Source organism: Sphingobium aquiterrae (assembly GCF_037154135.1).
Taxonomy (GTDB): domain Bacteria; phylum Pseudomonadota; class Alphaproteobacteria; order Sphingomonadales; family Sphingomonadaceae; genus Sphingobium; species Sphingobium aquiterrae.
Window position 1 is genome coordinate 1 of the sequence record NZ_JBANFL010000026.1, and the last position, 53,930, is coordinate 53,930.

The window sequence follows — 53,930 nt, forward strand, 5'->3', positions numbered from 1 at the left end:
CCCCGCCCGCAAGGGCACGATGATAACCCCGGACTCCAGTTATGACCGGAGGAGAAATGGGGAGCACGTCAATGGCCGTCGGAAATTCAACCCTCCTTGATCGCCCCTAGGAATGCCGCCAGCCCGCACGCGATGATCGCGGAGGTCCTGGTATCGCTGCTGTCCTCGATCAGCGACGACGTCGAAACGAAGTTCACCGACTTCGAAAGGCGCGTGCTATTCAGTGACACACGAACCGCCGGGCAGTCCCAGCAGACCCAGATGAGAAATCCCAGCAGGGGTGTCGGCGCCCATGCCACGAGCGCATCAGCAGAAGGCTGCGGAGGTCTGGAAGGCGCGGCAGACGCTGACCGATACGCTGTCCACCGCCTGCACGCAAAGGCACCGGACACTGACACACAGGCCATGCACATAGGCGTTGCAACCCTGCAAGAACCGGGGATTTCCGTGTGTTTGATGGAGAATTATTCCAGGTTCGAATCCTCTACCCCCAATCATTTATTTTTGCGCCTGATTTGGCGCGCGCAGCAAGCATTGTCAGCACTATGATTTTCGCCGGATGGCGACGCTGCGGGCGGCCACGACCACCGGGCCGATGGGTGTTTCGCAGGTGACATCGTTCACGCCGCGATTGAAGCAGAGCGCCACCCCCTCCTCTCGGTGATAAAGCGTCAGCACGGACCCCTCGGCCATTTCCCAGTCCACCGGAGCCATCATCGCACCATCCGGGCGCAGCCAGGCGACATCCTCCCCGGCGAGCCAGCCTGTCCCATGCAGCGCCGGGATGTCCGCGCGCAGGGTGGCCAGTGCCATGGCATGCGCCTCGATCTCCCGGTCGCGGCCTTCCCAGTCCAGCCAGGTCATTTCATTGTCCTGCGCATAAGCATTGTTATTGCCTTGCTGACTGCGGCCGAATTCGTCGCCGGCGGTCAGCATGATCGTGCCGCGCGAAAGGAACAGGGTGGAGAGCAGCGCCTTCACATCGCGCCGGCGCGCGGCGACGATCGCCGGATCGACGCTCGCGCCTTCGACACCGTTGTTCCAACTGAAATTCTCGCCATGGCCATCGCGATTATCCTCGCCATTGGCATGGTTGTGGCGCTGCGCATACGCAGTCATGTCCGCAAGCGTGAAACCGTCATGCGCGGCGAGGAAATTGACGCTGCGGGTGGCCGTGGCGCCATGATGGGCGAAGATGTCGGACGATCCAGCAAGCCGCGTGGCAAAGGCGCCCAGCATATGCGGATCGCCGCGCCAGAAGCGCCGCATATCGTCGCGATAACGGTCGTTCCATTCCAGGAAGCGCGGATCGAAGCGGCCAAGCTGATAGCCGCCCGGGCCGATATCCCATGGCTCGGCGATCAGGATGCGGTCGGCGAGCAGCGGGTCGGCCAACATCTCGCGCAACAGTGGCGCTTGCGGGTCGAAGCCATCGCGCAGCCGCCCCAGCGCGGGGGCGAGATCGAAGCGGAAACCGTCGATGCCGCAGCCCGCGAAATGGCGCAGCGAATCGAGGATCAGGCAGCGCGCGACCGGGGCGTTGCAATCGATGCAGTTGCCCGTCCCGGCATCGTTGATGAGGCGCCACTGATCGTCATGGCGGAAATAGCCCCGCGCATCGAGCCCGCGCAGCGACAGCGTCGGCCCCAGCACGTCGCTTTCGCCATCATGATTATAGACCATGTCCAGCAGCACCGCGATGCCGGCATCGTGCAGCGCCGCCACCGTACGGCGCAATTCGGCCATACCGCCGGGGGCAAGGCGCGGATCGAGCGCGAAATAGCCGACCGGATTATAGCCCCAGCCATTGCGCAGGCCGAGCGGCGGCAGATGGCGCTCGTCGATCCAGGCGTTGATGGGCATCAACTCGACGGCAGAGACATGCAGCGCGCGCAGATGATCGATCACCGCCGGATGGGCGAGCGCCGCGATGGTGCCACGCTGATGCGCCGGCACATCGGGATGGCGCATGGTGAAGGCGCGGACGGAGAGTTCGTAGATCAGTTCGCCCGGCGCGAAGGCCGGCGGCGGGGGCGTGAGCGGCGGCGATGACGCTTCCACCACCGCGCGCGGCATCAACGGGGCGGTATCGCCCCCCTCCCCCCGGCGCGCAGCCAGTGCCGGGTCATAAGCGAAGGGCCGGTCGATGGCCGTCGCATAGGGATCGAGCAGCAGCTTGTCGGGATCGAACCACAAGGCCGCGGCGGGATCATAGGGGCCATCGGCGCGCAGGCCATAATGCGCGCCGGGGCCAAGGCCGGGCACGAACAGGCTGAACAGCCCCTGCCCGTCCGGCGCCATCGCCAACCGCTCGATTTCGCGCTCGCCCTCGAACAGGCAGAGGGTCAGCGTCTGCGCCGTCGACCATATGGTGAAGCCTGTCCCGTCGCGCCCGACCTGCGCGCCCATCTGCGGCAGGTCGTCTGGGTTCATGCCAGCAGCGACCGGAAGAGGTCGGCATAACGCGCGGCGCTCGCCTCCCAGCCGAAATCGGCGCGCATTCCGGCCCGCTGCATGGCGCTCCATTGCGGCCGGTCATGATAGAGCGCGATAGTGCGCTTGATCGCGCGGCGCAGGGCATGGCCATCGCCCGGCGCGAACTGGATGCCGGTGGCGACACCGGCGCGCGTCGCGGCCTCATTGGCGTCGATCACCGTATCGGCCAGCCCGCCGACACGCGCGACCACCGGCACGCAGCCATAGCGCAGCGCATAAAGCTGGGTGAGGCCGCAAGGCTCGAAGCGCGAGGGGACGAGGATGGCGTCTCCGCCCGCCTGTAGCAGATGCGCCAGCGCCTCGTCATAGCCGATCCGCACGCCCACGCGCCCGCCCGCTCTCCCACGATGCCGGTCAGCGGCGGCTAGGAAAGCGCCCTCCAGCGCCTGGTCGCCCGAACCGAGCAGGGCCAGCCTGCCGCCCATCGCCACCAGATCATCGACCGCATCGGCCAGCAGATCCATGCCCTTCTGCCATGTCAGCCGGCTGACGACGACGAACAGCGGGCCATGATCGCGCGCAAGCCCGAAGCGCTCGGCAAGGAGGCGGCGATTGCCTTCCCGCGCGCTCAGGGCGCGGGCGGTGAACGGGCGGGCGATGGCGGGGTCGGTCGCCGGGTTCCATTCCTCCCGGTCGATGCCGTTCAATATGCCGTGCAGCCGGTCGGCGCGCGATTCGAGCAGGCCGTCCAGCCCCATGCCATGGGCGGGCGTGCGGATTTCCTCGGCATATGTCGGGCTGACGGTGGTGATGGCGTGGGCGCAACTGATGCCAGCCTTCAGGAAGCCGACACTGCCATAATATTCGACGCCGTCCACGCTCCACGCTTCGGGGGGCAGGCCGAGCCGGTCGAAGACCTCGCGGCCGAACACGCCCTGAAAGGCCAGATTATGGATGGTGACGACGCCGGGCACATCGGGCGCGGCCGCCGGGCCATAGCGCATATAGGCGAGCGCCAGCGCCGCCTGCCAGTCATGCGCATGCACGACATCGGGCCGCCAGCCGCGCAGCGCCCCCGCCGCGATATCCGCCCCCGCCCGCGCCAGCGCGGCAAAGCGGCGCCAATTGTCGTCCCATGCCCGGTCTGCCGACGCGCCATAGGGGCTTCCGGGGCGATCGAACAAGGCGGGCGAATCGAGGATGAGCAGGTCGAGCGCGCCATGCTTCACCGCGACGATGACCGCAGGCGCACCGAACAGATCGGCATAGCGATGCACCCGCCGCCCCTTGCCGCCCCCCGCCGCAATCGCCGCCATCACCCCCGGATAGCCGGGCAGCAGCGTGCGCACCGCGATCCCCTGCACCGCAAGCGCGGCCGGCAGCGCCCCGGCAACGTCCGCCAACCCGCCGGTCTTGACCAGCGGATGGATTTCCGACGCGATGGACAGCAGCTTCACAGGGCGACGCACGGACAGATCATGGGCCAAGATGTGCGAGGAACGGGCGCCAAGTGCAAGCGCAATGGACGCCTTCCAAGGCTCGCCCAAGAAAAGCGTCGGGCAGGCATCATGTTCGGCTTGCATGTTTGGGAACATGCCCCTAAATGCCGCGGCTCCGGTCGGGACGTAGCGCAGCCTGGTAGCGCATCACACTGGGGGTGTGGGGGTCGGAGGTTCGAATCCTCTCGTCCCGACCAAAAATACCAAGCATTTGCAATGGGTTGTGCGGGCAGCGAAAGCTGCCCGTTTCCGTGTGTGCTCCGCTGTCTAACGCATGTGTAACAGCGCCGCTGAAAGCCAGCGAGGGCAAGCCGCCCACGGGTTCGAATCCCATCCAATCTATGGAGCTTCGCCCGTCAACTCTGTTATGATCCCAAAATGACTCTGTTCGCTATCGATCCCGATCCCGTTCCCAGTGAGGAAGACCTCTCTCCATACCTGGCGCGCAAATTCACCGTGCGCCCTGATAAATGGCGGGCGCTTGCAGAAATGCATTGGAAGCTCGATTTTCGCGAACGCAACCCAGATGCTTTCGTGATCCCGTTTGCGGAAGATGCCTTCCCGGCGATCGGTTTTCTATCCTATAAATCGTATCAAGCTTCCGCCCTCTGGAAGTCAATTCGGAGGGAGGAATTGCTTAAAGCTGGCGGTCGTTGCGCGGCGTGTAGCGAACGCCCCGACACAATCCACCATCGGGATTATCGACCTCGGGTTCTACGGGGTGAGGATCGAAATGCGCTGATCGCATTGTGCAAGTCCTGTCACACCAAGGTCCACCGTGACGGTGAACGGCGCGAACGTAGCTGGGATGAGAGCGAGCAAGTTTTGCGCGAAATAGTCATACGGACAGCAATTGCTCGCTGACAGCAACTGCCCCGCACCCGAGGGCGCGAGGCGCTGCACAGCGTCAAGCTTGTAAGAAGGAGACGAACCCCCGCTGGAGCGGTCGTTGGATTGGCGATGAACGCACCGCTATGCCTCGACGCAGGTGAATGCCAAAAAGCCCCGCATAAACTCTATCGTATCTACTCCACCGCATCCGGCAGCATCCGCGCCTCATCCACGCCGCGCAGCGCCTCGGGTGAGGACGGTTCGCGCGCCAGCGCCTCGATCGGTTCCAGTTCCTCCAGTTCCCGGTCCGCGGTTTCGATGTTCAGGTCGCGGAACTTGCGTCCCGTCACCAGCACGCGCGATTCAAAGCTGGCGGTGAAGGCGTTATAGTCGCCCACCGCACCGTTCAGGCGCGTGCCGAGCTTCTTGAGCGCGCCGGAGGCGACCGACAGGCGTTCATACAGTTCCTTGCCCAGATGGCCGATGCGCTTGGCTTCCTCGGCCATTTTTTCCTGTCGCCACACGGCCGCGACAGTGCGGGCGATGGCGACGAGGTTGGTGGGGGTGGCCAACAGCACGCGGCGCTCGAATGCCCAGTCCCACAGCCCCTCGTCCTGCTCCAGCGCGGCGGAGAGGAAATGCTCGCCGGGGATATACATGATGACATAGTCGGCCGCCTTGCCGAAGCGCGCCCAATAATCCTTCGCGCCAAGCTGCTGCGCGTGCAGGCGGATGGAGGCGGCGTGATTTTTGAGGTGGCCGGTGCGCAGCGCCTCGTCCACCTCGTCCGACGCGTCCAGATAGGCGTTCAGCGAGCATTTGGCGTCGATGATGAGTTCGCGCCCGCCCGGCAGGCTGACGATCACGTCGGGGCGCAGCCGGCCGTCCTCGGTATCGACCGACACTTCGCTGCGGAAGTCGGCATGGGGGCTGAGCCCGGCCTGTTCCAGCACATTGCGCAGCGACTGTTCGCCCCAGCGCCCGCGCGCCTTGGGACTGGAGCGCAAGGCATTGACAAGCCGCGCGGTCTCGTCGCGCACCTGGCCCTGGCCAGTGCGCACCTGCTCCACGGCCTCGCGCAGCGACGCATAACTGTCCACCCGCTCCTTCTCGACCCGGCCGAGCCCTTCCTCATAGCGCTTGAGCGTGGTTTCGACCGGCTGGAGCAGGATCTTGAGCTGCGCCTCGCTCTTTTCATTGGCCTGGAGGAAGCGCTCGTCGGCACGCTTGAGGAATTGCCCCTGCGCTTCGGCCAGCACTTTCTGGGCGAGTTCGGCGAACTGGGCGGAAAGCTGTTCCTTCGCCTCCATCAGCGTGCGGACCTGCGCTTCAAAGGCTTCGCCGCGCGCCTGCTGGTCGGAACGGAGCGCGGCAAGATCGCGCAGCGCCGCTTCGCGCTCGGCCTGCACCGTCTGCAAGGTCTGCGCGAGCGACGCCGCCTGCCGCGCCCGCTCCTGCTCGACCACCAGATCGCGCAGCGCCGCGTTGCGCTGTTCCTCCACGGTGGAAAGCCGCGCGGCCACATCGTCACGCTCGCGGCGCAATGGCGCGAGCGGCCGGCCACCCAGCACCCAGCCGGCAACCAACCCCGCGATCAGCGCGAACATGATGAGAATCAGGGCAACGGCATCCATAGGGTCAGGCTCTCAAAACAGGAACGAAATGAGAACCTACAGACCCCGCCATCGACTGGCAAGGGGACGGCGCAGGCCTGGGGTCAGGCGGCCTTGCGCGCCTTGTTCAGCTTCTTGATCAGCATTTCCCGCTTCAGGCGCGAGAGATGGTCGATGAAGAGGATGCCGTCCAGATGGTCCATCTCATGCTGGAGGCAGGTGGCGAGCAGGCCCTCCAGGCGCTCTTCCCGGATGCGGCCGTCACGGTCCATCCAGCTGGCGCGAATGCTCGCATGGCGCTCCACCTCGGCATATTGTTCGGGGACGGACAGGCAGCCTTCATTATAGACCGACATGTCCTGCGACCCTTCCAGGATCTGCGGGTTGATGAAGACCATCGGCTTGCGCACCGGCGGGCCGTCTTCCTCTTCCGGCTCCTGCAGGTCGATGACCAGCAGCCGCTTGGGCACGCCCACCTGGATCGCGGCCAGGCCAATGCCCGGCGCGTCATACATGGTGTCGAACATGTCACCGATCAGCTTTTGCAGATCATCGTCGATCGCTTCGACAGGCGTCGAGATGGTGCGCAGCCGGGGGTCCGGCGTTTCAAGGATCGGTAGGATGGCCATGGACGATAAAATATGAGGGATGCGGCGGAATATCAAGCGGGCACGCGACGACGGGCGTGCTTTGTTCGCAGGGCGGGCGGGGCTCGCGGGACCGGCGGGGGCATGCGATCCGTTCGCGGAGCGGAAAGGTGGTTCTTGCCCGCCGTGCGGATTGTCATCATCATCGATCGCTGAACAGGCTTTGCGGGGATCGTGAATGATATTGTTACAGACCCTGCCGTTGCCGGTGGTCGGATTGGGCATCCTCATCGCCCTGCTGCTGGCGATGGAGGCGGGTTTCCTGCTCCAGCGGCGCATGAAGGCACGGCACCCGGGGAAATCCGCCGCCGCCGCCGCGCCGGACTATCTGCTGTCCGCGGTCCTCGGCCTGCTCGCCCTGTTGCTGGGCTTCACCTTTTCGCTGACGCTGAACCGTTATGAAGCGCGGCGCGACCTTGTCGTCCAGGAAGCCAATGCCATCGGCACGACATGGCTGAGAGCGCAGCTTCTGGAAGGGCCAAATCGCATGGCCATGAGCAACCTGCTGCGCGCCTATGCCAAGGCCCGGATAGACTGGTCGCACGATCCGGCGCCCGTTCCCGATAGCGGCGCCACCGAAGCCATCCAGAAAAAGCTCTGGGCGGAAACAGGTGTCGCCATCCGGACGGAGCCGTCGGCCCAGCTTTCAAACGGCCTGATGGTCGCGATGAATGAAAGTTTCGATGTCGCATCGGCCCGGGGCGTCGCGCGATCGGCCCATATCCCCGATGAAGTGCTGGCGATGCTGCTGCTCTACGCCATCCTCTCTTCGGGCATGCTGGGGCATATCATGGCGAACCGGGCGCAGCCGCATCGCGGGGCGACCACCCTGCTGCTTGCCCTCGTTTCGCTCGCGATGGTGCTGATCCTGGACGTGGACCGCCCCCTTGGAGGCGCCATCCAGGTTTCGCAAAAGCCGCTTGAGGATTTGCGGGCGAGCATGAAATAGCGTCCCCCTACCCCACCGGCCGCCGCGCGCGGAGCGCCTGCGCCAGCGTGCCTTCGTCCAGATAGTCGAGCTCGCCGCCCACCGGCAGGCCATGGGCAAGCTGGGTCAGGCGGATGGGGAAGCTTTCCAGCCGCTCGGCGATATAATGGGCGGTCGTCTGCCCCTCCAGCGTGGCGTTCATGGCTAGCACGACTTCGTCGATGCCGCCCGCCGCCACGCGGCCGATGAGCGAATCGATGGAGAGGTCTTCGGGCCGCACGCCGTCCAGCGCGGAGAGCCGCCCGCCCAGCACATGGAAGCGGCCGGGGAACAGGCGCGACTTATCCAGCGCCCACAGATCCGACACGTCCTCCACCACGCACAGCGCGCGGGCATCGCGGCGCGGATCGGTGCAGATGGCGCAGGGATTGACGGTGTCGACATTGCCGCAGATGGCACAGGTTTCCAGCCGTTCGTTCACCGCCTCCAGCGCGCGCAGCAGCGGCGCCATCGCCGCCTCCCGCTTCTTCAACAGATGCAGCACGGCGCGGCGGGCGGAACGGGGGCCAAGCCCCGGCAGGTGGGAAAGCGCTTGCGTGAGCGCGTCGATTTCGGGCGATGCCATGGGCAGACACATAGGGCGGCGGCCCGCGCAGGCACAATAGCCCTTGCGCTTCGCCGCGTCTGGGGCTTTGGAGGGCGCCATGCGTATCATCTACATGGGCACGCCCGATTTTGCCATGCCGGCGCTGGAAGCGTTGTCGCAGGCCGGGCACGAGATCGTCGCCGTCTACAGCCAGCCGCCGCGTCCGGCGGGCCGGGGCAAGGCGCTGCGCCCCACCCCCGTCCACGCCCGTGCCGAAGCGATGGGGATAGAGGTGCGCACGCCGCTGTCGTTGAAGGAGACACAAGTGCAGGCAGCGTTCGCGGCGCTGGAGGCCGATGTCGCGGTGGTGGCCGCCTATGGCCTCATCCTGCCGCGCGCGGTGCTGGATGCGCCGCGCCTTGGCTGCCTCAACATCCACGCCTCGCTGCTGCCGCGCTGGCGAGGGGCCGCGCCGATCCAGCGCGCGATCCTGGCCGGGGACAATGTGACCGGCGTCACCATCATGGACATGGAGGCCGGGCTCGACACCGGGCCGATGCGCGCCAAGACGGTGACCCCGATCGAGGACAAGACGGCAGGCGCGCTGACCGACGAGTTGGCGGCGGCGGGCGCGGCGCTGATGGTGGAGGTGCTGGACGACCTGTCACAGAACCCGCCGGTGCCCCAGCCGGAGGATGGCGTCACCTATGCGGCGAAGATCGACAAGGCCGAAAGCCGGATCGACTGGCACCATGAGGCCCATGCGATCGAGCGGCAGGTGCGCGCGTTCAATCCGGCGCCGGGGGCTTATTTCACCTATGCGGGCGAGCGGTTCCGCATCCTGGCCGCCCATGTCGAGGAGGCGAGCGGCACGCCGGGCATATTGCTGGACAACAGCCTGCTGATCGCCTGCGGCCGGCACAGCATCCGCCCGACACTGATCCAGCGGGCGGGCAAGGGCGCGATGAACCCGGGCGAACTGCTGCGCGGCTTTGCCATGCCGGCGGGCAGCATGGTCGCGCTGTGAGCGCCTTGTGAGCCGATACGCCTTCACCGTGGAGTTTGACGGCCGCCCCTTCATGGGCTGGCAGCGGCAGGCGCATGGGCCGAGCGTGCAGCAGGCGATCGAAGAAGCGATTGCGGCCGTGACCGGCGCGCAGGCGGTGCTCCATGCCGCCGGGCGCACCGACGCGGGCGTCCACGGCCTTGCGATGCGCGCCCATGCCGATGTGGCCAGGGACATCACCCCCTTTCGCCTGATGGAGGGGATGAACGCGCTGCTGCGCCCTGCCCCGGTCGCGATCCTGGATTGCGCCATCGTGCCGGATGACTGGCATGCGCGCTTTTCCTGTGTCGGGCGGCGCTATGTGTACCGGATCGTCAATCGCCGGGCGCCGCTGACCACGGAGCGGGGGCTGGCCTGGCGCGTGACCCGGCCACTGGATGCCGATGCGATGCACGCGGCGGCCCGGCATCTGGTCGGGCGGCATGATTTCACCACCTTCCGCTCCGTCCATTGCCAGGCCGCGAGCCCGGACAAGACGCTGGACCGGCTGGACGTGATTCGCGAAGGCGAGCGAATTGCGGTGTACGCAGAGGCACGATCCTTCCTGCATCATCAGGTGCGCTCGATGGTGGGATGCCTGGCCATGGTCGGCACCGGGCAGTGGACGGGCGATGACTTGAAGGCCGCGCTGGACGCGAAAAACCGTGCTGCGCTGGGCCTCAACGCCCCGCCGGACGGGTTGTATTTCGTGGGCGCCGATTATCCGCAGGATTGAACATCCGCATCGCCGCCGGGAGCGTTAACATAAAAAAGAGGCCGATCCCGAAGGACCGGCCTTTGAAAGTTTTAGGAGAGGATGCCTGAAAGGCACGCCCTTTATGTCCGAAATGGTTTTATGCTGCAAATGCGAAAAGCGTTATGACGATTGCATGAAACACAATCGTAACCATGTTGTCATCAGCCAAGGCCGAAAATCCGGCCCAAAGCGCGATCCAGCATCAGCAGCTGCCAGAGCAGCCGGCCATTGTCCGACAAGCCGGATTTATGATCGGCGGCCACCTTCGCCAGCGCCTTCAGGTCGAACCAGCCGGTGCGGGCCAGTGCCGATCCACCCGCGACAGCGCTCGCTTCCCCCGCCAGCGGTCCGCGGAACCAAGCGCTGATCGGAGTGACGAAGCCCATTTTCGGGCGGTAGAGAATATCCTGCGGCAGATAGGCTTCCATCGCCTTCTTCATGATATATTTGCCGCTATTGCCATGGATGCGCTGGCCGATGGGCAAGCGGCCGGCAAATTCCATCAAGCGATGGTCGAGCAGCGGCTCGCGCGCCTCCAGGCCGACGGCCATGCTCATCCTGTCGGTCTTGGTCAGGATATCGCCGGGCAGCCAGATCTTCATGTCGGCATATTGGGCGCGGTCCAGCGGATCGCGCGCCGGGGCATTGCGCATCGTGGCGATATAGCGATCCTCGCCGCGATGGCCGGCGATGGCCGCCTTGAAATCCGCGCTGTACAGGCGATGACGCACCGCATGGGGCGTAACGCCGACCGACGCGGCATAGGCTTCCGCGCCATCGCCCGCCAGTTCGAGGAAGGTGGACTTCGCGCGCAGCGGGCGCGGCGCCCAGTCGGCCTTGGGATAATATTTGCCGAGCGTGCCGAACAGCGGCGCGCGGAGGCCGGCGGGCAACAGGGAGCGCAACCGCTCGCCGCGATGCTGGAAGAGGTGGCGGCGATAACCGGCAAAGGCTTCGTCCGCGCCGTCGCCCGACAGCGCCACCGTCACCTCCTCGCGCGCCAGTTCGCACACCCGGTAGGTGGGCAGCGCGGAGGCGTCGGCGAAAGGCTCGTCGAAATGATGGGCAAGCGTGTCGATCAGGCCGAAATCGTCGGGCGAGACGATGCGGGTGCGATGATCGGTGGCGAAGCGGCGGGCGATGCGGTCGGCATAGGCGGTCTCGTCCAGCGACGCGACGTCGAAGCCGATGGTGCAGGTCTTGACCGCCTGCCGGCTCGCCTCCGCCATCAGCGCGACGACGCTGCTGCTGTCGACCCCGCCGGAGAGGAAGGCACCCAGCGGCACGTCCGCGACCATGCGCGATTGCACCGCCTGCCGCATCAGGGCGACCAGTTCCTCCTCCAGCGCGGCGGGCCGGGCGGTGCTGCGGTCGGCGAAGCTCATGTCCCAATAGCGGGTCGGGCGCGGCATCGGCTGGCCACGCACGAGGCGCAGCGTCTCGCCCGCCCCCAGCTTCTTCACGCCAGCGACGAAACAGGCATCGTCGGGGACGTAACCCAACGCCATATAATCCTCGACCGCCGTTGGATCGGGTTCACGGCGCAGCAGAGGATGGGCCAGCAAGCCTTTGAGTTCAGAGGCGAAGATGATGCTGCCATCGGAAAGCTGGGCATAGTGCAGCGGCTTCACACCCAGCCGGTCGCGCACCAGCCACAGGGCATTGGCGTGCCGGTCCAGCAGGGCGAAGGCAAACATGCCGACGAAGCGGTCGACACAGGCCTCGCCCCATTGGCGGTATCCGTGCAGGATGACTTCGGTGTCGCTATGCGTGCGGAACTGATGGCCCTTGGCTTCCAGCTCAGCGCGAATCTCAAGGAAATTGTAGATTTCGCCGTTGAAGGTGACGGCCAGGCTTTCGTCCGCCGACAGCATCGGCTGCGCGCCGCCGCCAAGGTCGATGATCGAGAGGCGGCGATGGCCAAGGCCGACGCCGGGCGCGGTCCACACGCCCGATCCATCCGGCCCGCGATGGACGAGCGCGTCGGTCATCAACGCGACGCGCGCGGGATCGACGGGCTTTGCCGTCTCGATATGGAAGATGCCTGCAATGCCGCACATGGAATGGGCTCTAGCGGATGCCGGCGCTTGCGTCAGCCAGTTCCTTGATATCCCCAAGATCGCGCAGGAAAGCGGCGATGGCGGCGTCTGCCGGGCGCCCTTCCCGCTCCTCGGCGGAGACCAGGATGGCGACGGCGCGCTGGTCGCCGCCGAGCAGCCGGGCCTTGAGGGTTTCCAGCTTCACCGTGCCGGCGCTGCCCGTGATCGTGCCGCCCAGCGCATAGAAGGTCACGACATGGCGGATGACCGGGCCGGGCGCGGTGATCTGTTGGCCCAGGCCATGGGCCGGCGCCGGCGCGGGCGACGACCATGTCCAGCCGCTGTCCGGATCGGCTGCGCCCTGCGCGAAGCCGACCAGTTCGCGGCCTTCCTCCTGCCGGTCGTACAGCGCGATGGCGAGGTCCACGACCTGCCCCCGCGCATTGCCATAGCGGCGCTGGAGCAGATGGTCGGCGCCATCGAAACGCGGCTTCCAGGGATAAGCCATGGGTTCGGCGCTGAGGCTCCAGCCCGGCACAGCGGGCAGCATGGGCGATGGCGGCAGCGCCACGGTCTGGCTGGCCATGGCGAGCGACCAGAGCGGCGCGGCGATGATCAGCAGCGCGGCGAAGGGCGCGATGACACGGAGCGTTCCGCTGCCCTTTACGCGCCCCTGCAGCCGGGCGGGATCGAACCAGGGATCGCCGGGCCTGCGATCGAAGAAGCGCCAGCCTGCCGCCATGATGATCGTCAGCACGATGGCGAAGAACACCCAGCCATAGACGACATGGTCGAAGCCGACGGCGGCGTCCACCGACGTCAGATGCGCGACATAGATGGTGGCGAAGGCGCGCACGCCATTGGCAAGCACCGACAGGCTGAGCGCGCAGGCCATGAAGGCGATGCGGCGCGGCCATGACCGGAAACAGACATTGCAGACGAGCGCGCCATAAGCGGTCATGGCGATGACGAACTTGGCGCCGGAACAGGCTTCGGCCACCTCGAAATAGCCGGTCGGCGTGGTGATGAAGATGCCGTCGATATGGGCGGGGACCGCGAACAGATCGAGCAAGATCATCGCCAGCCGCGCCGTCAGCAACTGCAGCGGCGGCACGATCTCCTCGCCGAAGGGGACCATGAAGAAGGCGTAGAAGATCGGGAACATCAGCGCGCGGGAGACGGCGGGGCCGAGCGTGACGATGACGGCGCCCTGCAGCATGACGACGAGCCCGGCATGGCGGAACAGCGCGACCCCGGCGGCGTCGCCCAGCAACCAGCCGAAAGCGCCCGCCGCCAGCCAGAGCAGCCCCGGCGCCCATGCGGCGGGGGTTAGCTGGCGCAGGCCGGGCAAACGCTGTTGCACCAGCCAGCCGATCAGCAAGGGGATGAACAGGCAATGGCCGAAGGTGGAGGCCGTCCACCAGATCGTCACCATGGCCATGGCGTCGCGCGCAAAGACGGCGAGGATCAGGGCCCACAGCGCGCCGAGCACGGCAAGATGCGCGCGCCAGCCGGTGAGGCCCGCAATGCCCTGCGGCAGCGTTCGGGAGAGCGCGAGCCGGGTCATGCGGCGCGCATGGCCCTGGATGCCTTCGCACCCCCCAGCATCGCCGCGAGGGGCGCGAGCGTTGCGTCCCAATGATAGCGTGCCTCCACCCGCGCACGGGCCGCCGCGCCCAGCCTTTGGGCACGGACCGGATCGTCCAGCAGCGCGCAGACCATGCGCGCCTCCCCGGCGGGATCGGCCGCAACCAGCAGATGTTCGCCATCCACCGCGTCTATGCCCTCGGCCGCCTGAGTGGAGGCGACGACCGGGCGGCCCATCGCCATCGCTTCGAGGATCTTGTTCTGGATGCCGCGCGCGATCCGCAGCGGCGCGACGGCCACATCGGCGGCGGCGAGCCAGCCGCGCACATCGGGCACGCCGCCAGTGACGATGACGCCGGGCTGCGCGGCGAGCGCCTGCACCGCCGTCACGGGATCGCGCCCGACAATGGCGAAACGCGCATCGGGATGCGCGGCGCGGATGGCGGGCATGCTGTCGCGCGCGAAGCTCGTCACCGCCTCGATATTCGGGCGATAATCCATCTGGCCGGTGAAGACGATCAACGGCCCCTGCCCCCGCTCGACCGGATCGAGCGGCGCGAAATCGGCATCCGGCGCAAAATGATCGAGCGCCACGCCATTTTCCAGCGCGCGCACGGCATCGGCGCCTAGCCCGGTCGCACTGCGGAACAGCGCCGCCTCCGCCTCGCTGACGAAGGTCGAGACATCGGCGCGCGCCGCGACACGCGTCTCGAAATCGAACAGCAGCCGCGCCTCCCGCCGGTTGATCCAACCCATCGGCCCACCCTGCTCCGCACCATAGGCGGCATATTTGGCGGAATCGAAGTCCACGAAATCCATCATGAAGCGGATGTCGGCGGGCAACACCGGCACGAAATGCGCCATCTGGGCGGAGAAGCAGATGACCGCCGCGATGGGGCGGCTGGCCAGCACGTCCTGCACCCAGCGATGCAGGCGGGGATGATCGAACAGGGCAACGAGCAGCGACTGGTGGCGGACAAGGCCGGCCAGCCCCGCCACCGCGCGCGAGCGGTCGCGCCGGGTCACCGCCTGGCTGGCGGCGACCTGCGCGAGCATCGGCGCGAACCCCTCATCCCGTTCGTCATCGGCGAAGCAGCCGACATGGACGGGCGCGATCTTCGCCAGCGCGCGCAACAGATGATGCGAACGGATCTTGTCGCCCCGATCCGGCGGAAAGGGAATGCGGTGGCAGAGGTAGAGGATCTCCCCACCGGGCGCGGCCATCATCCCAGCCCCCGCGCCAGCCACGGGCCGATGGCATTGGCGACCGGCAGCGGCAGCTTTTTCCACAGTTCCACCTTCCGGCCATAGCGGTCGCTGGTGGGGTTGATATCCCGCACCGGGCCATGCTCACGCACATGATAGGCGAGCGGGCGCGGCTCGAACCCCCAACTCTTCTTCCATGACGCCTGCCCGCTATTCGCCTTCGACCGACCGAAATCGAAAATGGTGCAGCCGCGCACGCGGGCATGGCCCATCAGGCGGAAATAGAGCAGTTCGTTCGAGCGCAGCCGCCGCGCATCCGCGATGCCCCCGCCCCAATAGGGCATCACCGCGCCATGATGGTAGAAGCTGAGCACCGCCGACACCGGCCGGTCGCCCTCATAGATCACCAATATATCGGCATCCGGCCCGAATTGCGCGAGCATCCGGCGGAACAGCGCGCGGGGGAAGACGGGCGTGCCGAGGTTGCGGACGGATTGCGCATAGACGCGATAATGGTCGCGGATCAGCCGTTCGCTGGTGCCGGTTTCATAATGCAGCGCCTCGTTGGCGAGCGCCTTGCGCAGTTCGGCGCGATGCTTGCGGGGGATGGCCAGCAACTCCGCCTCGTCGTCCGCCGCGAGCGGGCGGACAAAGCCGAGATGCGCGCCTTCCGACATGCGCCAGCCGGCACCCGGCGCGATGCCGCCGCGCAATTCCATCGGCAGGCCGCCCAATGTCGCCGCAAGCGCTTCGGCGGCGCCGGCGAGCATCCCCGCCACCGCCTCATCATCGGCGAGGATGCCGCCATCGACGGCGAAGGCGGCCGAAACCAGCGCGTTGCCGAACAATCGGCTGCGCATATGGACCAGCGGCAACAGCCCGGCGATCAGGCCATCGGCACCGCGCGCGACCAGCATATGTGCGCGATTGCCCGTCGCCTGCTCCACCGCCGCGATCCAGCCTGTCCGGTGGAAGGGCGTGGATGCGGGATGGGCGCGCACATAGGCATCGGCCTCCGCCACCTGCGCGGCATCGCGCAGGTCGAGCGGCGACACCGCCCTGTCACTGGTGATGTCGCTAGCGATGCGGCTGGTGATGGGGCCGATCATCATCACGTCCGCCCCGCCTCGACCGCGGCAACGGCATCCACCCTGCCCCATTCGAAATCCCTGATCAGGCGCCGCAGCTTGGCGGCCATGACGGACAGGTTGGTATAGTGTCGCAGGCGCGACCGCAGCGGCGCGCCGGCCACGCGGGGCTGGCGCGGGTCGATCTCCCATGGGTGGAAATAGATGATCGCCGGGCGCTGGTCCTCGCGGTTCACCTGCCGGACGGCCCAGCGCGAAAAGGCATAGGGCAGCAGGCGGAAAAAGCCCCCGCCCCCCGCCGCCAGCGTGCGCCCGGCAAACAGCGCGGTCGTCACCGGCAGTTCGATGAGCGGACTGTCTTCGATCGGGCGCCAGGCGAAGCGGGGCGAGTCCGGCCAGCCATAATGGTCGTGCCGGATCGGCGCGACGCTGCTGGAATAGGCATAGCCTTCCTCCGCCAGGATGCTGTGCGCCCAGGGCGTGCGGGCATCGATGGAAAAGCTGGGCGCGCGATAGCCATGCACCCGGCGGCCGGCGGCATCCTGAATGATGGTGCGCGCCTTGCGCAGGTCCGCGCGCCATTCCTCTGGCGTGAAGGTGAAGACGCGGCGATGATCATAGCCGTGGCTGGCGATCTCATGCCCTGAATCCGCGATCCGGCGCATCAGGCCCGGATAGCGCTCCGCCACCCAGCCAAGAGTGAAGAATGTCGCCTTCACGCCGGCCTCGGCGAACAGGGCCAGCACCGCGTCGGTATTATGCTCCACCCGATATTGCATCCAGTCCCAGTCTTCGCGGGATATGGTGCGCTCAAAGGCGCCGACCTGGAACCAGTCTTCCACATCGACGGAAATGGCGTTGCGCATCTTGTGTCGGTCCCCGCCCCGGCCTTCGGATCAGGCGACCTGACCATGGCCGGGCGCACGCTCCTGATCGTCGCGCTCGACCCAGTCGATCAGCAGGGCGAGCACGCGGCGCAGCGCGGCGTCCTGCTCATCCGCCCGCGCCTCTATGGCGGTGAGGCGCACTGCCAGTTCATCGATGCGCGGATCGAGCGGCGGCGGCGCGTTGCCGATGGCGTTCAGCACGGCGCGAAGCTCGGCGATCTCGGCGCGCAAGGCGGCATGGGCCTCGGCGGAGACGGCGGGTTGGGCCTGTGTTTGCGGCTCAACCTCTTCCATCGGCGGTTCCGGCGCGATGGCGGCAATGGGCTGCGGCTCCGGCGTGAACGCAGGTTCGGGCGCGATGGCAAGCGGCGCGCCGACCGGGCTTTCGGGCAGTTCCGGCGCGACATCGAGGGCGACGGGGGGCGCCGATTTCGTCTCGGCCGCCTCGTCCCCGTCCATGTCCATCACCACGGCATCCACCACCGACGCATCGATGGTCGCAAGTCGGTCGATCGCGCCCAGCAGCAGCACGCGGCTGGTCAGTGCGTTGACGCGACGGGGCACGCCGCCGGTCGCCGCATGGATCGCTGCGAAGGCATCCGCGGTGAAGGCGGGATTGCCCTGCCAGCCGACCAGCGTCATGCGGTGGACGATATAGGGCTCGATCTCGCTGTCCATCATCGGTTCCAGATGATGGGTGGCGATGACGCGCTGGCGCAGCTGCTCCAGCTCGGGCGAGCGCAGCAGGTCGCGGAATTCGGGCTGGCCGAGCAGGAATATCTGCAACAGCGCCTGCCCGCCCAGCTGGAAATTGCTCAGCATCCGCAGCTCTTCCAGCGCGGAGACGGAAAGGTTCTGCCCTTCGTCCACGATCAGCAGCGAGCGGCGACCCGCGCGCGCCTGCGCATGAAGGAAAGCTTCCATCCGCTGCAGCAGCTGCGCTTTCGACAGGCCATCGGCATGGATGCCGAAATTCTGCGCGGCCAGGCGCAACATGTCATCGCCGCCGACCTGGGTGGAGACGATCTTCACCGCCGTCAGCCGGGCCGGATCGATGGTTTCCATCAGATGGCCGACCAGCGTCGTCTTGCCCGCGCCGATATCGCCGGTGATGACGATGAAGCCTTCACCCTGCGCCAGTCCATAGCCGAGATAGGACAGCGCCTTGCGGTGCGTCGCACTCTCGAAATAGAAATGCGGATCGGGCGTCAGCTGGAAGGGGCGCCCCTGCAATCCGTAGAACTGATCGTACATGCTTGCCTCTCCGTTCCGGCGACCTGAAATTAGAAACTGTAGCGCAGGCCCAGCTGGGCCAGTGCCGCGATAACGCTTTCCGCACTTTTGGGATCAACCGCGTCGATGCCGACGGACGCGGTGGCGGTCAGCCTGCGGCCATAGGTGCGGTGATAGGTGACATAGCCGCCGGCATTCAGCACATCGTCCAGCCCGGCGAGGCCAGCGACATAATAATTGCCGTAAAGGGTCGCATCGATGCCCGAACGATCGTCGAACTGCCGGCTGATCGAGGCATTGACGTAGTAATTCTCATCCGTCGTACCGCTGATCGCGACGTTACCATTGTCGCGGCCCACGAATTTCCGGCGGGAATAGCCGACGCCGATGCCGTAGCTGGTCGCGCCGCGCGCCACGGCGAACTGCGCGCCGATGCCGCGACGGCGGAAGTTGCCGGTGCCGACGGAACTGAGCGCATCGTCGAAACACTGGCCGCCGCCGGTGGTGGAGAAGGCGCAGCCGTTGAGGTCGCCGCTGAAGGGATTGCGGCCGGCGGTGAAGCTGGTGGACAGGTTCGCAAGCCCGCCGGTCATCATCCGCCCGAAGCTGTCGACCGCGTCGAACACCCCGACATTGAGCGAACTGTCGCGACTGGGCGCCCAGGAGAAGCTGCCGATATAGGTCCAGCTGCCGTAGCGGCGGCCGACCCGCGCCTCCAGCGAGGTGCGACGGCTGGGGCGCCAGAGCACGCCCGCATCCCAGATGATGCCATCCTGATCGTAATCCAGCAGGCGCGGCGCGCTCTTGTCCGTCACATAACGGCCGTCGCTGCCGATCACCGGATTGCCGCTGGTGTCGCGCACCGCGTCGCGGGCGCTGATCCTGATCTTTTCATAACCCACGCCGCCGACGAGGGCGAGCGTCGGCGTCATCGGCAGGGTCACGTCGCCGCGCGCCCATTTATCGTCGAAGCGCTGGTCGAGCTGGCTCGCATCCTCGCGCTGCCAGCCCGCGCCGACCGACCAGCCGAAGGGCAGAGCGCCCGGCTGCATGCCGACCGAGGCGGTCAGATAATGGCTGAGGCTGTCATCGAAACTGTCGAGCGGCTGGATCGGCGCGCCGGCCACCGACACGTCGTCGTCCACGCGGGTATAGCCCAGGCGATAGGCGGCGTTGACGGAGAGCGCGCCGACATGGGTGGTGAGCGTCGGGCCGACATAGCCGGAATAGACCTGCGTCGTCGCGTCGATAGCGCTGCCGATGCCGCCCGACGCGCCGCGGGCGCCATCGGTGCGGATGCGGGTCGCGATCGCGCCGGCTTCCAGGCTGAGCGCATTGCGGACAAGGTTGATGCGCCCGCGCGCCAGGCCGCTGACGATGTCCTGGTCCGGCATGTCGCCCTGCCAGCTGAACTGATGTTCGTAGCGGATGCTCGCCTGGCCGGCGGCGCGGCTGGTGCTGACGCTGGCGTCCACGCCGGCCGCGACATTGGTGTAGGTCAGCACATCGTCGCTGCCACCCTTCAGATTGGCGATGACGGTCTGGTCGACCTCCAGATAAGGCACGATTTCGGTGCGGCCACGGGCGGAGGCCGTCCCCGACGCGCCGGCCAGCAGCGCGGCCGTGGCCATGGCCGATGCGATGATGGTCCGCCGCATCACATGCCACCGCCATAATAATTGCCGAAGCGGCGGCCGCTGGCGGAGAATGTGATGCCGTTGAGGATGAGGCGGACACTGCCGCAGCCCTTGAGCAGGCTGGCGGCATCGCGCAGCGCATTCTCGCTGGTGCGGTCGGCGCGGACGACGAGCAGCGCCATGTCGGCATGCCCCGCAAGCGCGGCGGCCGGCGAAGCGGCGAGCAACGGCGGGGAATCGAAGATCACGATGCGGTTCGACCGCCCCTGCGTCAACGAAGCCAGCAGCCGCTGGGTGCGGGCCGAGGCGAGATATTCGGTGTCGTTATTCGTCTGGCGCCCGGCGGGCAGCACCGCGAGCGAAGGGATATCGGTGCGGATCACGCAATCCTCGACCGCCAGCGACGGATCGGCGAGCACATCCATCAGGCCGGGGCCGCCGGGCAGGCCGAGCGCGGAAAGCACGCTGGGATTGGCGAAATCGGCGTCGACCAGCAGCACCTCGACATCCTGCTCCGCCGCGAGCGAGAGCGCGAGGTTGACGGCGCAGAAGGTCTTGCCCTCCCCCGAATGCGCCGAGCAGACGAGCAGTTGGCCGCCATTCGCCGTCTTGCCGCCGCGCAACTGGTCCAGCAGCTCGCGCTTCAGGATGCGGAATTCCTCGCTGATGCCGGAGACCGGGCCATCGGGCAGCACGAACCCCGCTTCGATCAGCGCGCCGCGATCGATGGCTTCGGCCGGGCCGGGCCAGGGGCCGAGCGCGGGCGTCACGCTTTCGGGTGCGTCCGCCGCCATGCCATCCTGCGGTGCCGCAACCGGCGGCGGCATGACGACCGGCATATCGGCGGGCACGTCGATCTTCGGCGCCGCGCTGCCGCGCAGGGCCGCGCCGAAATCATAGATGTTGGTCGCGCGTTCCAGCAGCGATCCTGCCGGCGTGCCGTCCTTGATGGAGCTGTGCTTCGTCATCTCTCCATCTCCCCTCAGGCCAGACTGCGCTGGACGAAATCGACCGCGATCAGCAGCAGGCAGACACCGCCCAATGCACCGCTGGCGCCGTAGAACCAGCGCAGTTGCTGCTTGCGCAGCGCACGCTGGGCCAGATTGACCGTCTCGGTGATCGATCCGATGACCGGCAGGCCCGTCGCCTTTTCCAGCTGCGCGGCGGTGGCATAGGTGGTGCGCAGCTGCCCCATGGCGAAGGCCGCGCCAACACCGCCGCCGATGCCGACGATCAGCACCGCGATCAGCAGCAGCGGCCGGTTGGGCGCGGCGGGCGCGGACGGCATGCTGGGCGGATCGATGACGCGGAACTTCACCGAGTCCGTCTCATTCTGCACGTCGCCGCGCAGGCGGATATCCTCGCGGTCGGCCAGCAGCTTGTCATATTGGGTCTTGAGCACGTCATAGTCGCGGTCCAGCCGCTCCTGCTCGGCGGCGACGCCCGGCTCGTCGGCCTGCTTTGCCGTCATGGCGTTCAGCTCCGCCTGGATCTGGCCCTTGCGCGCCTGCAGCGCGGAGACGGTTGCGGCGCGCTCGGCCTGCATGGACCTGATCGAGAGATAGGCCGGATTGGGCGTGCCGCCGCCGCCACTTGCCGCCCGGCCGCCGCCCTGCGCGCGCAGCGCACCGATCTGGCGCTGGAGCGCGATGACGTCCGGGTGATTTTCCGTCCAGCCGCGCGCGCGGGCCGCCGCCAGTTCGCCCTGGGCCGACGACAGGGCGCTGTTGCCGCCACCCGTAGCGACGCCGGGGATGCTCGACGGTGTGCCTGCCAGCTGGCCATTCATCGCCGAAAGCGCGCTCTGGGCGGAGACGAGCTGGGAATCGATGCCGTTGATCTCGGTGCGGGCCGCGTTCATCCGGTCGCTGATCGATCCGGTGCCGGGCAGCAGCCCCATATATTTCTGCTGGAATTCCACCTGCCGCTGCTGCGCCGCCTGAAGCTGCTTGCCGCGCGAGGCGATCTGCGCGTCGAGGAAGGTCAGCGTCTGGCGCGTCTCGTCGCGGTCGCCGGCGATATTCTCTTCCTGGAAGATGTCGATCAGCTTCTGGACGATCTGGTTGGCGATCTTCGCATTCGCGCCTTCCGACAGGCTGCTGTCGGAAAAGGTCGTGCTGATCTCGAACAGATTGTCCTGCTGGGCGACGACCTTGATATGTTCGCGCAGGGATGCCGCGCGGCCGGCGATGTCGCGGTCGCTGGCGACGGTCTGGGCGAGGTCCGTGCCGCGCACGACCTTTTCCAGATTGTCCACGCTCGCCAGCGTCTGCCGCACGCGGTCCATCTGCTGCTGCTGCTCGACCGGCGTGATGCCGATCTTGCCCGGCAGGATCGACTGGGTCTGCACATAGACGCGGGCGCGCGATTCATAGGTGTTGGGGATCAGCGCGACGACCAGCCAGCCGAGCATGCAAATGCCCCAGGCGACCGCGAGCGCCAGCCAGCGCCGGTTCCACACCCCATGCAGGGCGATCAGCAGTTCATCGAAAAGACCGGACATGGCGCTTTGTTATCCCGTTGTTTTTCAGAACATGCTTTCGGGGATGATGATCACATCGCCCGGCGCCAGCTGCACATTGGCCTTGGTGTCGCCGCGCTTGATCAGGTCGTTGATACGCACGGCATATTCCTTCTGCTTGCCGGTCGCCTTGTCGTAGCGGACCAGCCGCCCCTTGTTGCCGGCCGCATATTCGGAAAGGCCGCCCACCGCGATCATCGCGTCCAGCAGGGTCATGTTCGCGCGATAGGGGATCGACGCGGGCTTTTCGGTCGCACCGACAATGCGGATCTGCTGGCTGAAGGTGCCGGAGAAATTGTTGACGATGACGGAGACCAGCGGCTCCTCGATATATTTGGAGAGCGCGACCTTGATGTCGTCGGACAGCATCTTGGGCGTCTTGCCCACGGCCGGCAGGTCGGTGATCAGCGGCGTGGTGATGCGCCCGTCGGGCCGCACCTGCACCTTCGCGCCCAGTTCCGGGTTGCGCCAGACGAAGATCGTCAGCTCATCCAGCGGGCCGATGATATATTCCTCGCCCGGTCCTTCCTGCGCGGACACGAAGGATGCAGGCGGCAATTGCGCCCCGCCGCCGCCCGAAGCACAGCCGCCAAGCGTGCTCGCCGCCAGCCCGAGCCCCAGAAAAGTGCGAGAAATCCGCGCGAAAGCCATGTCATCTACCCCTTTGTTGCCATGCCCGGCCGTCCGCCAAAGAGGGCAAGCGGACAGGCGGCGCGCATGACGTCACGCGCCCTTCATGGCCATAAAGGGTAAAGATAGCGTTAGGTTTGAGGGGATTGGATGAAGTGAAAGGGGCGTTCTACTGCTCTATGCCCGTTTCCCTCTTCCGTTCGTCCTGAGCGTGTCGAAGGACCGTCCTTCCCCTTTCTCAAGAAGGTACACGAGTTGACCTTCGGTCGACTGCATCTCGACACGCGCAGCCCGAACGGACATGAGGCGGCGCTCGCTCAACCGATCAGTATTTCCCCCGGAGGCGGGTGGCCCAGAAATGCCGCCGGGCTTGCCGTCGCACCATAGGCCCCGGCCAGGAAGATCGCGACCAGATCGCCCACCTGCATCTGCGGCAGCGCGACCTTGTCCGCCAGCCGGTCCAGCGGGGTGCAGAGGCAGCCGACCACCGTCACCGCATCCGCCGCCGCCGGTTGCCCGAACCGGTTGGCGATGGCAACGGGATAGTTGCGCCGAACGACGGTGCCGAAATTGCCGCTCGCCGCCAGTTGATGGTGCAGCCCGCCATCGACGACGATGAAACTTTCGCCATGGCTCTGCTTGATGTCGATGATGCGGGTCAGATAGACGCCCGCCTCCGCGACCAGCCAGCGCCCCAGTTCCAGCGCGAATTGCGATTGCGCGAGAATGGCCGGGCGTTGCTCCAGCGCCTCGCCCAGCGCGACGCCGATCGGGCGGATATCCAGCCGCGCGTCGCCGGGGAAATAGGGCACGCCGAAGCCGCCGCCCAGATTGACCAGCGGCGGCGCGGCGCCGACCTCGTCCGAAAGCCGCGCGGCCAGCGCGATGGTCGCCGCCTGGGTTTCGATGAGCGCCATGGGATCGAGCGCCTGCGATCCGGCGAAGATATGCCAGCCGCGCCAGTCCGCGCCCGCCGCGATGACATGGCGGGCGAGCGCCGCCGCGCGGTCGGCATCCACGCCGAAGGGCTTGGCCCCGCCGCCCATGCGCATGCCGGAGCCGCGCAGGTCGAAATCGGGATTGACGCGGACGGCAAGGCGCGGCGCACGGCCCAGCCGGTCCGCAATGGCAAGCGCACGGCCCGCCTCCCCTTCCGATTCCAGGTTGAGCGTCACGCCGGCGGCAATGGCAGCCTCCAGTTCGTCGTCGCGCTTGCCGGGGCCCGCGAAGCTGATGTGGTCCAGCGCCATGCCGGCCTCCAGCGCCATGACAAGCTCGCCGCCCGAAGCGATGTCGAACCCGTCGACCAGCGACGCCATGCGGGCGAGCAGCGGGGCGTAGGGATTGGCCTTGATCGCATAATGCAGCGAGAGCGCAGCCGGCATGGCGGCACGCAGGCGACGCACGGTCGCTTCTATGATGTCCATGTCATAGACGAACAGCGGCGTGTCCCCGGCCTCGTCCACCAGCGAGGCGGCGCCGCAGCCGCCGATCAGCAGCATCCCCTCCTCTTCCCCGAACCATGGCGGGATCGGCCCTATCGGCTTCATCGCGCAGCCTCGCTCGCGGCAGCGATAGCATCGCCATGCACATGCGCCAGCGCGACGCGATCCAGCTTGCCATTGGGGTTGCGGGGGAAGGCGGGCAGGATGCGGATATCATGCGGCTGCATGAAATTGGGCAGTTCGCGCTTCAGATGGGCGCGCACCTCCGCCTCCACATCGTCGTAGTCGCCCGCCATGCGCAGCAGCAGGCGCACCGCCTGGCCAAGGCGGGGATCGGGCACGCCCAGCGCCACCGCCTCCGCCACGCCCGGCACGGCGACGGCCGCCTCCTCCACTTCGGTGGGGCTGATGCGGTTGCCCGCGGATTTGATCATCGCATCCTCTCGTCCCACGAAATAGAGCAGGCCATCGGCCTCCCGCCGCACCGTATCGCCCGACCAGACGGCAGTGCCGCCATAGCGCGAGGCCGGCGGCGCGGCACGGAAACGCTCTGCCGTGCGCGCGGCGTCCTGCCAATAGCCCATCGCGACCAGCGGCCCGCAATGCACCAGTTCGCCCGCCTCGCCATCGGCCGTCAGGCTGCCGTCGGGGCGCACGACCAGGATTTCGGCAAAGGGAATGGCGCGCCCCATGCTTTCCGGGTGCGTATCCACCAATGCGGGCGGCAGATAGGTGGAGCGGAAAGCCTCGGTCAGGCCATACATCGGGTAGAGATCGGCATTGGGAAACAGCGCCCGCATCCGCGCGACCAGCGGTCGGGTGAGCGCGCCGCCGCTGTTGGTGAGCCGCCGCAGCGATCCGGCGACCTCGGCGGGCCATTCCAGTTCGGTCAGTTGCACCCACAGCGGCGGCACCCCGGCAAGCGTGGTGATCCGCCGCCGCTCCACCGACTTCATGACATCGCGCGGTGTCAGATAATCGAGCGGGACGACGCAGCCGCCCGCCAGCCATGTCGACAGCAGCTGGTTCTGGCCATAGTCGAAGCTGAAGGGCAGCACGCACAGCGTCCGGTCGGACGGCGCGAGCGCCAGATAATCCGCCACCGACACCGCGCCGAGCCACAGATTGGCATGGCTCAGCATCACCCCCTTGGGCTTGCCGGTCGATCCGCTGGTGTAGAGGATGGCGGCCAGCGCCTGCGAATCGGCGTCGGAGGGCGGCAGGCCCGGCCCGCCGGTCATCGCGTTCGCCGTATCATCCTCGCCATGAACATCGCAACCCGGCGGCACATCGCCCGGCGCGAGCGTCGCGAGCCGCGCGGGCGTGCCGATCAGCAACCGCGCCCCGCTGTCGGACAGGATATGGGCGACCTGCGCGCGCTTGAGCAGCGGGTTGACCGGCACATGCACAAGCCCGGCACGCGGCGCGGCCAGCGGCATCAGCGCCGCGACCGGCCCCTTCGCCACCCAGCTCGCCACCCGGTCGCCGGGCGCAAGGCCGAATCCCGCCAGCCATGCCGCCAGCCGGCCCAGCGCCGTTTCCAGCTCGGCAAAATCCATCGCGCCCGAACGTCCATCAAGCGCGGGCGCACTGCGATCCCCACCCGACAGGATGTGATCGATGGGGCATATGGCCGGGATCGGCGGGGGATCGTTTAACCACATATCCAGAATTGACCCCTATGGCGTTGGCCATGCGGGAGATAGTCTTTTGCGCGGCATAAGGGAATATCGCAGCCTTGCCGACGCCCGGTCCGCTGCGTCCGGGCGGCTGGACCGTCATGCCCAGCGCCATCTGTTCGACCGCATCGACTGGCTCGAATCGCTGCATCATTGCTGCATGGCCGGGCAGAGCCCGCGCATCCTGCATGCATGGGATGGCGACGATGCGGCGTGGCTTTTCCTTGCCGCGCGGGACGAGCGGCGGCTGACGGCCATCGCCAACTGGTACAGCTTCGCCTTCCGCCCGATCTTCAGCGGATCGCCCGACGTGCAGGCGAAGCAGCGGCTGATGGCGACGATCGCCCACGGCCTGTCGCGCGATTGCGCCCAGATCGACCTCTATCCCGTCACCGAAGACGATGGCAGCGCCGCGCTGTTGCTGGGCGCCTTTCGCAAGGCCGGCTGGTTCGCGGTCGCGCGGCCGATGGGGAACAATCATTATCTCGACGTCGAAGGCCGCAGCTTTGCCGCATGGTGGGCCGCCCGCCCGCGCACGCTGCAGAATATCGTGCGGCGCAAGGGCAAGGGATCGCCACTGCGTTTCGACATCCACCATATGCTCACCGACGCGCTGTGGCGGGACTATGTCGCCGTCTATGACCAAAGCTGGAAGGCGGGCGAGCCCGATTATGCCTTCCTCCACCAGTTGGCCCGGCGGGAGAGCGAAGCGGGCACGCTGCGCCTGGGCTTTGCCCGCGCGCATGGGCGAGCGGTGGCGACCCAGTTCTGGACGGTCGAGAACGACGTCGCGCTGATCCACAAGCTCGCGCATCTGCGCGATGCGGATGCCGGATCGCCCGGCACCCTGCTCAGCCATGCCATGTTCCGCGCGGCGATCGACGAGGATCATGTGGCCCGGATCGACTATGGCACCGGCGACAATCCCTACAAGACCGACTGGATGGAGGCGCGCCGCCAGCTGTTGCAGATCGACGGCTTCAACCCCCGCTTCGCCTCCGCCTGGCTGCCTGCCGCGCGCACGGCCCTGTCATGGCTGGCGGGATGATGCGAGACGCACCCATGATGGCGTTAATCCGCTTGTCGCGGGCCGGGCGAGCCGTTAGATGGCGCCCATCATGAAGGTTGAACGCACCCAGGAGAGCGATACCGTCGTGGAGACAGACCGGATCGTTCGTGCCGTGCTGACCGATGTGCTGGGCCTTGCCCCGGCGCAGGTCGATGGCTTTACCCAGGACACCCCCCTGTTCGGCGCGCTGCCGGAGCTGGACTCCATGGCCGTCGCCGGCCTGCTGACCGAGCTTGAGGATCGGCTGGATATCATCATCGAGGATGACGATATCGATGGCGACACCTTCGAGACTCTGGGCAGCCTGATCGCCTTCGCCCAGTCCAAGCTGGACGAAAAAGCACGCTGAAACGCAGGAGGGACGGCATCGCGCCGCCCCTTTGCTCATGTCCCGGTGATGGCGCCCTTGTGGCGGATCACTCCGCCGCCAGCGCCTCGAAATCCGCTGCCGCCAGGAAACGCTCGGCATCGAGCGCGGCCATGCAGCCCATGCCGGCGGCCGTCACCGCCTGCCGATAATGCTTGTCCGTCACGTCGCCCGCCGCGAACACACCGGGGATGACGGTGTTGGTGGCGCCCTTGTCCACGACCAGATAGCCGTCATCGGTGGGCAGCACGCCTTCGAACAGCGCGGTCGCGGGCTGGTGGCCGATCGCCACGAAGGCGCCGTCCGTCGGGATGTGCGACGTCTTGCCCGTCACCGTATCGACCAGGTCGACGCCAACCAGCCCCTCGGGATCGCCGCCGCCCACGAAGCGTTCGACCGCCTGATTCCAGACGACCGTAATATTGGGATGCGCGAACAGGCGATCCTGCAGGATCTTTTCGGCGCGCAGCGAATCGCGGCGGTGGATCAGGGTCACGTCATGGCTGTGGTTGGTGAGGTACAGCGCTTCCTCGACCGCGGTATTGCCGCCGCCGATCACCACCACCTTCTTGCCGCGGTAGAAGAAGCCATCGCAGGTGGCGCAGGCGGACACGCCCTTGCCCTGCAACAGCTGCTCGCCCTCGACACCCAGCCATTTCGCCTGCGCGCCGGTGGAGATCACCAGCGTATCGGCCGAATAGATCGTGCCCCCGTCACCGATCAGGCGGAAGGGCCGCTGCGACAGGTCGACGCTGACGATCTGGTCATACATCATCTGCGCGCCGACATGCTCGGCCTGCGCCTGCATCTGTTCCATCAGCCAGGGGCCCTGGATGACGTCGCGGAAGCCGGGGTAATTTTCGACATCGGTGGTGATGGTCAGCTGGCCGCCCGGCTGCATCCCCTGCACCACGATCGGCGCCAGCCCCGCGCGCGCGCCGTAGATGGCGGCGGAAAGCCCGGCGGGGCCGGAGCCCAGGATCAGCATGCGGGTGGAATGGGTGGCGGTCATGACGGGCCTTTGTCTCTAGTGATTCTTGTTAAGGGTCCGGAGATAAGCCGTTGGCGGCAGCGTGCAAGCCAGGCATCGCGGATAGATTTTCGTCGCTTCCCGATAGCGGCGATGCTGCCGCCGGCGGCGCCCCGGTCAGTCGAGCACGTTGGGCAGCGATTCAAACCCGCGGCGCAGCGCCGCCGCCCAGCTTTGGGAAATGGCGGCGAACTGCTCGTCATCCGCCTCGATCCGGGTGCGCAGGCGGAAGTCGTACATGTCCCGCTCGATGATGGTGAGGTCGAGCGGCATGCCCACCGACAGGTTGGAGCGCAGCGTCGAATCCATCGAGACGCAGACGGCCTTGGTCGCTTCCTCCAGCGAGGTTTCCGGCTTGATCACGCGATCGAGGATCGGCTTGCCATATTTATGCTCGCCGATCTGGAAGAAGGGCGTGTCGGCCGTCGCCTCGATGAAATTGCCGGCGCTGTAGACGAGGTAGAGGCGCGGCTTGCCCCCCTTGCGCTGGCCCGCGATCAGGATGGAGGCATCGGCCGCCGCCCCCTGCATCTCTATGGTCTCGCGATAGCGGTTCTGCATCGCGCGCATGGCATCGCCCACCATCTGCGCGACATGATACATGGTCAGGCAGTTGAGGATGGTCGGCGTGTCGGGGTTGATCTTCGATTCCTTGATGGCGGTCGACAGCTGTGTCTTCACCGCCTGGGTGATCGACAGATTGCCCGAGCACATCAGCGCGATCGCGCGCTCGCCCGGATTGCCATAGGTGAAGGTCTTGCGGAAACGCGCGATATTGTCGACGCCGGCATTGGTCCGCGTATCGGACAACAGCACCAGCCCACGGTCCACCCGCACCGCCACACAATAGGTCATCGGCCACCGGCCCCCATATCGCCCACGGCACCGTTGCGCACGCCCGCCGCACCTTCCGGCTCGCCCGCCGGCCCGTGCTGCTGTTGCTGGCGCTGCAACTGCCGCTCACCTTCGTCATCGCTCGCCTGCGCGATGCGGACGTCCGCGTCAATGCTGATGTCGCCCGCGGCGGTCACAAGGCCGCGCACCGGCGCCGCGTCAAAAGCGTCCAGCCCGCAGGCGATGCGGACATAATGGTCGGTCACGCACATCTGGTTGGACGCGTCGAAGCCGATCCAGCCAAGGCCCGGCACCAGCGCTTCGGCCCAGGCATGGGTTTCGTGCAGCGGATTGTCGCCCTCATGCGCAAGCAGATAGCCCGTCACATAGCGCGCCGGCACGCCCAGCAGGCGCGCGCCCGTGATGAAGATCTGTGCATGATCCTGGCAGACGCCGCCGCCCATGGCGAAGGCTTCGCCTGCGCTGGTGTCCGCATTGGTCGCGCCGGCACGATAGGGCACCTCGTTCACGATCGCATGGGTCAGGGCGTGCAGCCCGGACAGGACATCATTGCCGCCATCGACATCCGCGACAAAGGTCCGCAGCGCCTCCGTCGGCCTGGTGAGCGGCGTTTCGCGCAGGAACAGGCCGCTGTTCGCGCGCTCGTCCAGCCCGGAAAGCACGCCATGGGTGTCGACCGTATTCACCGTACCCTGGGCGACGATGGTGATCGCATCCATCCGTTCATGGCTGACCCACAGCGCTTCCAGATCGCCATAGCCGTTGGGCGTGAAGGTCATGATCGGATCACCGTTCACGCTGACCTGCCAGTCCTGCACCGCCTGCGCGGCATTGCTGCGCGGACGCAGCCGCAACAACATGGTCGCGCGGCTGGAACCGGCCCCGTAATAATAGACCGTCTGATGGCGAATCAGCAATTGCATGGGCAGGCCCTAGCCGAAATGATATGTTGCGGCGATCTCGAAGCCCAGCCGGTTGGAGATTGCGAGCCCGTTCTGCACCGTTTCATGCAGACCGCGCCGGAAAATCTCGCCGCTGTCGAGCGATTCGAGATGAGCGACCATCTCCTGCGCCGTATCGTGGCAGGGGCCGCGCGCATTGTGGAAGCCCGACAGCCGGTTGAGCCGATAGGCGATCTGGTCCCAGCAGAAGGCGACGCTGCGGGGAAACAGGCGGTTCAGCATCACGAAATCGGTGATCTGCCAGGGCGTGTACACCCCGCCATAGACATGATGATAGGCGCGGTTGCCCGACAGCGCGTGCAGCACCGACGTCCATTGATAATGGTCGCGATTGCCGCCGATCACTTCGGTTTCGGGCAGCAGCACATAATATTTCACGTCGAGCAGGCGCAGGGTCATCTGCGCACGCTCCAGCGCGCCGCCCAGCCGCAGGAAATCATGCCCCTCATTACGCAGCTGGCCGCTGTCGGCCGCGCCCCGGAAGGTCATCGCGCGGGTCTTCACCCAGTCGATCAGCGCGGGCAGTTGCTGCCGCGCCTCGGCGACATCATAGCTTTCCAGCTTGCGCCAACCTTCGTTCAGCGCCTCCCACATATCCTGCGTCAACATGGTGCGGGCCGATTTGGCGTTGGCGCGCGCCCGGGTGAGGCAGGAGCGGATGGACGAGGGATTGTCGATGTCGAGCAGCAGGAAGGAGACGACGTCCGTTTCCTTGACGGTGCTTTCCTCGGGGAAAGCCTCCTCGCACCCCGCCGCGCGGACGACCGATCGCCATTCGTCGCGATGATGCGCGCCCGGCAGGATCGCCATGCGCTGCCCCATGGTGAGCAGCCGTGCGGTGGATTCGGCGCGCTCCATATAGCGCGCCATCCAGTAGAGATTTTCGGCGGTCCGGCTCAGCATAGCATCAATCCTGCAATACCCAGGTGTCCTTGACACCGCCGCCCTGGCTGGAATTCACCACCAGCGATCCTTCGGTCAGCGCCACGCGAGTCAGCCCGCCGGGCACCAGCCGGATCTGCTTGCCGACCAGGCAGAAGGGCCGGAAATCGGCATGGCGCTGCACGATGCTGGCCGGGCCGAGGGTCGGCACGGTCGACAGGTCCAGCGTCGGCTGAGCGATGAATTCGGACGGGTTCGCCCTGATCCGATCGGCATAGGCGGCGATTTCCTCCGCCGTCGACTTGGGGCCGATCAGCATGCCGTAACCGCCGGAGCCATGCACTTCCTTGGCGACCAGATCGGCCAGATTCTCCAGCACATAGGCACATTCATCGGGCTTGGCGCATTGCCAGGTCGTGATATTCTCCAGCAACGGCTCCTCGCCCAGGTAGAAGCGGATCATCTCCGGCACGTAGACATAGACTGCCTTGTCGTCGGCAATGCCAGCGCCGGGCGCCGAGCACAGCGTCACCCCGCCCGAACGATAGACGTTGAAGATGCCGGGCACGCCCAGCAGGCTGTCGGGCCGGAAGGTCAGCGGATCGAGATATTCGTCGTCGATCCGGCGATAGATGACATCGACCGCCTTGTTGCCCAGCGTCGTCTTCATCCAGACGCGGCCTTCGTTCACGAACAGGTCGGCGGGCTCCACCAGTTCCACGCCCATCAGGTCGGCCAGGAAACTGTGCTCATAATAGGCACTGTTGAGCGAACCGGGCGTCAGCACCACCACCACCGGATCGCCGGTGCAGACGGGTGGCGCGACTTCCTTCAGGCTCTTGAGCAGTTCGGCGGGGTAATCGTCCACCGGCTGCACCACGCCCTGGTCGAACAGTTCGGGGAACATCCGTGTCATGATCTCCCGGTTTTCCAACATATAGGAAACGCCGGAGGGCGTGCGGCAATTATCCTCCAGCACTTCGAACTTGTCGGGCGCGGTGCGGACGATGTCGATGCCGACGATATGGCTGTAGACCCGGCCCGGCGGCGTGAAATCCACCATTTCCGGCAGGTAGGCGCTGTTCTGGTAGATGATGTCGGCAGGGATGATGCCGGCGCGGATGATCTCGCCGCGATGATAGATGTCATGGAGGAAGGCGTTGAGGGCGCGGGCGCGCTGGCGAATGCCCTTGTCCAGCCGGCGCCATTCCTGCGCGGTGAAGATGCGGGGCAGAAGGTCGAAGGGGATCAGCCGCTCCGGGTCTCCCCCCTCGCCATAGACCGCAAAGGTGATGCCGATGCGCCGGAAGATGGCTTCGGCCTCTTCCAGCCGGCGGTTGAGGCCGGCAATGCCCGTGCGGTCCACCCAGCTTTGCACTTCGGCGTAGCAGGCGCGAACATCGCCTGCGGGGTCGAGCATTTCGTAGAAGGCCAATCGGGACTCCTTGCTGCGCCATGGGACACTGGCGTCTTGTGCGTCGCAGCATTACTGCAAGCCGCGCACCATATTGCAAGCGGAAATATCAAGGACGCCACAGGGTTTTTATCGGAATTGCGCGGGATGCGGCGCGGCGGCACGCCTGGCCAGCCTGCGGCCGGAAACTTTGCCTTTCATCTCATGATGATAGCGCGCGCTGCCTCTAATGCTGCGCCACCGGCGGCGCCCCGCAGCCGATCTCATCCATATAAGCGCGCAGCCCCGCCCGGTCGTGATTCATGCGGCTGGGCGGTACGCCCATGGGGGCGAAATCGCTGCGGTCGAACAGGATCACGCGATAGCGGCTGCACAGCCGGTCGATCTCCGCCTGGTCCAGCATCATCAGGTTCATCACCATCGGCCGGCCGGGCGTCCCCTCCCTTGCGCGCACCAGGTCGGTCGCGAACAGGCCGCCCCGCGGATCGACCAGCACGACATCGGCGCTTGCGGCATGGATCGCGGCATGCGCGCGGGCATAGGGCGCCACATAATCATGCGCGCGGACGGTCAGGAAGGCGGCGGCGGCGATCGTCAGAACCGTCGCGATCAGGAAGGGGCGCGTCAGCCGGCCCGCCTGCGCGCCTGAAATCCTCTGCCAGCCGAAGCCGCCGAGCAGGCAGAACAGCCCGATATAGCCATGACCATAGCGATAGCCCCAGCCATAGCCCTGGGCGAGCGCCAGCGCGCAGCCGATGATGCAGGTCATGGCCATGGGCAGCACGATGGCCTCCCCGCGCAGCGCCGCGCGCCATTTCATGCTGCCCATGGCGATCAGCGCCAGCGGCACCATCAGCACCGGGTTCCAGGCAAGCATGCGGCTCAAGTTGAACAGCGGCTGCCATTTGTCGCCCAGCCGGTCGATCAGGCTGCCGACCTTGTCGCCGACGCCGGCGGTCGGCCGCACATCGGCGGGGGGACCAAGCGCGTGCAGCAGGAAAGCCGGCCACAGCTTTGCCCAGACGATGACGAGCAGCGCCACGACGCCCAGATGAAAGGCCGCCGCGCCCCAGCGCCGCTGGAGCAGCAGCCAGCCGATGAAGGGCAGGATCATGATCGGCGGGAAATGCCACTGGTGCAGCCCCGCCGCGACAATCGCGACCAGCCCCGCCCCGACATGCCCCAGCAGCCCGCCGCGCAGCAGCAGCGCCAGCCACAGCAGGTTGAGCGCGAAATGGCCGGTCATCGCATAGGGGGTCATCGCCGTGACGCTGAGCTGCGCCGATGTCAGCGCGAGCAGCATCGTCACCCACACGGCATCGGGCCGCCCGGGAAAGAGCCTCAACGCGATCCGCCAGAGCGAGATCAGCCCGATGGCCAGAAAGGCCGCGCCCGCCAGCGCCGGATCGCCCAGCCGCCAGAACAGCGCGCGGACCAGGCTGTTCACCGGCAGATAGGCGGCGGTCCAATAATGCGCGGCGCCATAGGGCGAGAAGAATTCGGGCATGATCGCCCGGCGATAATCGAGCCATTCGGCCGGGATCGGTCGCCCGACCATGCCGTCGCGCAGATAGGCGGCGGCGAATTCCGCCACTTCCTCGTCGCGCGACAGGGCATAGCCGTGGAAGACGACGTCATGCCCCGCCCATGCCCAAAGCGCTGCCAGCGCGACCAGCGGCAGCACGAAGCGCGCGCCGGGCGGCGGCACGGGCACGCCCCTGCCCCCGCGCATGAAGGGGGCAGCGACCATCAGGCCGACGACGACGATCAGCAGCGCGGGGAAATCCTGTTGCAGGAACAGCACATGGCCCAGCAGCCGGCCGGTGGCGAAGGTGAAATGCCACAGGAAGGTGGCGATCAGCCACAGGGTGATGCCGCCGGCAGCGGCCAGGAACAGGCGGCATGGGTCCATGCCACGACCAAGGCCGCGCATGCCCGTCACAGGCGCACCGACGCAAACACCGCCATGGGCACCGTCACCGGCCCTCGCCCTCCACCAGCCGTTTCGCGACGAACAGGCCGTCCATCTCCACCAGCAGCGGGAAATGCCCCTTGTTGTTGGCGAACATCGCATTGGGCAGGAAGCCCTGCCCCGCCAGCCAGTCGATCATCTCGCGATAGCCGGTCGCACCATCATAGAGCGGGCGCACGGCCAGCTCGGTCTGCACCGCCGCCATCCGCGCCAGCACCGCGCCTGCGCCGTCGCACACGCTGCGGTCATGGCCCTGCGTGTCCATCTTCAGCAGCGGCATGGCAAAACCATGGTCGGCCTGAAGCTTCGGGAAGAGCGTGTCGAGCCGGCGGGTTTCCACCTCCACCGCCTGCGCCACCTTGTTGCGCGGCTGAAAGATCGGGTCGAGGCCATCTGCCGGCTTTTCCAGCGAACTGAACTGGTCGGCGGCCATGATGTTGAAGCTTGCCGTGCCGTCGCTGTCCGACAGCGCGATGTTGAAGCAATGCCAGCGCGGATCGCCCGCCGCGCGGCGCTCCAGCTGGGCATAGACCTTCGGATTGGGCTCGAACGACAGGATCGTGCCGGCAAAGCCCACATCCTTGCGCAGCATCGTCGCATATTGGCCGGCATTGGCGCCGACGTCGAAGATGCAGTCGATGTCGAAGCCCGCGACCATGCGGCGCAGCGCCTGGATTTCGGGATATTGATGGACGCGCCCCTGCCACGCCAGGCGCAGCGCAAGGCGGCGGTCACGCAATTCGCGGGCGATGCGGCCCATCAGCCCTGCTCCGCCCGGAAATCCTGCGCCGATAGGATGACGCCGCGTGCCGCCGCATGGGCACGGGCCCTGTCATAGGCTTCCATCGTCAGCACCGCCGCATCCTTCCAGTTCCCGAACCGTTCGCCCAGCGCCAGCACCCGCTCGCCGGCGGCCCGCCTGATGGCAGCACTGTCGACCAGCGGCAAGAGGGCGGTGGCAAGGGCAGCGGAATCGTCCACCGGCACCAGCGATACGGCGTCGGGCGGCAGTGTGGCGAACATGCCCGTCGCCGCGCAGACCATCGGCTTGCCATAATGGAGGGCGGAGAGGAACGCGCCGCTCGAATCGATATGGCGATAGGGGAAGGCGAGGATATCCGCCTTGCGCAGATGCGCGTCGAGCCGTTGTTCCTTGAGGAAGCCGAAGTCGGTCAGCAGCATGTCGCCGAAGCCGGCATCGCGGATGGCATCCAGCATCGGCGCGACATCCATGAACGGCTTGCCGGCGATCGCCAGCTCGAACCGGTGCCCGGCGCGCCAGAGCGAGAGGCAGGCATCGACCAGCAGGTCCAGCCCCTTATAGGGCCGCACGATGCCGAAGAAGAGGATGCGCGGCATCACCGGATCGGGCACGCCGGCCAGTGTTTCCGCGCTCGCCACGGCCAGGCGCATCGGCGGATGCGAGATGACGGAGATGCGATCCGCGGGCACGCCGCCCGCCACCAGCACATCGCGAGTCGGCGCGCCATGTACGATCAGCCCGTCGAACTGCGCCAGCAGCCCGGCATAGCCCCTGCCCTGGATCGCGCTCGCGCCGCCATCGCCATGATAGGCGCTGCTGTTATGGACGGTGTGGACCAGCGGCACATGCGCGCGCAGACGGCGCAGCATATGGGCATCGGCGGGCGCGAAGGGCAGCCACTGGACATGCACCATATCGCTGCGGCGCAACTGCCGCATCGGCCCGACCAGCGCGTCGGCCAGATAGCCCGCCGCCTTCGCCGCGCGGAACAGCTTCCCCTCCCCGGTCAGCCCGCGCAATTGCTCGCTGAACCGGAAGAAGCGGGGCTCATAGCGATAGCCGCGCGGCGCGATCGCATCGGTGTCGCGCATCGGCCGGCCCAGGAGCGTGACCCGATGCCCCAGCGGCGCGAGCGCCCCGCACAGCGCATCGTCATAACGGCCGGTGAACAGCGAGGGGTCGACCATCGCGATCTTCATCGCCCCGCCTCCGCCGCGCGCACCGCTCGCATCAGCCGGGCAAGCGAGACTGCATGCAGGGCGCCGGTCAGCCCATAGGCCGCCGTCACCATCCCCACGAACAACGTCGCGAAGGCGGCGAGGCCCAGATACGCGCCGACCGCGGCCAGTGGGACGGACAGCAGCGATCCGGCAAGGAAGGGCAGCGATTGTCGCAGCAGCGCGGTGAAACGCCCCAGCGCCCCTTGCAGATAGACCGATACGCAGGTGATCGAGAGCGCGACCAGCAGCAGCGCGATCATCGCCATGCTGGCGGGACCGGCGATGAGCTTGCCGTCGAAAAGCTGATGGACAAGGAAGCGCCCGCCCAGCAGCAGGCCGATGCCGATCGCCGCGGCAAAGCCCATGGCGACGATTAGCGCCCGGCGCAGCAACGCCCCGAAACGCGCAGCATCGGCGCGATACCATGCGGCGGTGAGGCGTGGCAGCGCGGCCTCCACCATGGCGCGGACGACAGCGGTCAATGCGCGCGAAATCTTGAACAGGAAGTCGAAGAGCAGCAGCGGCCGGGGATCGGCGGTCGCCAGCGAGACGAGGAAATAGGGCGCATTATAGGCGGCGACTTCGGACAGGGTCAGCGCCGCCGACGCGCCGAAATCGGCCAGATAATGCTGCCGCACATGGCCCCAGCCCGCACCCACCGCCAGCCAGTGACCGCGCCGCATGTCCAGCCGGCGATGCAGCATCGCAAAGGCGACAAGGATGGCGGCGATGCTGATCGCCAGCTGCAGGAACACCGACAGCTCCAGGTTCATGCCCAGCAGCGCCGCGCCCAGCAGCGCGAGCAGCGCAAGGCGCCGCGCGGTATCCATCAGATCCCAGACGAGATTGCGGTCCACCGCCGCCAGCATCCGCCGGGCGAGCGCGGCCAGCAGGTTGAGGCAGGCGGTGAGGAAGAAGAGGATGAAGAGCAGCGGCCGGGCGGTTTCGATCACGCCGGCGGCGATGGCGGCGGCGACGATCAGCGTGCCCGCCAGCATCAGCCCCAGGAACAGCACCGCCATGACGCCGGGCTCCTCATGCCGGAAATCCTGGTGCCCCGTCGCCTCGCCCCGCTGCCCCAGCCAGTGGCGGCGCACCCGGTTGTAGACGATGGTCGTCAACCCCAGCTCCGCCGACACGGTGAAGTTGCCGAAGGCGACGAGCAGCAGGAAGGCGCGGAATTCGTGCATCGGCAACAGCCGCACGAACACATAGGTGACGGCAAAGCCCCAGGCCATGACCAGCGCGACATTGGCGAGCTTTACTGCCGCCAGCACGCGGGCGGAGCGCTCCAGCCCCGCCATGGCCGCGCCGGCGCGGGTCATGGCGCCGGCTTGCGCGCCCGGAACAGCGTGTCGCCCAGCGCGCAGCGCCGCGCCACCGCCGGATCGACATCGGCCGCCGACAGCAGGTCCAGCGCAAAGCCCGCCGCGCGGATGCGGTCGGCAAAGTCCGGGCCATATTGGCGGACATGATCCCACTGGCCGAAACGCCGCTCGCGCTCGCGCGGGGGGATGTCGTAGCTGCCGTCCTCGGTGGGTTTTCCCCATAGCGGCACGATCAGCCAGGCTTCGCCGCCGGGTTTCAGCGCGCGATGGATGTTGCGCAACACGCGCGCATCATCGGGCACATGCTCCATCACATGGCTGGCATAGACGATGTCGAAGCGGCCTTCCTCGGAAAGCGCCATCAGGTCGACCTTGCGCACATCGGGCAGCGGATAGCGCGACGGATCGAGGTCGGCGGGCACATAATCGGCGCTGGCGGCGCGGAAGCGGGTGACGAGGCTCGCCTCATTGGGCGCAAGGTGCAGCACGGCGGCACCGGCCGGCACGCCCAGCACGCCATCGTCCATCAACTGCGCGACCAGGCGGTTGCGGGGCGATGCGCCGCATTGCGGGCAGCCCCATTCCCCTTCCGCGCCATAGCGGAAAAAACCGACCACATCGGTGCCGCATGCCGGGCAATGCCGCGACCGCCGCGCCCCGGCCGCGCGTTTGACGGCAAGCCAGCCCCTGGTCAGATGCTTGCCGGCGGCCTTCGCCACCCGCTTCGTGGTAATCAACCGAAAATCTCCATGAACCTTGCGGCGCTATACATCAGTCTGCCGCCTTTGCGAGGCGTTTCGGCGAGACGACGGACGGATCAGCGCGACTTGGCGGGCTTCCACACCGCCATCGTCCGCCCGCGCATTGCCCGGCCCACGCCCTGCAGGGTCGCGGCATAGGCGATCAGGATGTCGACCACGGCCGCCACCGGGCCACGCCGCAGCCGCGCCGCAGCCAGCCCGAACAGCAGCATCGCGCCCAGCAGCCCCAGCGCCAGCCACGGCGAAATCCGCCATGCCAGCGCCACCGCCGCCGCCGCGCCGATCAGGATGAACACCCCGCCGAACCAGCGGACCATCTTGCGCGAGGCATATTTGAAGCGGTCGAGCAGCGCCATGCGGCAGATTTGCGGGCGCAGATAGCCATGGGTGTGCCATGCCCGCGCCGCGATCCGCACCTTGCGCCGATATTCGTCGCCGCGCGCCGCGACCAGCCGTTCATAGGCAATCACATCCTTCGCCTTGATGAGCCGCTGCCCGGCGAAGATCACGGACATGGACACGGTCAGGTCATCCAGCACCGTGTCGGGGAAATCGGGATAGAGCGCGCGCCGCACCGAAAAGATCGAGCCATCCGCCCCCAGCACATTGCCGCTGCGCGATTCGCCGTCCTTCAGCCATTCTTCCAGCCGCCAGTAGAGCGAACCGACGGAGGCGGTGGCGCTGTCCCCCTCCCCCAGATAATGGAGCGATCCCAGCACGCCTCCCACCTGACCATCGGCATAATAGGCCAGCAGCGCGTCGATCGCATCGGGCGCCAGCGTGACATTGGCGTCGGTGAAGACCAGCACATCGCCGCGCGCGCGCGCCGCCAGCAGCTTCATGCCATGCGCCTTGCCCGAGCGCCCGCCACCGCGCACCAGTTCGATCAGGTCGGGCCGCGCGGCCAGCCGGGTCGCGGTGTCGTCCTCCGATCCGTCGTCGAAGGCCAGGATCTGCATGTCGGGGTGCCGCGCCTTGAGCAGGTCCATATTGGCGATCTTCGCCGGCATCGCCGCGCCTTCGTTAAAGGCGCAGAACAGCATGCTGACGCTGGGCCGCGCGGCGTCCGGCGCCGGCGCCGGCGGGCGGCGCGGCAGCAGCATCAGGATGACCGGATAGAGGACGAACGGATAGACGACCAGCGCGACACAGATAAGCAGCAGCGCGATCAGAATCAGGTCGATGAAGGACATGGAGAGGGCGGCTCAGTAAGCGTTGTGATGCACGAGCACGCGCAACGTCGCGGCCAGGATGCGAAGGTCGCGCCATACCGACCAGCGGGTCACATATTCAAGGTCTGACTGAAGCCGATTGACCAGATCTTCATGCGCGTCGGTCGCACCGCGATGGCCCCGCACTTGCGCAAGGCCGGTCATGCCCGGCTTGATGCAGTGCCGTTCCCAATAACGGTCGTCGACCTCCCAATAGAGCTTGTCCGCCGCGCGCGCCGCCGCCGCGTGCGGACGCGGGCCGACAACACTCATGTCCCCCTTCAGCACGTTGAAGAGCTGCGGCAGCTCATCGATGCTGGTGCGGCGCAGGAACGCACCCAGCGGGGTCACGCGCGCGTCGCCGCGCTTCGTCAGCGTCTCCGCGCGGCTGTCGGCCATGTCCTGCCGCATCGTGCGGAACTTGTAGATGCCGAACGGGCGCGCGTCGCGGCCCAGGCGCTGCTGGCGGAACAGGACGGGGCCGGGGCTGGTGAGCTTGACCGCAACCGCCACCACCGCCAGCACGGGCAGCAGCAGCAGCGTCGCAACGCCGGCCACCACCACGTCGAACAGCCGCTTCACGATCCGGTCGCGGAACTGCAGCGGGCCGCCGGCAACCACCAATGTGGGATGATGATCGAACTCGGCGACCTTGGCCGGGGCAAAGCGCATCATCTCCGGCACGAGTATCTCGCCGCGCGCTTCCAGCGACTTGAGCGCGATCGACCAGTCGTCGATCCGCTCGCTGGGGCAGGCGACGATCACCCGCTCGGCATTGCCCACGGCGGCGGCAAGGCGGGCAGCCATCGCGGCATCGTGCCGGGACGGGTCAAGGCCGAAGGCGCGCGCATCGACCATCACCGATTGCGCGGCCATGGCGGGAGACAGGGCGCTGAACGGCATGCCGTCCACGATCAGCGCAGCCACCGCCGGCAGTTCCCCGAACAGGCGCCGCGAGCAGAGATGGAACAGCGCGCGCACCCCGATCAGCCCGCCAAGCGACAGGCCGACGCCGACGACGAAGGTTAGGCGCGACAACCGCTCGGCGATCTTGCCGAAATAGACGATCACCAGCACCAGCATCAGCGCCTTTGCAAAGGCCCAGAAGGCGCGCGACGCAGCGCCCCGCGCATCCTGCACCGCGCGGATGCCATAGGCACCGCCCTGGATCGCCAGCATGACGTAAAGCGGCATGATCATGGCGAACATGACAAGGCCGTGCGGCTTCGACGGTTCGCCCACCAGCTTGCCGATGACCAGCAAATTGGCCGCCGCAAAGGCCAGGAACAGCATGGCGACATCCGCCACCATGCCCAACAGATAGACACGCGCGCGCACTGCCGGCAGGCCGACGCCGCTCCTGGCGCCCGTTATCGCTTCGCTGATCGCGTTCACTCTGGCAATTGTCCGTTCATGGCGCCTGTTCTTCTAGCCTTTACCCCCGCGCGCCGAAACAGGGAAGGAAGCCGCTTTACTTGAAGCGCCCCCGGCGGCACAAGCGCGGCATGACGACGCCCGGCGGACAGCTTCGAACGGCCCTTCGCACAACGCTTCGCACGGCCAGATCGGTTATCATGTCGCCGCTCTGGATCGTCCAGCTGGCGACAGGCGCCAAATCCTTCAAGGATAATCCGGTCATCGGCTCGAAACGGCTCAATCGCCTGGGGTTGCACGCCGCGCGCATCCGCGCCGCGCACGCCATGGCGGCCAGCCGCCGCCGCCGCCTTGCCCGCCATCTCGCCCCCGCGGACATCGCCCAGTTCGAGGCGCAAGGCTTCGTCGCCATCCCGGATTTCCTGCCGGCAGACGCGTTCGAACGGATTCGCACATCGCTGATGGCCCAGCAATTCCCCGCGCGCGAAATGCTGCAGGGCGACACGATCACACGCCGCATGGCCGTGGACCCCGCCATGCTGGGCGCCGTCCCCGGCCTGGCGCAGGCACTGGCGACGCCGCGCCTGCGCGCGCTTGTCCGCTATGTGGCGAGCCATGCCAGCGAACCGCTTTATTATGTGCAGTCGATCCTGTCGCATGTCGTGGACGCCCCCCCCGACCCGCAGGAAGCGCTGCACGCCGACACATTCCACCCAACGATGAAGGCCTGGCTGTTCCTGACCGACGTGGCGCAGGATGAGGGGCCGTTCACCTATGTCCCCGGATCGCACCGGCTGACCCCGCAGCGGCTGGCCTGGGAACAGGCGCGCAGCATCGCCGCGCCCGAAGGCGTGGATCATCTTTCCGCCCGCGGATCGATGCGGGTGCGGGAAGAGGAACTGGCCGGGCTCGGCCTGCCCGCGCCGCGCCGCCTTGCGGTGTCCGCCAATACGCTGGTGGTCGCGGACACCTGCGGTTTCCATGCGCGCGGCCCCTCGGCGCGCCCGTCGACCCGCGTCGAACTGTGGGCCTATTCGCGGCGCAACCCCTATCTGCCGTGGACGGGGCTCGATCCGCTGTCGCTGCCGGGGCTGGCGGAACGGCGCGTCGGATTGCTCTGGTCGGTTCGCGACCGGCTGGAAAAATGGGTCGGCCAGCCCTGGAAGCAAAGTGGCGGGAAACGACCCGCGGATCGTTGATTACAACGCATTTCAATCCGTTGCAGATTTGCTGCAGTGCCGTGGTTTACGCCTTATGCACTGCAAGATCGGGGTTGCATTCATGGTTTACGAGGCTAAGCCTGCACGCCGGGTCGGGACTTGAATAACCAAACAAGCTAGGGAAACCGTGCATGCAGTCCTCAACCATTGCCTCCCCCAGGGAGAGCGGTCGTCGCGTTATTGAACAGGAAGCGCAGGGTCTTGCCGCACTGAGCAAGGTGATCGACGACAAGTTCGATGCCGCCGTGCGGGTGATTGCCAGCACCAAGGGCCGCGTGATCGTGACCGGAATCGGCAAATCGGGCCATATCGCCCGCAAGATTGCAGCAACGCTTGCCGCCACCGGCTCTTCGGCCTTTTTCGTGCATCCCGCAGAGGCCGCGCATGGCGACCTGGGCATGTTGATGCGCAAGGACACGCTGCTCGTCCTCTCCAATTCCGGCGCGACGATGGAACTGCGTGCCATCGTCGCCCATGCGCGGCAACTTGGCATTCCGATCATCTCGATCGCGTCGAAGGCCGATTCCCCGATCGCGCGCCAGTCCACCATCGCCATGTGCCTGCCCCATGTGCCAGAGGCATGCCCGGTGAAGATCGCGCCGACCACGTCTACGACGATGATGCTGGCACTGGGCGATGCGCTGGCCATCGCGGCGATGGAAGTGCGCGGCATTTCCCGCAAGGACCTGATGGAGCTGCATCCGGGCGGCGAGATCGGCTGGCGGCTGCTGCCGGTCGACCAGCTGATCCAGCCGGACCTGCCGCTGCCGCTGGTCCTTCCCCATACCGGGATGCGCGACGTCGTGCTGGAAATGACCTCCACCGGCAAGGGCGCGGCGGGCGTGGTGAACGATGACGGCCATCTGATCGGCATCATCACCGACGGCGACCTGCGCCGCTCGTTCGACCAGATGCTGATCGCCACCGCCGCCGACGTGATGACCCGCAACCCCATCACCGTGCCCAGCGGCACGCGGGTGGAGGATACGCTGGCGCTGATGTCGGAAGCGGCGATCACCGTGGTCTTCGTGATGTGCCGGGACAATCCCCGCAAGCCTATCGGGCTGGTGCATATCCACAGCATGGCGATCGGGCTGTAAGCCCTTCTCCTACCCATCGACAGCATATGATCGACAGAACAAGGCGACCCATGCGCGCGGCCATCGTCATTCCTGCACGCTATGCGTCATCCCGCTATCCGGGCAAGCCGCTGGCGCCCCTGCGCGGCGCGACAGGCATCGACAAGCCGCTGATCCAGCGGAGTTTCGAGGCGGCCAGCGCCGTCCCGGGCGTGGATGCCCTGTTCGTAGCGACCGACGACGCGCGGATCGCGGACTGCGCCGCCGGCTTCGGCGCCGCCGTGGCGATGACGCCGGCGGAATGCGCCAACGGCACGGAGCGCGTCGCGGCCGCCCTGCCCGCCCTGCCCGACGACATCGAGATCGTCGTCAATTTCCAGGGCGACGCACTGCTGACGCCAGCCTATCTGGTCGAGGCGCTGATCGCCCATATGCGCGCCGACCCCGATTGCCAGGTGGCGACCGTGGCGGTGCGCTGCTCGGCCAGCGCCTATCGCCATCTGGTGGCGGACCAGGCGCAGGGCCGCGTGGGCGGGACCACCGTGGTGCTCAATGCACAGGGCCAGGCGCTCTATTTCTCCAAGCGCGTCCTGCCGCATATTGCGCCCGGCAGCCCGCTGGAGGCATCGCCGCCCGTGCTGCTGCATCTGGGGCTCTATGCCTATCGGCGCGAAGCGCTGGCGCGCTATGCCGCGCTGCCGCCCAGCCGGATCGAGGAGATCGAGGGACTGGAGCAATTGCGCTTCCTGTATCACGGCCTGCCTGTCGCCGTCGTCGCCACCGACCCACCAGCATGGGATGCGATCGAACTCAACAACCCCACCGACGTGGCAGCCATCGAGGCTATCCTCTCCACGCGGTCGATAGTATAGCGAAACCGATGGAACTTGCAGGAAAACCAGTCGGCGCCGACGCGCCGATGTTCGTTATCGCAGGGCCCTGCGTCATCGAATCCGAGGCGCTTGTCCTTTCCGTAGCGGAAAACCTGCGGGGTATCGCCGACAGGCTTGGCCTGCACCTGATCTTCAAGAGCAGCTTCGACAAGGCGAACCGCTCGTCCGGCAGCACCTTTCGCGGCCCCGGCATGGATACAGGGCTGCGCATCCTGGAAAAGGTGCGGTCCGAGACCGGGCTGCCGGTGCTGACCGACATCCACACCCCCGAGCAGGCCCGCGCCGCCGCCGATGCGGTCGACGTGCTGCAGACCCCGGCCTTCCTCGCCCGCCAGACGGATCTGATCGAGGCCGCCGCCGCGACCGGCAAGCCCGTGAACATCAAGAAGGCGCAGTTCATGGCGCCATCCGACATGCAGCAGGTCGTCGCCAAGGCGAAAAACGCCGCCATGCGCGCCGGAAAGCCCGAGGAATGCGTTATGCTGTGCGAACGCGGCACCAGTTTCGGCTATAACAACCTGGTGGTCGACATGCGCAGCCTTGCCATCATGGCGCAAACCGGATGCCCGGTGGTGTTCGACGCGACCCATTCGGTGCAGCGCCCCGGCGGCCTTGGCGACCGGTCCGGCGGCGACCGGCAGTTCGTGCCCCTGCTCGCCCGCGCGGCGGTAGCGGCCGGCGTGTCCGGCCTGTTCATGGAAACCCATCCGGACCCGGACAAGGCGCTGTCCGATGGCCCCAATGCCTGGCCGCTCGACCGCGCCGAGGCATTGCTGACCGATCTGCTCACCCTTTCCCGCGTGCCCCGGACCGCCGATTGAGATGCGGCGCATGCGCCTCCCCTTGCTGGTCGCGCCGTTGCTGGCGGTAGCGCTCGCAATGGGTGGGTGCAGTATCGCGCGGCAAGCGCTGTACGCCCCGCGCGCCGAAGCGGTGACGATTGGCGACTGGACCAACAGCCCGCCGCAAACGCTCTCCGTCACGACCAGCGACAATCTGGCGCTACAGGGTTTCTACTGGCCGGGCGCACCGGGAGACCGCGACATCTTCCTGTTCTTCCACGGACGGCGCGCGCATCAGGGCGTGGGCGCCAAATATGCGCAATATCTGCGCGGACGCGGCGACGCCGTGCTGGTCGCCTCCTATCGCGGCTTCGGCGGCAATCCGGGCCGTCCTTCGAAACAGGGTATCCTGCGCGACGCGGCGGTCTTCGTCGCCAAGGCGCGCGAACTGGCGGGGCCGCAGGCGCGGCTTTGGCTGGTCGGCCATTCGCTGGGCGCAGCCGTGGCACTGGATGCCGCCTGCGCCGATGGACATGCCGCCGGGGTCATCACCATCGGCGCCTTCGCGGACATCAAGGAAGCGGCGCCACCCGTGCTCGGCAGCGTCCTGCCCGACGCATGGGACAATCGTGTCGCGGCCCGCTGCGTCAAGGCGCCCATGCTGATCCTGCAGGGCAGCGCGGATGACATCGTGCCGCCCAGAAGCGCCGGCGAATTGCTGCCCGAAACCGGCGGCCCGGCCGAAGCGATCAGCATGATCGGATGGACGCACAAGCCGGTCATGCAGACGCTCGGGCCCTGGGCGGCGCAAGCGATCGAGACGCTGGCGAACGGCCGGTTCGACAGCCTGCCGCCCCTGCCCGCCGACTGGACCGTGCTGGGGACGCACAGGCCATGAGCGGCACGCCCCTGCCATCCGCCTTCCTGCGCGCGCCGCCCTTTCCGGGCGCGAAGCCTGTCACGCTGGCCTATCGGCGTGCCCATGCCACGCCCCCCACGCGCGAAGAAGCCGACAGGCTGATCGCGCTGCTGCGCACGGCACGCGTCGGCGGCAGCTTCTGGGGCGGCCAACCCGCCATTGCCAAGGGCGCCATCATCGCCTGCCCGAAGGACGCGCAAAGCGCCCAGGCCATGATCGCCCATGCGCGCGCGATGCCGGGTTCGCTGATCTTCTGGGCCATAGACCGCGCCGCCGCCCGCCAGCTTCCCGCCCTGCCCGCGCCGCTTGTGGTCGGCGCCTTCGATCCCTGGCACATGGCGGATGGCGCAGCCGCGCTCTGGGCCGACGATGCGGACGAACGCCTGACGATCGCGCATCTGGCCGGCACGCCAACGCTGGCCTTCCCGGATCGGAAGGAACCACCGCTCGACACAGCCGTTACGCAGGCGGCGCTGGCGGGGATCGGCTATGTCGATCCCTTCACCGGCGCACAGGCCCATGCGGAGGGGATCATCGCGCTATTGTCTCACTGGCGGGCCTTGATCGACGCCAACCGCCCCATCGGCGGCGCTGCGGGCATGGCGTTCTGGAAACGGGAAACGGTCGCGCCACTGCTGTGGGGCGGCGGCGATCCGCTGGCCTATCTCTCCAGCGTGCGGGAGCTTGACGCGCTGCCGCCCAACAGCGCCGTCGCTGTGTGGAAAAGCAAGACGCCGCCGGACCTGCTCAGCGCCATAGAGGATCGCACGAGCAACGGAGGGCCACCGCTGCATGAAGTGGAGGATGGCTTCATCCGGTCCATCGGCCTTGGCGCGGACTGCGTGCCGCCGCTGTCGATCACGGTCGATCCCGTGGGCGTCCATTTCGACCCGGCCCGGCCGAGCCGGCTGGAGCAGATCCTGAACGAAGCCGATTTCCCGCCCGATCTGCTGGCGCGCGCAGCCCAGCTCCGCGCGCTGATCGTTTCAACGGGCCTTTCCAAATATGGCGTCGGCAGCACGCAGGAGGAAACGCCCGAGCGCCCCGGCGGCGGCAGGCGGATCGTGCTTGTCACCGGCCAGGTGGAAGACGACCGATCGGTGCTCGCGGCCCGCGGCGCCGTCACCGGCAATCTCGACCTGCTGCGCCGCGCGCGCGCGATCGAGCCCGGCGCCTTCCTCATCTATCGCCCCCATCCCGACGTGGACGCCGGGCACCGGATCGGCCACATCCCCGACGCCATGGCGCTCGACCTTGCCGACGCGATCGACAGGGGCACGCCCATATCGACGCTGCTCGACAGGGTGGACGGCATCCATGTGCTCTCCTCGCTCGCGGGCTTCGAAGCGCTGCTCAGGGGACGGGATGTGACGACCCATGGCGTCCCATTCTATGCGGGCTGGGGATTGACCCGCGACCTGGGAGACGTGCCCATGCGGCGAACGGCAAAACTTGATGTGGATCAGCTGGTGGCGGGCGTTCTGCTCAGCTATCCGCGTTATCTCGATCCTGTGACACACCTGCCTTGCACGCCGGAAATATTGGTGCATAGACTGGCAGCGGGTATCAAAAAACAAAATCGACTGATCGTGCCTTTAAGAAGACTGCAAGGCCGGATGAATAAATGGCGCAAGCGGGCAGGTAGCGTTGAAGAAGTTTGACATGAGCTCTCACGCCCATGAGCGTTTGGCCCCGGACGTCGCGCGGATTTCCCCGTTGCGGCGCATCTCCATCGTCGACGATCCGCGCCCGGAGCCCACGACACCGACGCCGGCCAATCTGGAAGGCCGCATATTCGTGATGCTCCAGGGGCCGCCCGGCCCCTTCTTCTGCCTGCTTGGGGACCGGCTGCGCGAACTGGGCGCCACCGTTTACCGGATCAATTTCAACGGCGGCGACCGGCATGACTGGCCGGGCGAAGGCGCGATCGACTATCGCGGCACGCTCGCCAACTGGCCCCGTTTCTTCGATCATTTCCTGCGCGACAACCGCATCACCAACGTCATGCTGTTCGGCGATTGCCGCCCCATGCACCGCGCCGCCCACGGCATGGCGAAGCTGCGTAATGTCGACATCCATGTCTTCGAGGAAGGCTATATCCGTCCCGACTGGGTGACGATGGAACTGGATGGCGTGAACGGGAATTCGACGCTGCCCCGCGACCCGCAATGGTTCCTGGAACAGGCGCGCATCCTGCCGCCAGTGCCGGACCTGCCGCCGATCACAGCCAGCTTCAACCGCCGCGTACGGGACAGTTATCGTTATTTCCACCATCTGGTGACGGGATGCTGGCGCTACCCCTTCTATCGCTCACACAGGCCAGGATCGGTGCTGACGGAAGGCGTGCGGTGGGGGTGGAAGCTCATGGTCAGCAGCAAGCGCGTGGCCCGGCAGACCGAGCGGGCGCTACGGCATGTCGAAGGGCAGGACTATTTTCTGTTCCCCCTGCAGCTCAGTTCCGACTATCAGATTCGCGAACATAGTCCGTTCGACGACATGGCGAGCGCGGCCTGCTATGTGTTCGACAGCTTCCAGCACTACGCCCCGTCCAACACTATCCTGCTGGTGAAGGAGCATCCCCTGGATGCGGGCGGGCGCATCTGGTCCCGTTTCATCGCGAAGGAAGCGCGTGCGCGCGGTCTTGAAGGCCGCCTCATCCATATCGGGGGGGGGGATCTCGCTCGTCTGTCGGAGGGATCGGTCGGCATGGTGACCGTCAACAGCACATCGGGCACGTTCGCCCTGGCGGCAGGGGTGCCCGTCGTCGTTCTTGGCGAAGCGATCTATAACGTGCCGGGCCTCACACATCAGGATGGCCTCGACGGATATTGGGCGCGACCGGGCCGCCCCGACGCGGCGGTCTGGCGCGCATTCCACCGGGTGCTTCACGACCGCTGCCTGGTACGTGGCGGTTTCGCGAGCGAAAGCGCGGTCACCACATTGATCCAGTCGGTTGTCAGGCGCGTTCTGGCAATCCCCTACATATGCCGGTCAGAGGCCGACTGCGACATCTGAGAGAGCCACGCGTCCACCTCTACGAAATGCTGGCCCCAATCCGGCCCGCGATAGCCCTGCAAGCGGCCGATCTGCGCCGCGCGCGCCGCACTGTCCGTAGCGCTGTAGTCGATGATCGCGCGCATCCACCCCGCGCCGTCAATCGGACTGAGATAATCGGGAATGTCCCCGGCCAGTTCGCGGAACACATTAAGGTCGCTTGCGATCACCGGTGTTCTCAAAGACAACGCCTCGACCAGCGGTATGCCATAGCCTTCGACGAAGGAAGGAAAGAGCAGCGCGCGCGCATGGCGCAGATAATGCAGAACGGTCGCATCGGGTAGGCGCGACAGTTCGATGACATGTCCGCGCACACGCTCGCACCGCTCCAGAATGTCGACCACCTGTTCGCATTCCCATCCGCGCTGGCCAATGACCAGCAGCATCGGCGCGCGATCGCCCAGGCGTGCCGTCAGTTCGCGCCAAATGTTAAGCAGCAGCAGGTGGTTCTTCCGGCCCTCAATGGTGCCGAGCATGATGAAATAAGGGCGGCCCTCAAATGGGGGGACTTCGGGCAATTGACCGACATCTTCATGCTTGATCCCGATATGCGATGCGATTGCAGGCGGCATCGACAGGCCACGCCGCTCGGCGAAATCGCTGAGTTCGTCGAGCGTGTCCTGTGAAATGCCGATGACCCCTGCTCCGGCCCGCAACAGGTTCTCCATCCGCTGCTCGTGCTTTTCCTTCTCGCCCGGCCGGCAGAATTCGGGATGGGTCACGGGAATAAGGTCAGCCACCAGCAGCACGGGCCGCACATTGAGCCGCGCCGCCCACCGCTCCAGCCCAGGGTGATCGAGACCGGTATGTCCGACATTAAGGTAGATGCGGCCACGGCCGCGTTGCACGGCCGGCGACTGCACGGTGGAGCGCGCCAGCAGCATGCCCACCTTTCGCTTGAACTGCGGCGGCGCCTGCCGGATCAGGGCGAACATCGCCTGTGACGCGGCCGGCGTCAGGATGCGCCGCCATCCGTCCTTCTGCACCACCGCCTGCGCCCGATGCGCATAATGATCCATATAGGCAAGACATATCCGGTCGATGCCGGTCGGCATCCGACCGGTCGACATGCGCCAGATCATCCGGCTGACATCGAGCAGCAGATCGCCCATGGCCGTTTCGCCCTACCCTTTTGGACCGTCGATGTGCTGTCAGCCGATCAATTGTTGTTCAAACTGTTTTCCACGCTGAGGACGGGGAAAACAAGCGATGAAACGATGCCAACGAACTTCTGGAAATCGGCAAGCGGCGCGTTCGAGATATACAACACGTCGTCATCGCGGATGGGGAAGCTCTGGGCGATGAAGAAGGTCGCGGGGTCCTTGAGGTTGATCCGATAGATCACTGGCACCTTACCTTCCGGCGTCAGCGGCCCTGCGGCGAGCGCAGTGGCGTCCACGGCTTGCGGATTTTCCAGGCGGAAGATGAAGATGCCCCGCGCATTAGCCCGCGAATCCTGCAGCCCCCCTACGCGGCCCAGCGCTTGCGAAAGGGTGATGCCCTGCGCCTCGAAATTGACTTCCTCGTTGCGCACGGCCGCACCCAACACCGTGAAGCTGTAAGGCTGGAACAATGCGGTGACGACATCTCCGGATTTCAGCACGATATTCTGGCGCGGATCACGGACCACCGTGTCCATGGGCAATACCTGGACGACATTGCCGCGCGTCACCTGGACGCTGGTCTTGCCCAGCGGCTGACGCAGGCCACCGGCGGCGGCAAGTGCATCGAGCAGGCGTTCGCCCTTGGGAGACAGCGGCATCCGCAAACTTTGCGCCACCTCTCCCACCACGGTCACGTCCGCCGTCGCATTCCGGATCAGCCGCACCTGCACCTGAGGCAGATGCGCCTTGTACCGCAGGCGGTTGGTGATGTCGGCCTCGATCTCGCGCGGGGTGCGCCCAGCCGCCTGGACGCTTCCGGCGAAGGGCACATTGATGCGCCCTGTAGAATCGATCATCTGTTCGGGAAGCGCCGTCACCTTCGACGCCTGATTGAGCCCTCCGGTCGAGCGCGTCTCCAGACCTGTCGCACCGAACAGCGAGGCCGGCGGCGCTTCCCACACGGTGATGTCCAACTGGTCGCCTGGCGCAAGTTGCGCGCCAACCGGCATGGCGTCGCCCAGCGTGTCCGAGAACAGCTTTGGGCGCCCGGCTTCAGAAACGCGTCGCGCAACCACTTCGGTCACGTCGATCACGCGAATGCCGTAGGAAGAAGCATCCTTGCTGAACTTTTCGATCTGCCCGGTGGTGGGGCCGGATGCGCTCATGGCGGCGCACCCGCCAAGGGCAAGAGCCGATGCGACGACGAGCGCCGCGCGAACCCTGCTTCCCCGATTCCGGGGCGCGAGTTCAGAAACCTTCAGCATAGATAATCCTTCAAACACTGGCCGTGCATTATGCCTGCCGTCACCGGGACGCAACTGTATTGACGTAGACAGAAACGGTTTCCGTCGCGCAACGGTCCCAGCAATAGGATGCCGCTACTATAAGGCCCTGCCTCCGCGCCGAAGCACGCCAGCTTTCGTCGGTAAGTCCCTGCACCAGCATCTTGCCAAATGCCTCCCGGTCCTCCGGCTTCACCTGGAGAGCCGCCCCCTGCGCCACCTCGACCAGGCAGGCTGCAGACGAGATGACGACCGGCACACCCGAAGCCATTGCCTCCACAGGCGGAAGCCCGAAACCCTCATAGATCGATGGATAGACGAACAGCCGCGCACCGGCATAGAGGGCGGGCAAGTCGGTTTCCGGCACGAAACCAAGATATTTGACCCATCCTTTTTCGGCCCCGCGCGCCAGCATCGCCTGCAGATCATCACTCAGCCAGCCGCTCGATCCGATCACGACCAGAGGCCACATGCGATGCAGATCCGGCGGCAAATCCATCCAAGCCGCCAGCAACTCCTCAATCTTCTTGCGAGGGTCAAGCGTCGACACGCATAGCGCGTAACGGTCCGGCTCCAGCCCATAGCGGCCGAGCACCGGACGCAAGACGTCTTCCTCATGCGGCCGAAAGGCTTCCGAAACGCCCAGCGGAACTGCCGTGACCCGCTCCGGCGCGAGCCCGGCAAACGCGATCACCTCATCGCGCACCGTGCGGCTATCGGTGATGACATGCGCGGCGCGCGCGATGGACGATGCGAACTCCCGTTCGAAATGGCGAATGCGCTCGACCGGATGGCTTTCGGGAAAGCGAAAGACCGACAGATCATGTACCGTGATCACGCCGCCTTCGACCCGTGGCGGCAGGAAGTAGTTGGGGCCATGGAACAGGCGATCGCGCAGGCCGCGATCTTCAACATATTTGCGCAGGCGGCGCGGTAGCCGGAACCGGCGCCGCCGCGACGGGCTTGCGGCATCGGACAGGAAAACCGCAGGATCCGTCCACATCCGGCCATCCCGATAGAATGTCAGGTCGTCGATGGATGCCGATCGGCCGATGCGGCTTGCAAGCTCCCACGTATAACGGCCGATACCCGAAAGATTTGGCGACAGGGCTTCAACGGTCAGGGCGATGCGCATCTGCTGTTCTCTTATCCCGCGCCGTTCCGAACGCCAATGTCCAAATCTCCGCTATCGATGCGATGCGCACGCGCATCTAACCCGACAGGGCCACGGTGAAAAGATCGGGACGACGCAGCCGAAGCGCCTGAAGGAGGAACGCCGTCTTCATATCGGTGAGATCACCGCGCGCATAGAGGGTCCACAGATCGTCAAGCGCTACCTCAGCCACCGTGATCTCCTCCTCTTCGTCGGCGCGGCCGCCGCCCGGTGCGATCCGGTCAGCCGCCGAATAGACGCCGAGATAGAGCGATATCCGTTCGCTGGAGATGGCCGGCATCGACCAGGCATGGATCACCTTTTCCAACGTGCGCAGAGACACGCCGACTTCTTCAAGCGCCTCTCGCCGTGCGCTTTCCTCCGCGCCGTCCGCTTCGCGCTGCCCCGCCGGCACCTCGTAAATGCTCGGCTCGCCCGCGAGCAACACCGGCGCGCGCAGCATGGAGATAACCAGCGCACAGCGCCGATCAGGATCATAGGGAAGCACACCGACCGCAAGTCCGTGGTCCTCCACATGCCGCTTCACATACACGCCCGATTCCAGCGCGAATTCGACCAGCTTCATGGTCGACCAACCGGCATATTGGGTCGTGACGGAACGGATAGGGCTGGTCATCGCCTGATCATCATCGGTCATTTTGGACTTGTAACGGTTTTGTGCCGGTCACCTGTCTCATTATGCCACCTTGGCCTCGAATGCGAGGGGCTGATACCGCCCAGATATGAATGGCGTCCTGGGGTGTTATAAAACCCCTTGATGTACTGGAAGATGGCGGCCTTAGCCTGCCGTCGTGTTGGTCAGCTTTGCCGCTGACGTGCTCCCCAGAAACTCCTCCAGTCTGAGCTAGAGTCCTTCATGAAGGAGGACGACGATGAAGCGCAGTCGATTTACCGAGGAGCAGATCATAGCGATCCTGCGTG

At 66.5% G+C, this 53,930-nt stretch carries 47 protein-coding genes, 1 tRNA gene and 1 pseudogene; 15 read left to right on the forward strand and 34 right to left on the reverse strand.

What is annotated here, in order from left to right; genetic code table 11:
• Window positions 1-132: 132 nt before the first annotated feature.
• A complete protein-coding gene (locus tag WFP78_RS20620; RefSeq protein WP_336966307.1) occupies window positions 133-549 on the forward strand; it encodes a hypothetical protein in 417 nt (138 codons plus the stop codon).
• Here WFP78_RS20620 and glgX read toward each other — a convergent pair.
• A complete protein-coding gene (glgX, locus tag WFP78_RS20625) occupies window positions 544-2,409 on the reverse strand; it encodes a glycogen debranching protein GlgX (RefSeq protein WP_419723012.1) in 1,866 nt (621 codons plus the stop codon). The genes WFP78_RS20620 and glgX overlap by 6 nt on opposite strands.
• Before the next feature lie 20 nt (window positions 2,410-2,429).
• Window positions 2,430-3,905 carry a glycogen synthase GlgA gene (gene glgA / locus WFP78_RS20630; RefSeq protein ID WP_336966312.1) on the reverse strand — a complete coding sequence of 492 codons (1,476 nt, stop codon included), beginning with the start codon at window positions 3,903-3,905 and terminating at the stop codon, window positions 2,430-2,432.
• A 150-nt stretch (window positions 3,906-4,055) separates the two neighbouring features.
• Between glgA and WFP78_RS20635 the strand changes: the two genes are divergently transcribed.
• Window positions 4,056-4,132 (forward strand) — tRNA-Pro (locus WFP78_RS20635).
• A 181-nt stretch (window positions 4,133-4,313) separates the two neighbouring features.
• Window positions 4,314-4,799, forward strand: coding sequence for an HNH endonuclease (locus WFP78_RS20640; protein WP_336966314.1), 486 nt, complete (start codon window positions 4,314-4,316; stop codon window positions 4,797-4,799).
• Window positions 4,800-4,960: 161 nt separating this feature from the next.
• Here WFP78_RS20640 and WFP78_RS20645 read toward each other — a convergent pair whose 3' ends face one another.
• Together WFP78_RS20645 and def are read right to left on the reverse strand one after the other, a co-directional pair.
• Window positions 4,961-6,400 (reverse strand): DNA recombination protein RmuC, encoded by a 1,440-nt coding sequence (locus WFP78_RS20645; RefSeq protein WP_336966316.1) that lies wholly within the window; start codon window positions 6,398-6,400, stop codon window positions 4,961-4,963.
• An 83-nt stretch (window positions 6,401-6,483) separates the two neighbouring features.
• Window positions 6,484-7,008 carry a peptide deformylase gene (gene def / locus WFP78_RS20650; RefSeq protein WP_336966318.1) on the reverse strand — a complete coding sequence of 175 codons (525 nt, stop codon included), beginning with the start codon at window positions 7,006-7,008 and terminating at the stop codon, window positions 6,484-6,486.
• 196 nt (window positions 7,009-7,204) lie between these two features.
• Here def and WFP78_RS20655 point away from each other — a divergent pair, with 196 nt between their 5' ends.
• Window positions 7,205-7,975, forward strand: coding sequence for a bestrophin-like domain (locus WFP78_RS20655; RefSeq protein WP_336966320.1), 771 nt, complete (start codon window positions 7,205-7,207; stop codon window positions 7,973-7,975).
• A gap of 7 nt (window positions 7,976-7,982) precedes the next feature.
• On the opposite strand, the gene recR is transcribed toward WFP78_RS20655, so the two are convergent.
• A complete protein-coding gene (recR, locus tag WFP78_RS20660; protein WP_336966322.1) occupies window positions 7,983-8,579 on the reverse strand; it encodes a recombination mediator RecR in 597 nt (198 codons plus the stop codon).
• A 79-nt stretch (window positions 8,580-8,658) separates the two neighbouring features.
• On the opposite strand from recR, the gene fmt reads away from it, so the two are divergent.
• Both fmt and truA read left to right on the forward strand, forming a co-directional pair.
• A complete protein-coding gene (gene fmt, locus WFP78_RS20665; RefSeq protein WP_336966324.1) occupies window positions 8,659-9,567 on the forward strand; it encodes a methionyl-tRNA formyltransferase in 909 nt (302 codons plus the stop codon).
• A gap of 7 nt (window positions 9,568-9,574) precedes the next feature.
• Complete coding sequence (truA, locus tag WFP78_RS20670) at window positions 9,575-10,321, forward strand: tRNA pseudouridine(38-40) synthase TruA (RefSeq protein ID WP_336966326.1); 747 nt, start codon at window positions 9,575-9,577, stop codon at window positions 10,319-10,321.
• Between the two features lie 182 nt (window positions 10,322-10,503).
• Here the strand turns inward: truA and WFP78_RS20675 are convergent, their stop codons facing one another.
• The 12 genes from WFP78_RS20675 to WFP78_RS20730 form a co-directional block, all read right to left on the reverse strand.
• A complete protein-coding gene (locus WFP78_RS20675; RefSeq protein ID WP_336966328.1) occupies window positions 10,504-12,402 on the reverse strand; it encodes an XrtA/PEP-CTERM system amidotransferase in 1,899 nt (632 codons plus the stop codon).
• A gap of 10 nt (window positions 12,403-12,412) precedes the next feature.
• Window positions 12,413-13,948, reverse strand: coding sequence for an exosortase A (gene xrtA, locus WFP78_RS20680; RefSeq protein WP_336966330.1), 1,536 nt, complete (start codon window positions 13,946-13,948; stop codon window positions 12,413-12,415).
• Window positions 13,945-15,195: a TIGR03087 family PEP-CTERM/XrtA system glycosyltransferase gene (locus tag WFP78_RS20685; protein ID WP_336966332.1), complete on the reverse strand. Its 1,251-nt coding sequence runs from the start codon at window positions 15,193-15,195 to the stop codon at window positions 13,945-13,947. The genes xrtA and WFP78_RS20685 overlap by 4 nt, the downstream gene beginning before the upstream one ends.
• Window positions 15,192-16,286, reverse strand: a complete 1,095-nt coding sequence (locus WFP78_RS20690; RefSeq protein ID WP_336966334.1) for a FemAB family XrtA/PEP-CTERM system-associated protein — start codon at window positions 16,284-16,286, stop codon at window positions 15,192-15,194. Before WFP78_RS20690 ends, WFP78_RS20685 begins: the two co-directional genes overlap by 4 nt.
• Window positions 16,286-17,128 (reverse strand): XrtA system polysaccharide deacetylase, encoded by an 843-nt coding sequence (locus WFP78_RS20695; protein ID WP_336966336.1) that lies wholly within the window; start codon window positions 17,126-17,128, stop codon window positions 16,286-16,288. The genes WFP78_RS20690 and WFP78_RS20695 overlap by 1 nt, the downstream gene beginning before the upstream one ends.
• A gap of 30 nt (window positions 17,129-17,158) precedes the next feature.
• On the reverse strand, window positions 17,159-18,403 hold the full coding sequence (locus WFP78_RS20700; protein WP_336966339.1) for an XrtA/PEP-CTERM system-associated ATPase: 1,245 nt from the start codon (window positions 18,401-18,403) through the stop codon (window positions 17,159-17,161).
• A 29-nt stretch (window positions 18,404-18,432) separates the two neighbouring features.
• Entirely contained in the window at window positions 18,433-20,040 is a 1,608-nt protein-coding gene (locus WFP78_RS20705; RefSeq protein ID WP_336966341.1) for a hypothetical protein, read from the reverse strand.
• The gene (locus WFP78_RS20710; RefSeq protein WP_336966343.1) at window positions 20,040-20,987 is read right to left on the reverse strand and encodes an AAA family ATPase; all 948 of its coding nucleotides are present in this window, start codon (window positions 20,985-20,987) and stop codon (window positions 20,040-20,042) included. The genes WFP78_RS20705 and WFP78_RS20710 overlap by 1 nt, the downstream gene beginning before the upstream one ends.
• Window positions 20,988-21,001: 14 nt before the next feature.
• Window positions 21,002-22,522 (reverse strand): XrtA system polysaccharide chain length determinant, encoded by a 1,521-nt coding sequence (locus tag WFP78_RS20715; protein WP_336966345.1) that lies wholly within the window; start codon window positions 22,520-22,522, stop codon window positions 21,002-21,004.
• A gap of 24 nt (window positions 22,523-22,546) precedes the next feature.
• On the reverse strand, window positions 22,547-23,191 hold the full coding sequence (locus tag WFP78_RS20720; protein WP_336966347.1) for an XrtA/PEP-CTERM system exopolysaccharide export protein: 645 nt from the start codon (window positions 23,189-23,191) through the stop codon (window positions 22,547-22,549).
• A 296-nt stretch (window positions 23,192-23,487) separates the two neighbouring features.
• Window positions 23,488-24,720, reverse strand: coding sequence for a pyridoxal-dependent decarboxylase, exosortase A system-associated (locus WFP78_RS20725; RefSeq protein WP_336966348.1), 1,233 nt, complete (start codon window positions 24,718-24,720; stop codon window positions 23,488-23,490).
• A complete protein-coding gene (locus tag WFP78_RS20730) occupies window positions 24,717-26,279 on the reverse strand; it encodes an acyl-CoA ligase (AMP-forming), exosortase A system-associated (protein ID WP_336966349.1) in 1,563 nt (520 codons plus the stop codon). The genes WFP78_RS20725 and WFP78_RS20730 overlap by 4 nt, the downstream gene beginning before the upstream one ends.
• Window positions 26,280-26,325: 46 nt before the next feature.
• Between WFP78_RS20730 and WFP78_RS20735 the strand changes: the two genes are divergently transcribed.
• Together WFP78_RS20735 and WFP78_RS20740 are read left to right on the forward strand one after the other, a co-directional pair.
• Window positions 26,326-27,342 (forward strand): GNAT family N-acetyltransferase, encoded by a 1,017-nt coding sequence (locus WFP78_RS20735; RefSeq protein ID WP_336966350.1) that lies wholly within the window; start codon window positions 26,326-26,328, stop codon window positions 27,340-27,342.
• 70 nt (window positions 27,343-27,412) lie between these two features.
• Entirely contained in the window at window positions 27,413-27,712 is a 300-nt protein-coding gene (locus WFP78_RS20740) for a phosphopantetheine-binding protein (RefSeq protein WP_336966351.1), read from the forward strand.
• 67 nt (window positions 27,713-27,779) lie between these two features.
• On the opposite strand, the gene trxB is transcribed toward WFP78_RS20740, so the two are convergent.
• From trxB to WFP78_RS20800, 12 genes are all read right to left on the reverse strand, one after another.
• On the reverse strand, window positions 27,780-28,742 hold the full coding sequence (trxB, locus tag WFP78_RS20745; protein ID WP_336966352.1) for a thioredoxin-disulfide reductase: 963 nt from the start codon (window positions 28,740-28,742) through the stop codon (window positions 27,780-27,782).
• A 135-nt stretch (window positions 28,743-28,877) separates the two neighbouring features.
• Window positions 28,878-29,615, reverse strand: a complete 738-nt coding sequence (locus tag WFP78_RS20750; RefSeq protein WP_336966353.1) for a proteasome-type protease — start codon at window positions 29,613-29,615, stop codon at window positions 28,878-28,880.
• Window positions 29,612-30,538, reverse strand: a complete 927-nt coding sequence (locus tag WFP78_RS20755) for a transglutaminase family protein (RefSeq protein ID WP_336966354.1) — start codon at window positions 30,536-30,538, stop codon at window positions 29,612-29,614. Before WFP78_RS20755 ends, WFP78_RS20750 begins: the two co-directional genes overlap by 4 nt.
• Before the next feature lie 9 nt (window positions 30,539-30,547).
• Window positions 30,548-31,480: an alpha-E domain-containing protein gene (locus WFP78_RS20760; RefSeq protein ID WP_336966355.1), complete on the reverse strand. Its 933-nt coding sequence runs from the start codon at window positions 31,478-31,480 to the stop codon at window positions 30,548-30,550.
• A gap of 4 nt (window positions 31,481-31,484) precedes the next feature.
• A complete protein-coding gene (locus WFP78_RS20765) occupies window positions 31,485-32,894 on the reverse strand; it encodes a circularly permuted type 2 ATP-grasp protein (protein ID WP_336966356.1) in 1,410 nt (469 codons plus the stop codon).
• Window positions 32,895-33,099: 205 nt separating this feature from the next.
• On the reverse strand, window positions 33,100-34,785 hold the full coding sequence (locus tag WFP78_RS20770) for an MFS transporter (protein WP_336966357.1): 1,686 nt from the start codon (window positions 34,783-34,785) through the stop codon (window positions 33,100-33,102).
• 64 nt (window positions 34,786-34,849) lie between these two features.
• Complete coding sequence (locus WFP78_RS20775; RefSeq protein ID WP_336966358.1) at window positions 34,850-35,605, reverse strand: FkbM family methyltransferase; 756 nt, start codon at window positions 35,603-35,605, stop codon at window positions 34,850-34,852.
• Window positions 35,605-36,807 (reverse strand): glycosyltransferase family 4 protein, encoded by a 1,203-nt coding sequence (locus WFP78_RS20780; RefSeq protein ID WP_336966359.1) that lies wholly within the window; start codon window positions 36,805-36,807, stop codon window positions 35,605-35,607. Before WFP78_RS20780 ends, WFP78_RS20775 begins: the two co-directional genes overlap by 1 nt.
• Window positions 36,804-38,153: a hypothetical protein gene (locus WFP78_RS20785; protein ID WP_336966360.1), complete on the reverse strand. Its 1,350-nt coding sequence runs from the start codon at window positions 38,151-38,153 to the stop codon at window positions 36,804-36,806. Before WFP78_RS20785 ends, WFP78_RS20780 begins: the two co-directional genes overlap by 4 nt.
• Complete coding sequence (locus tag WFP78_RS20790; protein WP_336966361.1) at window positions 38,150-38,893, reverse strand: methyltransferase domain-containing protein; 744 nt, start codon at window positions 38,891-38,893, stop codon at window positions 38,150-38,152. Before WFP78_RS20790 ends, WFP78_RS20785 begins: the two co-directional genes overlap by 4 nt.
• A gap of 80 nt (window positions 38,894-38,973) precedes the next feature.
• A complete protein-coding gene (locus tag WFP78_RS20795; protein ID WP_336966362.1) occupies window positions 38,974-40,110 on the reverse strand; it encodes a glycosyltransferase in 1,137 nt (378 codons plus the stop codon).
• A gap of 12 nt (window positions 40,111-40,122) precedes the next feature.
• On the reverse strand, window positions 40,123-41,439 hold the full coding sequence (locus WFP78_RS20800) for an exopolysaccharide biosynthesis polyprenyl glycosylphosphotransferase (RefSeq protein ID WP_336966374.1): 1,317 nt from the start codon (window positions 41,437-41,439) through the stop codon (window positions 40,123-40,125).
• Window positions 41,440-41,702: 263 nt separating this feature from the next.
• On the opposite strand from WFP78_RS20800, the gene WFP78_RS20805 reads away from it, so the two are divergent.
• The 7 genes from WFP78_RS20805 to WFP78_RS20835 all read left to right on the forward strand — a co-directional run bounded on the left by WFP78_RS20805 (window position 41,703) and on the right by WFP78_RS20835 (window position 49,410).
• Window positions 41,703-42,701, forward strand: a complete 999-nt coding sequence (locus tag WFP78_RS20805) for a phytanoyl-CoA dioxygenase family protein (protein ID WP_336966363.1) — start codon at window positions 41,703-41,705, stop codon at window positions 42,699-42,701.
• Window positions 42,702-42,853: 152 nt separating this feature from the next.
• A complete protein-coding gene (locus WFP78_RS20810; RefSeq protein ID WP_336966364.1) occupies window positions 42,854-43,822 on the forward strand; it encodes a KpsF/GutQ family sugar-phosphate isomerase in 969 nt (322 codons plus the stop codon).
• A 50-nt stretch (window positions 43,823-43,872) separates the two neighbouring features.
• Entirely contained in the window at window positions 43,873-44,673 is an 801-nt protein-coding gene (locus WFP78_RS20815) for a 3-deoxy-manno-octulosonate cytidylyltransferase (RefSeq protein WP_336966365.1), read from the forward strand.
• Between the two features lie 8 nt (window positions 44,674-44,681).
• Complete coding sequence (kdsA, locus tag WFP78_RS20820; protein WP_336966366.1) at window positions 44,682-45,515, forward strand: 3-deoxy-8-phosphooctulonate synthase; 834 nt, start codon at window positions 44,682-44,684, stop codon at window positions 45,513-45,515.
• A gap of 10 nt (window positions 45,516-45,525) precedes the next feature.
• Window positions 45,526-46,374, forward strand: a complete 849-nt coding sequence (locus WFP78_RS20825; RefSeq protein WP_336966367.1) for an alpha/beta hydrolase — start codon at window positions 45,526-45,528, stop codon at window positions 46,372-46,374.
• The gene (locus tag WFP78_RS20830; RefSeq protein ID WP_336966368.1) at window positions 46,371-48,056 is read left to right on the forward strand and encodes a capsular polysaccharide export protein, LipB/KpsS family; all 1,686 of its coding nucleotides are present in this window, start codon (window positions 46,371-46,373) and stop codon (window positions 48,054-48,056) included. Before WFP78_RS20825 ends, WFP78_RS20830 begins: the two co-directional genes overlap by 4 nt.
• A gap of 1 nt (window position 48,057) precedes the next feature.
• Complete coding sequence (locus tag WFP78_RS20835) at window positions 48,058-49,410, forward strand: capsule biosynthesis protein (RefSeq protein WP_336966369.1); 1,353 nt, start codon at window positions 48,058-48,060, stop codon at window positions 49,408-49,410.
• Here WFP78_RS20835 and WFP78_RS20840 read toward each other — a convergent pair.
• The 5 genes and pseudogenes from WFP78_RS20840 to WFP78_RS23485 form a co-directional block, all read right to left on the reverse strand.
• Complete coding sequence (locus WFP78_RS20840) at window positions 49,374-50,384, reverse strand: glycosyltransferase family 4 protein (protein WP_336966370.1); 1,011 nt, start codon at window positions 50,382-50,384, stop codon at window positions 49,374-49,376. The two genes, WFP78_RS20835 and WFP78_RS20840, sit on opposite strands and share 37 nt — an antisense overlap.
• A 224-nt stretch (window positions 50,385-50,608) precedes the next feature.
• On the reverse strand, window positions 50,609-51,817 hold the full coding sequence (locus WFP78_RS20845; RefSeq protein WP_336966371.1) for a polysaccharide biosynthesis/export family protein: 1,209 nt from the start codon (window positions 51,815-51,817) through the stop codon (window positions 50,609-50,611).
• 40 nt (window positions 51,818-51,857) lie between these two features.
• Window positions 51,858-52,970, reverse strand: a complete 1,113-nt coding sequence (locus WFP78_RS20850; RefSeq protein ID WP_336966372.1) for a glycosyltransferase family 4 protein — start codon at window positions 52,968-52,970, stop codon at window positions 51,858-51,860.
• 76 nt (window positions 52,971-53,046) lie between these two features.
• A complete protein-coding gene (locus WFP78_RS20855) occupies window positions 53,047-53,625 on the reverse strand; it encodes an NUDIX hydrolase (protein ID WP_336966373.1) in 579 nt (192 codons plus the stop codon).
• Between the two features lie 60 nt (window positions 53,626-53,685).
• A pseudogene (locus WFP78_RS23485) lies at window positions 53,686-53,804 on the reverse strand (IS3 family transposase); the annotation flags it as partial.
• Between the last annotated feature and the right edge of the window lie 126 nt (window positions 53,805-53,930).

Excerpts from the sequence above, each read along its gene's own strand:
- WFP78_RS20810 (WP_336966364.1), top strand. The coding sequence starts at position 42,854 with ATGCAGTCCTCAACCATTGCCTCCCCCAGGGAGAGCGGTCGTCGCGTT.
- WFP78_RS20775 (WP_336966358.1), bottom strand. The coding sequence starts at position 35,605 with ATGGGCCGCATCGCCCGCGAATTGCGTGACCGCCGCCTTGCGCTGCGC.
- WFP78_RS20785 (WP_336966360.1), bottom strand. The coding sequence starts at position 38,153 with ATGACCCGCGCCGGCGCGGCCATGGCGGGGCTGGAGCGCTCCGCCCGC.
- WFP78_RS20855 (WP_336966373.1), bottom strand. The coding sequence starts at position 53,625 with ATGACCAGCCCTATCCGTTCCGTCACGACCCAATATGCCGGTTGGTCG.
- WFP78_RS20645 (WP_336966316.1), bottom strand. The coding sequence starts at position 6,400 with ATGGATGCCGTTGCCCTGATTCTCATCATGTTCGCGCTGATCGCGGGG.
- WFP78_RS20640 (WP_336966314.1), top strand. The coding sequence starts at position 4,314 with ATGACTCTGTTCGCTATCGATCCCGATCCCGTTCCCAGTGAGGAAGAC.
- WFP78_RS20725 (WP_336966348.1), bottom strand. The coding sequence starts at position 24,720 with ATGAAGCCGATAGGGCCGATCCCGCCATGGTTCGGGGAAGAGGAGGGG.
- WFP78_RS20710 (WP_336966343.1), bottom strand. The coding sequence starts at position 20,987 with ATGACGAAGCACAGCTCCATCAAGGACGGCACGCCGGCAGGATCGCTG.
- WFP78_RS20675 (WP_336966328.1), bottom strand. The coding sequence starts at position 12,402 with ATGTGCGGCATTGCAGGCATCTTCCATATCGAGACGGCAAAGCCCGTC.
- WFP78_RS20720 (WP_336966347.1), bottom strand. The coding sequence starts at position 23,191 with ATGGCTTTCGCGCGGATTTCTCGCACTTTTCTGGGGCTCGGGCTGGCG.
- WFP78_RS20825 (WP_336966367.1), top strand. The coding sequence starts at position 45,526 with ATGCGCCTCCCCTTGCTGGTCGCGCCGTTGCTGGCGGTAGCGCTCGCA.
- WFP78_RS20770 (WP_336966357.1), bottom strand. The coding sequence starts at position 34,785 with ATGGACCCATGCCGCCTGTTCCTGGCCGCTGCCGGCGGCATCACCCTG.
- WFP78_RS20655 (WP_336966320.1), top strand. The coding sequence starts at position 7,205 with ATGATATTGTTACAGACCCTGCCGTTGCCGGTGGTCGGATTGGGCATC.
- WFP78_RS20700 (WP_336966339.1), bottom strand. The coding sequence starts at position 18,403 with ATGTACGATCAGTTCTACGGATTGCAGGGGCGCCCCTTCCAGCTGACG.
- glgX (WP_419723012.1), bottom strand. The coding sequence starts at position 2,409 with ATGGGCGCGCAGGTCGGGCGCGACGGGACAGGCTTCACCATATGGTCG.
- WFP78_RS20845 (WP_336966371.1), bottom strand. The coding sequence starts at position 51,817 with ATGCTGAAGGTTTCTGAACTCGCGCCCCGGAATCGGGGAAGCAGGGTT.
- WFP78_RS20740 (WP_336966351.1), top strand. The coding sequence starts at position 27,413 with ATGAAGGTTGAACGCACCCAGGAGAGCGATACCGTCGTGGAGACAGAC.
- WFP78_RS20755 (WP_336966354.1), bottom strand. The coding sequence starts at position 30,538 with ATGCAATTGCTGATTCGCCATCAGACGGTCTATTATTACGGGGCCGGT.
- WFP78_RS20620 (WP_336966307.1), top strand. The coding sequence starts at position 133 with ATGATCGCGGAGGTCCTGGTATCGCTGCTGTCCTCGATCAGCGACGAC.
- WFP78_RS20795 (WP_336966362.1), bottom strand. The coding sequence starts at position 40,110 with ATGTCCTTCATCGACCTGATTCTGATCGCGCTGCTGCTTATCTGTGTC.
- WFP78_RS20705 (WP_336966341.1), bottom strand. The coding sequence starts at position 20,040 with ATGCGGCGGACCATCATCGCATCGGCCATGGCCACGGCCGCGCTGCTG.
- WFP78_RS20690 (WP_336966334.1), bottom strand. The coding sequence starts at position 16,286 with ATGATGATCGGCCCCATCACCAGCCGCATCGCTAGCGACATCACCAGT.
- WFP78_RS20730 (WP_336966349.1), bottom strand. The coding sequence starts at position 26,279 with ATGTGGTTAAACGATCCCCCGCCGATCCCGGCCATATGCCCCATCGAT.
- recR (WP_336966322.1), bottom strand. The coding sequence starts at position 8,579 with ATGGCATCGCCCGAAATCGACGCGCTCACGCAAGCGCTTTCCCACCTG.
- WFP78_RS20850 (WP_336966372.1), bottom strand. The coding sequence starts at position 52,970 with ATGCGCATCGCCCTGACCGTTGAAGCCCTGTCGCCAAATCTTTCGGGT.
- WFP78_RS20840 (WP_336966370.1), bottom strand. The coding sequence starts at position 50,384 with ATGTTCGCCCTGATCCGGCAGGCGCCGCCGCAGTTCAAGCGAAAGGTG.
- WFP78_RS20750 (WP_336966353.1), bottom strand. The coding sequence starts at position 29,615 with ATGACCTATTGTGTGGCGGTGCGGGTGGACCGTGGGCTGGTGCTGTTG.
- WFP78_RS20760 (WP_336966355.1), bottom strand. The coding sequence starts at position 31,480 with ATGCTGAGCCGGACCGCCGAAAATCTCTACTGGATGGCGCGCTATATG.
- trxB (WP_336966352.1), bottom strand. The coding sequence starts at position 28,742 with ATGACCGCCACCCATTCCACCCGCATGCTGATCCTGGGCTCCGGCCCC.
- def (WP_336966318.1), bottom strand. The coding sequence starts at position 7,008 with ATGGCCATCCTACCGATCCTTGAAACGCCGGACCCCCGGCTGCGCACC.
- WFP78_RS20815 (WP_336966365.1), top strand. The coding sequence starts at position 43,873 with ATGCGCGCGGCCATCGTCATTCCTGCACGCTATGCGTCATCCCGCTAT.
- WFP78_RS20780 (WP_336966359.1), bottom strand. The coding sequence starts at position 36,807 with ATGAAGATCGCGATGGTCGACCCCTCGCTGTTCACCGGCCGTTATGAC.
- fmt (WP_336966324.1), top strand. The coding sequence starts at position 8,659 with ATGCGTATCATCTACATGGGCACGCCCGATTTTGCCATGCCGGCGCTG.
- WFP78_RS20800 (WP_336966374.1), bottom strand. The coding sequence starts at position 41,439 with ATGGTGGCGGATGTCGCCATGCTGTTCCTGGCCTTTGCGGCGGCCAAT.
- WFP78_RS20835 (WP_336966369.1), top strand. The coding sequence starts at position 48,058 with ATGAGCTCTCACGCCCATGAGCGTTTGGCCCCGGACGTCGCGCGGATT.
- WFP78_RS20805 (WP_336966363.1), top strand. The coding sequence starts at position 41,703 with ATGTCGCCGCTCTGGATCGTCCAGCTGGCGACAGGCGCCAAATCCTTC.
- xrtA (WP_336966330.1), bottom strand. The coding sequence starts at position 13,948 with ATGACCCGGCTCGCGCTCTCCCGAACGCTGCCGCAGGGCATTGCGGGC.
- WFP78_RS20715 (WP_336966345.1), bottom strand. The coding sequence starts at position 22,522 with ATGTCCGGTCTTTTCGATGAACTGCTGATCGCCCTGCATGGGGTGTGG.
- WFP78_RS20830 (WP_336966368.1), top strand. The coding sequence starts at position 46,371 with ATGAGCGGCACGCCCCTGCCATCCGCCTTCCTGCGCGCGCCGCCCTTT.
- WFP78_RS20685 (WP_336966332.1), bottom strand. The coding sequence starts at position 15,195 with ATGATGGCCGCGCCCGGTGGGGAGATCCTCTACCTCTGCCACCGCATT.
- kdsA (WP_336966366.1), top strand. The coding sequence starts at position 44,682 with ATGGAACTTGCAGGAAAACCAGTCGGCGCCGACGCGCCGATGTTCGTT.
- WFP78_RS20695 (WP_336966336.1), bottom strand. The coding sequence starts at position 17,128 with ATGCGCAACGCCATTTCCGTCGATGTGGAAGACTGGTTCCAGGTCGGC.